57 protein-coding genes (2 of these 57 running past the window's edge) are annotated in these 55,669 nt (G+C 70.2%); 31 read left to right on the top strand and 26 right to left on the bottom strand.

What is annotated here, in order from left to right; all coding sequences use genetic code 11:
* A protein-coding gene (locus OHO83_RS03730; RefSeq protein ID WP_266678914.1) for a TetR/AcrR family transcriptional regulator crosses the window boundary here: on the top strand, positions 1-400 show its 3' portion. Its footprint begins 230 nt before the window's first position; the window shows 400 of its 630 coding nt (coding positions 231-630); its start codon lies off the left edge, out of view; it ends in the stop codon at positions 398-400.
* Positions 401-419: 19 nt separating this feature from the next.
* Here OHO83_RS03730 and OHO83_RS03725 read toward each other — a convergent pair whose 3' ends face one another.
* On the bottom strand, positions 420-1,058 hold the full coding sequence (locus OHO83_RS03725) for a TetR/AcrR family transcriptional regulator (RefSeq protein ID WP_406314609.1): 639 nt from the start codon (positions 1,056-1,058) through the stop codon (positions 420-422).
* 84 nt (positions 1,059-1,142) lie between these two features.
* Between OHO83_RS03725 and OHO83_RS03720 the strand changes: the two genes are divergently transcribed.
* Positions 1,143-2,087 (top strand): aldo/keto reductase, encoded by a 945-nt coding sequence (locus tag OHO83_RS03720; protein WP_266678916.1) that lies wholly within the window; start codon positions 1,143-1,145, stop codon positions 2,085-2,087.
* Positions 2,088-2,185: 98 nt separating this feature from the next.
* Positions 2,186-3,151 (top strand): ankyrin repeat domain-containing protein, encoded by a 966-nt coding sequence (locus tag OHO83_RS03715; protein ID WP_330278652.1) that lies wholly within the window; start codon positions 2,186-2,188, stop codon positions 3,149-3,151.
* Positions 3,152-3,259: 108 nt separating this feature from the next.
* Here OHO83_RS03715 and OHO83_RS03710 read toward each other — a convergent pair whose 3' ends face one another.
* Positions 3,260-4,072, bottom strand: a complete 813-nt coding sequence (locus OHO83_RS03710) for a class II aldolase/adducin family protein (RefSeq protein WP_382474005.1) — start codon at positions 4,070-4,072, stop codon at positions 3,260-3,262.
* A 176-nt stretch (positions 4,073-4,248) separates the two neighbouring features.
* Between OHO83_RS03710 and OHO83_RS03705 the strand changes: the two genes are divergently transcribed.
* A complete protein-coding gene (locus OHO83_RS03705) occupies positions 4,249-4,899 on the top strand; it encodes a TetR/AcrR family transcriptional regulator (RefSeq protein WP_266678920.1) in 651 nt (216 codons plus the stop codon).
* 86 nt (positions 4,900-4,985) lie between these two features.
* Here OHO83_RS03705 and OHO83_RS03700 read toward each other — a convergent pair whose 3' ends face one another.
* Together OHO83_RS03700 and OHO83_RS03695 are read right to left on the bottom strand one after the other, a co-directional pair.
* Positions 4,986-6,086, bottom strand: coding sequence for a haloacid dehalogenase-like hydrolase (locus OHO83_RS03700; protein ID WP_330278651.1), 1,101 nt, complete (start codon positions 6,084-6,086; stop codon positions 4,986-4,988).
* 203 nt (positions 6,087-6,289) lie between these two features.
* Entirely contained in the window at positions 6,290-6,778 is a 489-nt protein-coding gene (locus OHO83_RS03695) for a GrpB family protein (protein WP_330280713.1), read from the bottom strand.
* A gap of 180 nt (positions 6,779-6,958) precedes the next feature.
* Between OHO83_RS03695 and OHO83_RS03690 the strand changes: the two genes are divergently transcribed.
* Positions 6,959-7,831, top strand: coding sequence for a class I SAM-dependent methyltransferase (locus OHO83_RS03690; protein ID WP_330278650.1), 873 nt, complete (start codon positions 6,959-6,961; stop codon positions 7,829-7,831).
* A gap of 127 nt (positions 7,832-7,958) precedes the next feature.
* On the opposite strand, the gene OHO83_RS03685 is transcribed toward OHO83_RS03690, so the two are convergent.
* Positions 7,959-8,633: an SDR family oxidoreductase gene (locus OHO83_RS03685; RefSeq protein WP_266678924.1), complete on the bottom strand. Its 675-nt coding sequence runs from the start codon at positions 8,631-8,633 to the stop codon at positions 7,959-7,961.
* A gap of 123 nt (positions 8,634-8,756) precedes the next feature.
* On the opposite strand from OHO83_RS03685, the gene OHO83_RS03680 reads away from it, so the two are divergent.
* A complete protein-coding gene (locus OHO83_RS03680) occupies positions 8,757-9,317 on the top strand; it encodes a TetR/AcrR family transcriptional regulator (RefSeq protein WP_266678926.1) in 561 nt (186 codons plus the stop codon).
* 20 nt (positions 9,318-9,337) lie between these two features.
* A complete protein-coding gene (locus tag OHO83_RS03675; RefSeq protein WP_330278649.1) occupies positions 9,338-9,682 on the top strand; it encodes a hypothetical protein in 345 nt (114 codons plus the stop codon).
* Positions 9,683-9,713: 31 nt separating this feature from the next.
* Here the strand turns inward: OHO83_RS03675 and OHO83_RS03670 are convergent, their stop codons facing one another.
* Positions 9,714-11,666 (bottom strand): amino acid transporter, encoded by a 1,953-nt coding sequence (locus OHO83_RS03670; RefSeq protein ID WP_266678930.1) that lies wholly within the window; start codon positions 11,664-11,666, stop codon positions 9,714-9,716.
* A 343-nt stretch (positions 11,667-12,009) separates the two neighbouring features.
* Between OHO83_RS03670 and OHO83_RS03665 the strand changes: the two genes are divergently transcribed.
* The 4 genes from OHO83_RS03665 to OHO83_RS03650 all read left to right on the top strand — a co-directional run bounded on the left by OHO83_RS03665 (position 12,010) and on the right by OHO83_RS03650 (position 15,826).
* A complete protein-coding gene (locus tag OHO83_RS03665; protein ID WP_266678932.1) occupies positions 12,010-12,774 on the top strand; it encodes a DUF4118 domain-containing protein in 765 nt (254 codons plus the stop codon).
* A 217-nt stretch (positions 12,775-12,991) separates the two neighbouring features.
* The gene (locus OHO83_RS03660) at positions 12,992-14,878 is read left to right on the top strand and encodes an APC family permease (RefSeq protein ID WP_330278648.1); all 1,887 of its coding nucleotides are present in this window, start codon (positions 12,992-12,994) and stop codon (positions 14,876-14,878) included.
* 74 nt (positions 14,879-14,952) lie between these two features.
* On the top strand, positions 14,953-15,357 hold the full coding sequence (locus OHO83_RS03655) for a GntR family transcriptional regulator (protein ID WP_330278647.1): 405 nt from the start codon (positions 14,953-14,955) through the stop codon (positions 15,355-15,357).
* Between the two features lie 58 nt (positions 15,358-15,415).
* Positions 15,416-15,826, top strand: coding sequence for a hypothetical protein (locus tag OHO83_RS03650; RefSeq protein ID WP_266678938.1), 411 nt, complete (start codon positions 15,416-15,418; stop codon positions 15,824-15,826).
* A gap of 70 nt (positions 15,827-15,896) precedes the next feature.
* Here the strand turns inward: OHO83_RS03650 and OHO83_RS03645 are convergent, their stop codons facing one another.
* The 3 genes from OHO83_RS03645 to OHO83_RS03635 all read right to left on the bottom strand — a co-directional run bounded on the left by OHO83_RS03645 (position 15,897) and on the right by OHO83_RS03635 (position 19,771).
* Positions 15,897-16,925, bottom strand: coding sequence for a S66 family peptidase (locus OHO83_RS03645; RefSeq protein WP_329432057.1), 1,029 nt, complete (start codon positions 16,923-16,925; stop codon positions 15,897-15,899).
* Between the two features lie 153 nt (positions 16,926-17,078).
* Positions 17,079-18,365: a cytochrome P450 gene (locus tag OHO83_RS03640; RefSeq protein ID WP_266678944.1), complete on the bottom strand. Its 1,287-nt coding sequence runs from the start codon at positions 18,363-18,365 to the stop codon at positions 17,079-17,081.
* A 29-nt stretch (positions 18,366-18,394) separates the two neighbouring features.
* Positions 18,395-19,771 carry a glutamine synthetase family protein gene (locus OHO83_RS03635; protein WP_329432056.1) on the bottom strand — a complete coding sequence of 459 codons (1,377 nt, stop codon included), beginning with the start codon at positions 19,769-19,771 and terminating at the stop codon, positions 18,395-18,397.
* A gap of 345 nt (positions 19,772-20,116) precedes the next feature.
* Between OHO83_RS03635 and OHO83_RS03630 the strand changes: the two genes are divergently transcribed.
* The 10 genes from OHO83_RS03630 (at position 20,117) to OHO83_RS03585 (ending at position 30,352) form a co-directional block, all read left to right on the top strand.
* Positions 20,117-20,305: a ferredoxin gene (locus tag OHO83_RS03630; protein ID WP_100593447.1), complete on the top strand. Its 189-nt coding sequence runs from the start codon at positions 20,117-20,119 to the stop codon at positions 20,303-20,305.
* Between the two features lies 1 nt (position 20,306).
* The gene (locus OHO83_RS03625; RefSeq protein ID WP_266678949.1) at positions 20,307-21,554 is read left to right on the top strand and encodes an NAD(P)/FAD-dependent oxidoreductase; all 1,248 of its coding nucleotides are present in this window, start codon (positions 20,307-20,309) and stop codon (positions 21,552-21,554) included.
* 13 nt (positions 21,555-21,567) lie between these two features.
* Positions 21,568-22,374: an acetoacetate decarboxylase family protein gene (locus tag OHO83_RS03620; protein WP_266678951.1), complete on the top strand. Its 807-nt coding sequence runs from the start codon at positions 21,568-21,570 to the stop codon at positions 22,372-22,374.
* A 34-nt stretch (positions 22,375-22,408) separates the two neighbouring features.
* The gene (locus tag OHO83_RS03615) at positions 22,409-23,872 is read left to right on the top strand and encodes an aldehyde dehydrogenase (protein ID WP_330278646.1); all 1,464 of its coding nucleotides are present in this window, start codon (positions 22,409-22,411) and stop codon (positions 23,870-23,872) included.
* Complete coding sequence (locus OHO83_RS03610) at positions 23,865-24,809, top strand: 3,4-dihydroxyphenylacetate 2,3-dioxygenase (RefSeq protein WP_330278645.1); 945 nt, start codon at positions 23,865-23,867, stop codon at positions 24,807-24,809. Before OHO83_RS03615 ends, OHO83_RS03610 begins: the two co-directional genes overlap by 8 nt.
* A gap of 10 nt (positions 24,810-24,819) precedes the next feature.
* Entirely contained in the window at positions 24,820-25,668 is an 849-nt protein-coding gene (locus OHO83_RS03605; RefSeq protein ID WP_266678957.1) for a fumarylacetoacetate hydrolase family protein, read from the top strand.
* Positions 25,669-25,781: 113 nt separating this feature from the next.
* Positions 25,782-26,417 (top strand): TetR/AcrR family transcriptional regulator, encoded by a 636-nt coding sequence (locus OHO83_RS03600; RefSeq protein ID WP_266678959.1) that lies wholly within the window; start codon positions 25,782-25,784, stop codon positions 26,415-26,417.
* Between the two features lie 152 nt (positions 26,418-26,569).
* Positions 26,570-28,027, top strand: a complete 1,458-nt coding sequence (locus tag OHO83_RS03595; RefSeq protein ID WP_266678961.1) for an APC family permease — start codon at positions 26,570-26,572, stop codon at positions 28,025-28,027.
* 112 nt (positions 28,028-28,139) lie between these two features.
* The gene (locus OHO83_RS03590; protein ID WP_330278644.1) at positions 28,140-29,630 is read left to right on the top strand and encodes an aldehyde dehydrogenase; all 1,491 of its coding nucleotides are present in this window, start codon (positions 28,140-28,142) and stop codon (positions 29,628-29,630) included.
* Complete coding sequence (locus tag OHO83_RS03585; protein ID WP_330278643.1) at positions 29,627-30,352, top strand: gamma-glutamyl-gamma-aminobutyrate hydrolase family protein; 726 nt, start codon at positions 29,627-29,629, stop codon at positions 30,350-30,352. Before OHO83_RS03590 ends, OHO83_RS03585 begins: the two co-directional genes overlap by 4 nt.
* 18 nt (positions 30,353-30,370) lie before the next feature.
* On the opposite strand, the gene OHO83_RS03580 is transcribed toward OHO83_RS03585, so the two are convergent.
* The 8 genes from OHO83_RS03580 to OHO83_RS03545 form a co-directional block, all read right to left on the bottom strand.
* Positions 30,371-30,943 (bottom strand): MarR family winged helix-turn-helix transcriptional regulator, encoded by a 573-nt coding sequence (locus OHO83_RS03580; RefSeq protein WP_266678967.1) that lies wholly within the window; start codon positions 30,941-30,943, stop codon positions 30,371-30,373.
* A gap of 111 nt (positions 30,944-31,054) precedes the next feature.
* A complete protein-coding gene (locus tag OHO83_RS03575; protein ID WP_330278642.1) occupies positions 31,055-31,618 on the bottom strand; it encodes a hypothetical protein in 564 nt (187 codons plus the stop codon).
* Positions 31,615-31,923: an Ada metal-binding domain-containing protein gene (locus OHO83_RS03570; protein WP_266678971.1), complete on the bottom strand. Its 309-nt coding sequence runs from the start codon at positions 31,921-31,923 to the stop codon at positions 31,615-31,617. The genes OHO83_RS03575 and OHO83_RS03570 overlap by 4 nt, the downstream gene beginning before the upstream one ends.
* On the bottom strand, positions 31,920-32,651 hold the full coding sequence (locus OHO83_RS03565; RefSeq protein ID WP_330280712.1) for a 2OG-Fe(II) oxygenase: 732 nt from the start codon (positions 32,649-32,651) through the stop codon (positions 31,920-31,922). Before OHO83_RS03565 ends, OHO83_RS03570 begins: the two co-directional genes overlap by 4 nt.
* Before the next feature lie 99 nt (positions 32,652-32,750).
* Positions 32,751-33,257, bottom strand: coding sequence for a methylated-DNA--[protein]-cysteine S-methyltransferase (locus OHO83_RS03560; protein WP_330278641.1), 507 nt, complete (start codon positions 33,255-33,257; stop codon positions 32,751-32,753).
* 150 nt (positions 33,258-33,407) lie between these two features.
* A complete protein-coding gene (locus tag OHO83_RS03555; protein WP_330278640.1) occupies positions 33,408-34,193 on the bottom strand; it encodes a 2OG-Fe(II) oxygenase in 786 nt (261 codons plus the stop codon).
* 237 nt (positions 34,194-34,430) lie between these two features.
* Entirely contained in the window at positions 34,431-35,084 is a 654-nt protein-coding gene (locus OHO83_RS03550; protein WP_266678979.1) for a maleylpyruvate isomerase N-terminal domain-containing protein, read from the bottom strand.
* Positions 35,085-35,252: 168 nt separating this feature from the next.
* Positions 35,253-35,774: a hypothetical protein gene (locus OHO83_RS03545; RefSeq protein WP_330278639.1), complete on the bottom strand. Its 522-nt coding sequence runs from the start codon at positions 35,772-35,774 to the stop codon at positions 35,253-35,255.
* A gap of 430 nt (positions 35,775-36,204) precedes the next feature.
* Here OHO83_RS03545 and OHO83_RS03540 point away from each other — a divergent pair, with 430 nt between their 5' ends.
* Positions 36,205-37,095 (top strand): serine hydrolase, encoded by an 891-nt coding sequence (locus tag OHO83_RS03540; protein WP_330280711.1) that lies wholly within the window; start codon positions 36,205-36,207, stop codon positions 37,093-37,095.
* A gap of 40 nt (positions 37,096-37,135) precedes the next feature.
* Here OHO83_RS03540 and OHO83_RS03535 read toward each other — a convergent pair whose 3' ends face one another.
* Positions 37,136-37,486: a hypothetical protein gene (locus OHO83_RS03535; protein WP_329432037.1), complete on the bottom strand. Its 351-nt coding sequence runs from the start codon at positions 37,484-37,486 to the stop codon at positions 37,136-37,138.
* A 339-nt stretch (positions 37,487-37,825) separates the two neighbouring features.
* Here OHO83_RS03535 and OHO83_RS03530 point away from each other — a divergent pair, with 339 nt between their 5' ends.
* The gene (locus OHO83_RS03530; RefSeq protein ID WP_266678985.1) at positions 37,826-38,302 is read left to right on the top strand and encodes a carboxymuconolactone decarboxylase family protein; all 477 of its coding nucleotides are present in this window, start codon (positions 37,826-37,828) and stop codon (positions 38,300-38,302) included.
* 126 nt (positions 38,303-38,428) lie between these two features.
* Positions 38,429-39,232, top strand: coding sequence for a VOC family protein (locus OHO83_RS03525; RefSeq protein WP_330278638.1), 804 nt, complete (start codon positions 38,429-38,431; stop codon positions 39,230-39,232).
* A gap of 17 nt (positions 39,233-39,249) precedes the next feature.
* On the opposite strand, the gene OHO83_RS03520 is transcribed toward OHO83_RS03525, so the two are convergent.
* On the bottom strand, positions 39,250-40,182 hold the full coding sequence (locus tag OHO83_RS03520; protein WP_330280710.1) for an NADP-dependent oxidoreductase: 933 nt from the start codon (positions 40,180-40,182) through the stop codon (positions 39,250-39,252).
* A 126-nt stretch (positions 40,183-40,308) separates the two neighbouring features.
* Between OHO83_RS03520 and OHO83_RS03515 the strand changes: the two genes are divergently transcribed.
* Positions 40,309-41,313, top strand: coding sequence for a GlxA family transcriptional regulator (locus OHO83_RS03515; RefSeq protein ID WP_266678989.1), 1,005 nt, complete (start codon positions 40,309-40,311; stop codon positions 41,311-41,313).
* A gap of 389 nt (positions 41,314-41,702) precedes the next feature.
* Here OHO83_RS03515 and OHO83_RS03510 read toward each other — a convergent pair whose 3' ends face one another.
* The 3 genes from OHO83_RS03510 to OHO83_RS03500 form a co-directional block, all read right to left on the bottom strand.
* On the bottom strand, positions 41,703-42,458 hold the full coding sequence (locus OHO83_RS03510) for a dienelactone hydrolase family protein (protein WP_266678991.1): 756 nt from the start codon (positions 42,456-42,458) through the stop codon (positions 41,703-41,705).
* Between the two features lie 13 nt (positions 42,459-42,471).
* Positions 42,472-43,245, bottom strand: a complete 774-nt coding sequence (locus OHO83_RS03505) for a hypothetical protein (RefSeq protein ID WP_330278637.1) — start codon at positions 43,243-43,245, stop codon at positions 42,472-42,474.
* A gap of 308 nt (positions 43,246-43,553) precedes the next feature.
* Entirely contained in the window at positions 43,554-45,008 is a 1,455-nt protein-coding gene (locus OHO83_RS03500; RefSeq protein WP_330278636.1) for a chlorohydrolase family protein, read from the bottom strand.
* A gap of 361 nt (positions 45,009-45,369) precedes the next feature.
* Here OHO83_RS03500 and OHO83_RS03495 point away from each other — a divergent pair, with 361 nt between their 5' ends.
* The 6 genes from OHO83_RS03495 (at position 45,370) to OHO83_RS03470 (ending at position 52,576) form a co-directional block, all read left to right on the top strand.
* Positions 45,370-46,377, top strand: coding sequence for an ABC transporter permease (locus OHO83_RS03495; protein ID WP_382509414.1), 1,008 nt, complete (start codon positions 45,370-45,372; stop codon positions 46,375-46,377).
* A 117-nt stretch (positions 46,378-46,494) separates the two neighbouring features.
* Positions 46,495-48,213 (top strand): ABC transporter substrate-binding protein, encoded by a 1,719-nt coding sequence (locus OHO83_RS03490; RefSeq protein WP_330278635.1) that lies wholly within the window; start codon positions 46,495-46,497, stop codon positions 48,211-48,213.
* 62 nt (positions 48,214-48,275) lie between these two features.
* Complete coding sequence (locus OHO83_RS03485) at positions 48,276-49,277, top strand: ABC transporter permease (protein ID WP_329432023.1); 1,002 nt, start codon at positions 48,276-48,278, stop codon at positions 49,275-49,277.
* Positions 49,277-50,290, top strand: a complete 1,014-nt coding sequence (locus OHO83_RS03480) for an ABC transporter ATP-binding protein (protein ID WP_266679003.1) — start codon at positions 49,277-49,279, stop codon at positions 50,288-50,290. Before OHO83_RS03485 ends, OHO83_RS03480 begins: the two co-directional genes overlap by 1 nt.
* Positions 50,287-51,291: an ABC transporter ATP-binding protein gene (locus tag OHO83_RS03475; protein WP_266679005.1), complete on the top strand. Its 1,005-nt coding sequence runs from the start codon at positions 50,287-50,289 to the stop codon at positions 51,289-51,291. Before OHO83_RS03480 ends, OHO83_RS03475 begins: the two co-directional genes overlap by 4 nt.
* Positions 51,292-51,364: 73 nt before the next feature.
* Positions 51,365-52,576: an amidohydrolase gene (locus OHO83_RS03470; protein WP_330280709.1), complete on the top strand. Its 1,212-nt coding sequence runs from the start codon at positions 51,365-51,367 to the stop codon at positions 52,574-52,576.
* A gap of 375 nt (positions 52,577-52,951) precedes the next feature.
* Here OHO83_RS03470 and OHO83_RS03465 read toward each other — a convergent pair whose 3' ends face one another.
* The 4 genes from OHO83_RS03465 to OHO83_RS03450 all read right to left on the bottom strand — a co-directional run.
* Positions 52,952-53,590: a GntR family transcriptional regulator gene (locus tag OHO83_RS03465; protein WP_330278634.1), complete on the bottom strand. Its 639-nt coding sequence runs from the start codon at positions 53,588-53,590 to the stop codon at positions 52,952-52,954.
* Between the two features lie 63 nt (positions 53,591-53,653).
* The gene (locus OHO83_RS03460) at positions 53,654-54,352 is read right to left on the bottom strand and encodes an alpha/beta hydrolase (RefSeq protein ID WP_330278633.1); all 699 of its coding nucleotides are present in this window, start codon (positions 54,350-54,352) and stop codon (positions 53,654-53,656) included.
* 119 nt (positions 54,353-54,471) lie between these two features.
* The gene (locus OHO83_RS03455; RefSeq protein WP_329432017.1) at positions 54,472-54,972 is read right to left on the bottom strand and encodes a hypothetical protein; all 501 of its coding nucleotides are present in this window, start codon (positions 54,970-54,972) and stop codon (positions 54,472-54,474) included.
* A gap of 175 nt (positions 54,973-55,147) precedes the next feature.
* Positions 55,148-55,669, bottom strand: partial view of a hypothetical protein gene (locus OHO83_RS03450; RefSeq protein WP_330278632.1) — the end only. The gene runs 717 nt beyond the window's last position; only the last 522 of its 1,239 coding nucleotides appear in the window; the start codon falls outside the window, past its right edge — the gene reads right to left on this strand; its stop codon occupies positions 55,148-55,150.

Below are 55,669 nucleotides of genomic sequence, written 5' to 3'. Positions count from 1 at the left end.
CCTGGAGGACCAGCAGCCCCACCTGGACGACCTCGGCCGCCTTGACACCTGGCAGGCGTGGCGCGACTGGCGTGACACTGTCGTCCGGCGCTACGAACGCCAGGGCGTCAACTGCCCCTTGGGCGTGCTCATGACTGAGCTCGGCCGCAGAACGCCCGCCTCGCAGCAGCTGACCGGGCAACTGCTCGCCCAGTGGCAGTCCGCGCTGAGGGACGGGGTGCGGTGCATGCAGCGCAGCGGGCGGATGGATCCCGCGCTGGACGCCGACCGTACGGCGGCCGCCCTGATCGCCGCGGTGCAGGGCGGGGTCACCGTCCTCATGGCCACCGGCGGCATCGCCCATCTGGAGGCGGCGCTGGACACGACGTTGGAGCTGCTGGGCCGGTTCGACGCGCAGTGACCCAGCGGCCCCATCGCCCTTAAGGGTGTGCCTTCGGGCGCACGGCGTCGACGACGAGATCGAGCAGCCGGCCGGTCTGCTCCGGCGAGTTGCTGTTGGCGGCTGTCGACAGGAACGCACCGAAGACGATCGCGGTGACGTCGTCCGGGTCGACGTCACCGCGGAGCGACCCCGCTTCGGCTCCCGCTGTCAGGATCGTGCCGATGGCCGCTGTGATGCGTTCGCGCGTGGTCGGGGTCGTGATCCGTCCCGAGGCCCAGCCGGCGCGCAGCGTGTCGATCATCCCGCGCTTCGTCGCCGTGAACTTCGCGTAGTTGTCCAGCCAGGCGCGGAGCGCGACATCGGGCGGGAACTCCTCGAGCAGCGCGGGAGCGCTCGTGGTGACGGCGTCGAGCTCGGCGGCGTAGACGGCCTCGACGAGCGCCTCGCGGGTGGGGAAGTGGCGATAGAGCGTGCCGATCCCGACGCCTGCCTCGCGGGCGATGCCCTCCAGCGCGACGGTGTCGTCCGCGGCGGCGAAGGCGGCCCGCGCGACAGTGACGAGGTTCTCGCGGTTGCGCTGTGCGTCCGCCCGCAGAGGGCGTTCGGCGCGCCCGGCCCCGTCGGCGGGCGGAGGTGTGCCAGGGGGTGCGCCGGTGGGCGTCGGTTCCGGAGTCAAAGCGGAGGTCCCTCCGGTAATGGTACGGTCGATAGAGCGGAGGTTCCTCCGCTTACGCCAATCGTCCCACAGGAGCGACTTCCTATGACGACCACCGGCACATCTTCCCCCGACACCACGGCCACGGGCGCGGCACGCCCCGGAGGCCCCGGACAGCTCGCGGGCCGCACCGTCTCGCGCGTCGGCTTCGGTGCGATGCAGCTGGAGCGCCTGCGCGAGGACCGCCGCGGAGCCCTTGCCCTCCTGCGCCGCGCGGTCGAGCTCGGTGTCGACCACGTCGACACCGCCCATTTCTACGGCAACGGCTTCGTCAACGGGCTCCTGCGCGAGGCGCTCCGGCCCGAGGACGGCGTACTCGTCGTGAGCAAGGTCGGCGCCGACCCGGATCCGGGCGGTCGCATCCCCCTGCGCCCCGCGCAGCGGCCCGAGGAACTTCGCGCGAGCGTCGAGGACAACCTCAAATCCCTGGGTGTCGACCAGGTCCCTGTCGTGAACCTGCGGCGGCTCGACTCCGGGCCCGGGCTGCGGGCCGAGGGTGACCAGGCGGTCGACATCGACGACCAGCTCGCGGCCATGACCGCGATGCGCGACGAGGGCATGATCGGCGCGATCGGTCTGAGCAGTGTGACGGCCGAGGGACTGCGCCGGGCGATCCCGGCGGGCATCGTGTGCGTGCAGAACGCGTACAGCCTCGTGGCCCGAGACGACGAGGCCATGGTGGAGACGTGTGCCGCCGAGGGAATCGCCTGGGTGCCGTACTTCCCGCTCGGTGGTGCGTTCCCCGGCATTCCGAAGGTGACCGAGGAGCCCGCGGTCCTGGCTGCCGCGCAGTCCCTCGGCAGTACGCCGTCACAGGTCGGCCTGGCCTGGCTGCTCCGGCACTCCCCGAACACGCTGCTCATCCCCGGGACCGCGGACCCCGGCCATCTCGAGGCCAACATCGCCGCGGGCGCGATCACGCTCGACGAAGCGACGGTCGCCGCGCTCGACGCCGTTCCGTCGCGCTCGGCGGACGTACGCATCGGCTGATCGCCCCCGCCGGGCCTGCGTTGTCAGACCCCTCTGCGATGGTGTTCGTACGGGGGCGGCGCAACGAACTGCTCGTGCGGGCACGGGAGGGGCGGAGGATGGCACAGGTCAACGGCGGCTGGTCGGACGTGAAGTGGGAGGACTGGCAGGACGCGGACAACATCCGGCGTCGTCTCGATCAGGGGGCCGATCCCGAGGCGTGGGGCGGGGGGCGGCCGTTGCACCGGGCGGCGGCCTTCGGCTCACCGGAGGTCGTGGCGGAACTGGCGCGACGTGTACGGGATGTGGACGCGCTGGACGACGGGACGACCGCGTTGTGGGAGGCGGTCATGGGCGACCGGCCGGACAACGCACGGGCGTTGGCCGCCGCCGGGGCCGATCCATGGCGACCCCAGCTCGGCGGTTGGTCGCCCGGCCGGCTGAGCCTGGCCGGACCGGCACCGGACCTGTTCCCGGTGCCCGAGGGCGGACGCGGCCTGACCGAGGCCGAGCGCACGATGGCGCGGGAGGGCAGACGCCTCGTCGAGGCGCTGGGCACCTTCCACTACGAGGGCACGGGCCTCGCCTGCGTGGCCGGGATCGACGCCCAGGAGGCGATGCGCCGTCTGGAGGCGAAGCCCGCGGACGGCGAGGACCTGGAAGAACTGCTGGACGACCCCTACGCGTACGACAAGGACGAGAGCCTCCAGACCATCGGAGTGACGACCGTGCCCGGCGGGTGCGTCGTCACCCAGCCCTGGGGCTACGCACCCCAGATGCCAGGTGTGATGACCATGCTGTCCGCCGGCACCTACTGCTACGGCCTGTACGCCAACCCCAAAAGCGGGAACCAGGGCATCATCGCGCGCGACGGGGTCATCGAAGGCTCGGACCTCCACCCGGGCGGTGGACCGGACCACGGCGACACGTCGGAGGAGGTCCTGTTCTCCTACCTCTTCCAGCACAACGCGGTGGCCTACTCCTGCGCCCGTGCGGGCCTGCGCCTGACCGACGCGCGCGCCGTCATCGGGCCACCGGACGTGTGGGTCGAACTGCCCCGGCGTGACTACTGGAAATACTCGTGACCACGGACGTGCCCCTCACGCGTCACCGCGAGCAGGCACGGCTCGGTGCGCGGCGACGGCCGCGTACCGTTCGGCGCCGAACCGCCGGTGGGCCCGGGGCGGGGGCGTTCAGTCGAAGAGGTCCGGCTGCTCCTCGATGATCTGGTCCCACAGCGGCCGGAGCTGGAACCACCCCGACAACGGGCTGCCGATCTGCTCCCGTACCTGGAGCGCCGTGTCCCGGTCGATGGGGTACGGCGTGCCGGCCGCCATGGCCAGGAGCTGCGCCTGGCAGGACCGCTCCATCGTGATGAACCACCAGGCGGCCTCGGCCACGCTCTGACCGACCGTCAGCAAGCCGTGGTTGGCGAGAATGACGGCCTTGTGCGGGCCGAGCGCCTCACCGATCCGCCGGCCCTCCTCGGTGTCGTTCACGACTCCGCGGAAATCCTCGTAGAGCCCGTGGTCCTCGAAGAAGGCGCAGGCGTCCTGAGTCAGAGGGTCGAGCCTCCGGCGGAGCGTGGAGAACGCCTTGCCGTGCACGGAGTGGGCGTGGGCCGCGGCGACGGCGTCCTCGCGGGCCTTGTGCACTTCGGAGTGGATGCAGAAGGCGGCGCGGTTGACGGGGTGACTGCCCTCGACGACGTTTCCGTCGTGGTCGACGAGGACGAGGTCGGAGACCTTGATCTGGGTGAAACTCATGCCGAAGGGGTTGACCCAGAACCACCGCGGGTTCTCCGGGTCCCGCGCCGTGATGTGTCCCGCCACGCCCTCCGAGAATCCGAACTTACCGAACAGCCGGAAGGCCGCGGCCAGTTCCTGCTTGCGGTGCAGCCTCTCCTGCTCCACCGAATCGAAGGTGGGCGGGAGCATCGCCTTGAACCCCGGCGGTACCGGCCCGACGCCGGTGTGGGGTGCTGTTGTCGCAGCGAACGTGTCCATCGATTGCCTCCTCGTGAGCGCCGAACGGCACAGGTGCGCGTGCGGCGCCAAGCCGGACAAGGGGTGAGGGCACCCGTATGTGATACAGCACCGCATGAGATACAGACCTGTATCCGATACAGTGCTGTATCGTGGTGCGGGTCACATCGGGGTGTCAATGGCCAGGGAGGGACGCGTTGCCGAAGGGGCCCACCAAGCGTCGCCCGCAGACGACTGCGCGGCTGCTGGAAGCGGCGCAGGAGGCGTTCGCCGAGCGCGGCTTCTACGGAACCTCGATCGAGATGATCAGCGAGCGGGCCGGGCTCACGCGCGGGGCGTTCTACTCCAACTTCCGCAACAAGGAAGAGCTTTTCTTCGCCCTGTTCGACCTGCACGCCCAGAGCGTCGTCGACCGTCTGACGCAGGCCGTCGCGGAACTCGAGCACTCGGACGACCCCGTGCGTGCGGTACTCGCGAGAACGGGCACCGTCGACGCGGCCGAGCGCCGCTGGTACCTGCTGTCCACCGAGTTCACCCTGCACGCCATCAGGCATCCCGAGACGGCACGTCTCCTCGCGGAGCGGGACCGCGGACTGCGCGAGGAGATCGCCGGCATACTCGCGCGCCTCTTCACCAGTATCGGCCGCAGCCCCACAGTCGACCTGGACTCCCTGGCCCGCCTGACGACTGCCGTTCACGAAGGCTCCCTGGCCCAGAGCCTCGTGGAACCCGACCAGTTGGCACCCGAGGAACTGGCCGTCACCTTCCTGCCCGTGCTGATCGACGCGGTCTCGGAGCCTTTGTCGCCGGGGGCGGGCGCACCACACAAGCAGCCGCACCCGAAATAGCCGCGTCCGAAACAGTCAGGCCGAGGCGGCCACGACCGACATGGCCGCGCTCCTCACGGAACGCGGCTACACGGATCTCGCCGGCGTCAGCGGATCTGTTCCGGTGTCACGGTCAGCCACTGCTTGTCCGCAGTCACCTTCTGGCCCAGCTCCTTCTGGCGTTTCGCGCCCGCGGCCTTCATGCCGTCGATCTCCTTCATGTAGCTGTCCTTGCGGTTGACCCACACGCGCACGCCGCCGTGCTCCACGTCCGTCGATCGCAGCAGCATCGGACCATCGCTCTTGGGAGTGTCGCCCGCCGCCAGGACGGGCTTCTGCCAGGCGTCGATGTACGTGCTGATCGCGGCGGGCTTGCCCTCGTACCAGGTGGACGGTGCCCAGAGAGTGGACGTCAGTTCGTGGTCGGCGAGCTTCGCCTGGTCGTAGTGGCCGGCGGCGATCTCCTTGCGGGAGCTGGTGACTTCACCCGTCCTGCGGTCCTTGAGGAGGGCGGAGACTCCGAGTACGTTCTCGGGCCGGACGCCGTAGCCGTACTCGGGGTCGGCGAGCACCATCCGTACGAGGTCCTCGCTCGCGGCGCTCACCACATACACCTTGATGCCGTGGGCGCTCAGCGTGCGGTAGAGCTCCTGCATGCCCGTCGAGAACTGCGGCGGCTTCACCCCGCCGGGCAGCGGCTTGTCGTAGGCGAGCAACTCGTCGATGTATCCCTTGAGTTGCTTCAGCGTGAACCCGGAGAAGATCTGCGCGGCCCACGGGTACGACACCTGGTCGTCGATGTCGCACAGGCGGGCGTAGTACTCGGTCAGCGTCTCCTTGTGCGTGGCCGTGTCCTTGAACGGAATGATCTTCAAGGACGGGTCCATGGTGTCGCGCGTGAGGACGCCCTTCATCTCCAGGAAGGGGAGCAGGGCCTCTTCCAGGTCGTTGCGGTACGTGGTGTTGTCCGCGTCGAAGACCGCGTACGCGCCCTGGTGGTCGTGCGCGGCGATGACCTTCGCCAGCTTCTTCGCCACCGGCGCCGGCCAGTGCTTGAGCTCCGCCGCCACGGCACGCTGCTGTGCGCCGTCCGCCGCCGCCGTGGCCTCGGTGTCCGGCCAGAGATCGCCCGCGGCGACCACCGTGCCGGTGAGGGCGCCCGCCACGCCGAGGAGGACGAGCTTCTTGCGCATCGGGTGTCTGTTCACGGCGCGCAATGCTAGGGCGAGCGGCACGGATTACCCATGATCGAAATCATGGAGTGGGGACGCGGGGTGCGGGTAGGCGCGATATCGGCGCCTGCGACCGGGAGTTGGTGCAACGGCCGCCCTCCGTAGTCACGCGGACCCCGGTGGACTCCGGCGTGTGACGGTCCAGGCGGTCTCCGCGGCCCACCGTTCGGCCCCAGCCGTCAGGACTTCGGTGGCGGGCGCCTTGATCTGGCCGTACTCGCACAGGTCGGACACGCTCGCCGCCAGCCGCTGTTTGAACGCTCCCCACGCCCGCGGGCCGGCTCGTCGGCGCGCGGGTAGTCGCGGAACAGGAGCGCGTGGCGGGCGTTGAGGCCTGAGCCCTCCCGCAGACGGATGTTGCAGGGCCTGGCGCCGACCGGAGGCGCGAAGACGAGCTTGCGACACGGGACCCCGCCGGAGACTTCCGCACGGTTCCAGGGTTCGCGCCGACACCGGAAGCCGATCGCCGAGAGCGGGGCGACGTCCCGCCCCTCGTCGATCGACCGCACCCGGATCTGGACGTCGATGCAGTCCTTGGCCGCCAGACCCGGCACCGCGGTGGACCCCACGTGATCGATGTCCCACGCCACCCCACCCATGGCCGCCCGCGACTGCCCGGCCAACTGCTCGAACTCCAGCGGCCACTGCGGCCGGTGGTCGACGACCATCACGGGGCCGATCCCATCGGGAAACGGAATGTGACCGCACGCTACCGTCCGGTCGAAGCGCCCGTGCTCGTCAGGGCCACACGGACCTCAGCCCGTGTCCCGGCACCCCACCGGTTCCAGCCGTGGAATCATCGGGCCGCCGGACACGTGCGGGAACTCTTTGACGGGCGGTGGGTGGGGATGGGAGCGGGCTGGGAGTGGGACGACAGCCTGTTCGCGGGGACCGCTCGCCACTACCGGCGCGGGCGGCTGCCGTACGCCCCAGGGCTGGCGGGCACGCTCGCCGAGGTTCTGCGGCTCGACGGGCGAGGGCGGCTCATCGATGTCGGATGTGGACCAGGTGTGATCGCGCTGAGCCTGGCGCACCTGTTCAGCGAGATCGTCGGCGTGGACCCGGACCGCGGAATGGTCGCCGAAGCGGCGCGTGAAGCCGCCGAACAGGGCGTGGCCGGGAAGGCGCGGTGGGTCCAGGCCCGGGCCGAGGATCTGCCGGCCGGCCTCGGCACGTTCGACGCCTTCGCCCAGTCCTTCCACTGGATGGACCGCGATCTGGTTGCCGTGACCATCAAGGGCATGCTCAAGACGGGCGGGGTGCTCGCGCACATCTCGGATCTGAAGACGCAGACAGGACAGGGGACAGAGACAGGTACGGGTACGCAGACGGGAACCGTCGGGGGGCTGCCTCATCCGGCGGCCCCCCGCTCGGCCATCGACGAGCTGGTGCGGCAGTATCTCGGGCCCGTCCGCCGGGCCGGCCGGGGCGTTCTCCCGCACGGGACGCCGGGCGGTGAGGCCGCGGTGCTCACCTGGGCGGGATTTTCCGGCCCACAGCGCCATGTCGTGCCCGGCGGACAGCCGCTGGAACGCAGCGCTGACGATCTGGTCGCCGGGGTGTTCTCGATGTCGTTCTCGGCGCCGCACCTCTTCGGCACGCGCCGCTACGCATTCGAGACGGACCTGCGCCAACTCCTGCGTGAGGCCTCCCCGTCGGGCCGGTTCTGCGAGCGTCAGCCGAGCACGGAGATCTTCGTCTGGCGCAACGGCCCCCGCTGAGCACGCGCCCCCTCCCTCCGTGGCTGCCTGCGTGATCGGAATCGGCGGGATGGTGCTGTCAACGCAGCCCGTGAGGAGGGTGGTCGGCTGTCGGCCACGTCGTGAGGCGGTCGGCCTCGCGCCGCATTCAAGCGGCGGCGAGGCCCTGCTTGACCTGCCGTGTGACGTCGTCGGCGAGGATTTCCGGGAGGCCGTCCGCCACGGCATCGAGGGCCTGGGCTGCCACATCCGCGGGGTCGACCTTCTGGTCGGCCGCGACGCGGGTGGCCATGTCGGTGTCCATGTAGGCCACGTGCAGAGCGGTGACCGTGATGCCGCGGGGGGCCAGCTCCTCGCGCACGGCGTTCGTCTGCGCCCACGTCGCGGCCTTCGTGGCCGCGTAGGATCCGAGACCGGCCGGGTGCAGCCAGGACAGCGCGGAGAGCACGTTCAGCACCGCGCCTCCGCCGTTGCCCTCGATGACCGGGGCGAACGCCCGCGTCAGGGCGAGCGGCCCGAAGAAGTTCGTCTCCAACTCAAGGCGTACCGCGTCCAGTTCGCCGCTGATGAGAGTCGCTCCGGTGGAGATCCCGGCGTTGTTCACGAGCAGTGTCGCGTCGGATGCGACGCGGGCCGCGGCCCGGACCGACTCTTCGTCGGTCACGTCCAGGCGGAGCGGGGTGACGCCTGCCAGATCCACGGTCTCCGGGCGCCGCGCCGCCGCGTACACCTTCGCTCCGCGCTGTACGAGCTGGTCGGCCAGATGGCGGCCCAGCCCTCGGTTGGCCCCGGTGACGACAGCGACCGCGCCCTTGAGTTCCATGTCCACTCCCGGTGATTCGGGGGCCCGGTGACCGGGTCCGCCAAGTAGATGACGTACATAATCTAAACAGGGTCTAGGATAGATGGCAACCGACATCCAATGGGGAGAGCGGGGAGGTGGCCGATGGGCCGCGTATCGCAGGCGCAGGCGCTGGAGAACCGCAGGCGCGTCGTGGAGAACGCTTCCCGGCTGTTCCGGGAGCAGGGGACGCATGTCAGCGTCGCCGACCTCATGAAGGCGTCCGGCTTGACCCATGGCGGTTTCTACAAGCAGTTCGCCTCCAAGGAGGCGCTCGTCGACGAAGCCACCGCCCACGCGTTCGACGAGCTCACCCGGCGTCGCGCGGCCGGCCTCGAGCAGAGCGACGGGCAGCGCGATGCCGCGCAGCAGGCGCTGATCGACGTCTATCTCTCCGTCGCGCACCGCGACAACTCGGCGGACGGCTGTCCCGCCGCCGCTCTCGCCTCCGACATGGCCCGCGGGTCGGGCGACCGCGAGGCGCGCCGCGTGTACAGCGAGGGGGTCGGTGACTTCGCCGACTGGCTCGCCACCGACGATCAGGACGGCATGGCCCGGCTGTGCACGATGGTCGGGGCGCTCGTCCTGGCCCGCGCCACCAGGGAGTTCCCGCTCTCCGAGGAGATCCTCACCGCCGCACGGGACGCTCTGACGTCAGCCGATTGACGGCACTGCCGGGGCGTCGCGTGTCTACCGATTCGCTGCCCGACGTCGTCCTCCGACGCCCAGTGGGCCGGCATCTCTTCGCTGATGCCGACGACGGCGGGCGCGAGGGTCGTGGCCGGCTCGCGGCCCGGGTCGGTGATGGTGACGAGCTTGCGCCGCTGGGGATCCCGATGGTCCTGTACCTCGCCGAGCAAGAGGTGCGCACGAGGAGAGGTGGCAAGTCCGTCATGAGCTGTCTGCTGCCCGGGCGGTTCGAGGGCCGGGCCGCGGGAGTCACAGCCCCGTTCGCGAACTCGTTCCCGGATGACGTGCGGCAGCGGGTGGTCGCGGACTGGGCCAACTACGCCTACCCGGACGTGAGTTGAGTGACGACCGGCTCGACGCCCGCGGAGGCGTTCAGCCCACGTGGACGTGGGGGCGGCGGGCCGGGTCGGGCTCGGCCTCCCGCAGGACCTCGCGGGTGACGGGGGCCACCTCGCCCTGGCCGAAGAGAAAGAAGCGCAGGAAGTTGGCGAGGGGGTTGCCCTCGGTCCACTCGAAGTAGATGTGGGGAACCCGGCCGGTGGTGTTGCGGATGTGCAGAAGCAGGGCGGCCAGGGCGTTGGGGATGGAGGAGCCCTCCAGGGTGAGGACCCGGTAGCGGTTGTGCAACACCTCGCCGCGTACGTTCAGATCCCCCTCGAATTCCGACGGGTCGAGCACCGTGACCTCGACGAAGACGAAGTCCTCCTGGGCCGGGACGTCGTTGTCGTGGCGGATCTGGTCGATCTTCTGGCGGTACTCGGCGATGTCGCGGTTGTCGGGCTCGTTCGCGATGAACCTGATCCTGCGGCTGGCGATGTCGCGTACGAAACGCTCGGCCATGGCGTCGAACGTGACGTGGGTGACGCGCAGTTCGAAGGCGCGGGCCAGCCGGGAGAGAAGCGAGACGAGGATGATGCCGGCGATGAAGCAGGCACCGATCTTGACGCCGTCCGGGCGCTCGATGACGTTGACGACCGTCGTGTAGAGGAACACCGCCGAGATGACGCCGAAGCCGATGGCCCAGTTGCGCTGCCGTGCCTTGCGCGCGGCGATGGTCACGGCGATCGCGGCGGAGCAGATCAGGACGAGGACACCGGTCGCGTAGGCACCGCCCTGGGCGTCGACGTCGGCGTCGAAGATCCAGGTCACCAGGAACGCGATCAGGGTGAAGACGATCACCATCGGACGTACGGCGCGGGCCCAGTGCGGCGCCATGCCGTACCGCGGCAGGTAGCGGGGCATCAGGTTGAGGAGCCCGGCCATCGCGGAGGCGCCCGCGAACCACAGGATCGCGATGGTGGAGATGTCGTAGACCGTGCCGAAGGCGCTGCCCAGGTACTCGTGCGCCAGATACGCCAGCGCCCGGCCGTTGGCCTGGCCGCCGGACTCGAACTCCTTCTCCGGGATGAGCAGCGTGGTGATGAAGCTGGTGCAGACGAGGAACACACTCATGATCACGGCGGCCGTGGTGAGCAGCTTCTTGGCGCCCCGGATACGGCCTGTCGGCCGCTCCTCGGTGTCGGTGGGGTCGCCCTTCACGTGGGGCATGACCGCCACGCCGGTCTCGAAGCCGGAGAGGCCGAGGGCGAGCTTGGGGAAGACCAGCAGAGCGACGCCGATCATGGCGAACGCGTTGCCGTGTTCCGCGGTGAGCGCCGTGGACCAGTCGGTGATCACATGCTCCTTCGTGATCACGTGCCAGAGGCCGGTCACCACCACCACGACGTTGAGCGAGAGGTAGATGCCGACGAGGACGACGGCGACGCCGATCGCCTCCAGGAACCCCTTGAGGAACACCGCGCCGAGCAGGGCCACCAGAAAGAGGGTGATGACCATCTGCTTGTTGTGCAGGGTCTCCGTCAGATGAGGGTTCTCCACGAGGTGGGTGGAGGCGTCCGCCGCCGACAGAGTGATGGTGATGAGGAAGTCGGTCGCGGCGAAGCCCAGCAGGGTGAGAACGAACAGCTTGCCCTTCCAGAAGGACAGCAGCCGCTCCAGCATCGCGATCGAGCCCTCTCCGTGCGGGCTCTCCTCGGCGACCCGGCGGTACACCGGCAGTGCACCCACGAGGGTGACGATCACCAGCACGATGGTCGCCACTGGCGACAGCAGCCCGGCCGCGAGGGCCGCGATGCCGGGCTGGTAGCCGAGGGTGGAGAAGTAGTCGACGCCGGTCAGACACATCACGCGCCACCAGGGCTGCCCCTTGTGGGACGGCTCCGGCTCGGCGGCCGCCCCCTGGGGGGTGGTCTTGGCCATGTCGGACAGGCCCTCGAGCATCCACGCGCGCAGGCGACTCTTACGGTGCCCGTGGGTGGTGGCCATCGGTGTACTCCTGACGTGCTGCCCAGCCCGGGGTCCCGGCCATCACACGGACACCGGGGCCGACGTCCACAGCTCGCGAGACCCGGGCCCACGCCCGGCTCCGTGCTGAGAGGAACGGTGCCGCTCGTCCGTGCCGCCATTGTCACCACCGGCCGGAGGATCGGCACGGCGACGGAGCGCAACCGGCGGGGGTGCCGACCGGGCGATGGACGGTGTTCACGCCACGCAGCACACTGGAAAGCAAGGCAGGTCACGCGGCCGCCCCCGCGCTTCGCGGGGCGGGCGGAGTACCCCCGTGATACCTAGTTCTGGGGGCGGTGCCCGAGAGCTGGAGGCGACGCGTATGACCGGCAACCCGCTGACCGGCCACCCCGTGCGGGACCGGATCGCACTCGCCGTGGGCCTCGTCGGCCCGTTCCTCGTCGCGCTGGTGCTGGTGCCCTTCCGCACGGACCTCTCGGCCACCAACGCCGCCCTGATCCTGGTCGTGGTGGTCGTCGCCGTGGCGGCCGTCGGCAGTCGTGCGGCGGGCGCTGTCGCGGCGCTGTCGGCGGCGGCCTGGTTCGACTTCTTCCTCACCCGTCCGTACCAGCGGTTCAGCATCACCGACTCCGATGACGTCGAGACGGCGGTGCTGCTCCTGGTCGTCGGGGTGATCGTGTCGCAGCTCGCGGCCCGCGCACGCCGGCTGAAGGTGGTCACGGTGACGGACGCGGAGTACCTGGCGCGCATCCACGGGACCGCCGACCTCGCCCAGTCCACCACGTCCGCGGACGCGGTCGTCGGCCATGTGCGTGAGCAGCTGACCGAACTGCTCGGACTGCGGGCCTGCCGATTCGAGTACGGCACCCTCCTGGGGCGGCCGCCGCGCCTGGAGCAGGACGGCAACGTGGTGGTCGGCCGCAGGCGCTGGGACGTCGACAGCGGGGGCTGGCCCGACGGCGAGGTCGAACTGCGCGCGTACGGCAACGGCCAGTACCTCGGCCGCTACATGCTCACGCCCGGACCCGGCCCCGCCCCGTCGCTCCAGGCCCGCCTCGTTGCCGTGACACTCGCCGATCAGACGGGTGCGGCGCTGGACATCACACGCCCGGCGAAGGGCGCCTGAGGGCCGGGGCAGACGCTCGCGCGGTGCCGTGGGGCCGGCAGCGGCCGGCACGTCGCGACCGTCGTGGAGACGGCCGGTGAGCACGGCTCCCTGCCGCGACGTATGGAGCGCGTGAAGAGTGCTCCGGCGTCCGTATGGATCACGGCAAGAGGGCTGGGCCCTTCGCCGCACGGCACTCACGCTGGTCCTCGAATTGCTCAACCGGAGGACCGGCAACATGGCCATGCAGACAGGCGGCGCGAACACGGCGGAGGACGGCGGGGGAGTCCACGAACCGCCTGATACCGGCGGAACGGCGGCTGCCCGCGCCGGTGACCGGCACAAGCTCACCGCGCTCCAGGGGCTCGCCGCGCTGTCGCTGGACGCGATGGCGTCGGTGGCGTACGGACCGGAGTCGATCGTTCTGGTGCTGGCCGTGGCCGGTGCCTACGGAATGGGGTTCACGCTTCCCGTCACGCTGGCGATCGCCGGGCTGCTCGCGGTGCTGGTGGCCTCGTACCGCCAGGTCATCGCCGCGTTCCCGGACGGCGGCGGCTCGTACGCCGTGGCCAAGCGGCACCTGGGCCGTCGCACCGGCCTGGTCGCCGCCGCCTCCCTGATCCTCGACTACGTGCTGAACGTCGCGGTCTCCGTCACCGCCGGAGTCGCCGCACTCACCTCGGCCTTCCCACAGCTCTACGGCGAACGGACCTGGATCTGCCTCGGCGTCCTCGTCCTGGTCACGGCCATCAACCTGCGGGGCGTGGTCGACTCGGCCAGGGCGTTCCTGCTGCCGACCGCCCTGTTCGTCGGCTCGATCCTCGCGATGATCGTGGTCGGGCTCTTCCGGGACGGCCCGGTCAGCACCGCTTCGGCCGACGGCCACCCGTCCGGTCTCGGCCACAGCGCCACCACCGTGGGGGCCTTGCTCCTGCTCAAGGCGTTCGCGGCAGGCTGCTCCGCCCTCACCGGAGTGGAGGCCGTGGCCAACGCGGTGCCGTCCTTCCGCGCCCCGGCCGCCCGGCGCGCCCAGCGCACCGAGGTGGCGCTCGGCGCTCTCCTCGGCGTGATGCTGATCGGCCTTTCCGTCCTCATCGGCCGCTTCCATCTCCAGCCGGTCGAAGGCGTGACGGTCCTCGCGCAGCTCGCGGACGCCTCGTTCGGCCACGACGTGGCCTTCTACGTGGTGCAGTTCGCGACGATGGTCCTCCTCGCACTCGCCGCCAACACGTCCTTCGGCGGACTGCCCGTACTGATGAGCCTGCTGGCCCGCGACAACCACCTCCCGCATGTGTTCGCCCTCAAGGCCGACCGGCAGGTGCACCGGCACGGGGTGCTCGCGCTGGCCCTGGTCTCCGCGCTGCTGCTGGTGTTCTCCGGCGGCGACACGAACACCCTCGTCCCGCTCTTCGCGATCGGGGTGTTCATCGGCTTCACCATCTGCCAAATCGGCATGGTCCGGCACTGGTACGGCGACCGGGTCAACGGCTGGCGGGCGAAGGCCGTGCTGAACGGCTTCGGCGCCCTGCTGACCGGCGTCGCGGGAGTGGTCGTCACCGCCACCAAGTTCACCGAGGGCGCATGGCTCGTCGTCCTCGCCCTGCCGCTGCTGGTCCTCGGCTTCGAGCGGGTGCACCGCGCCTACGGCCTCATCGGCGAGCGCCTCGAACTCGGCCGTATCCCCGAACCGCCCAAGCGCACCCACTCGCTGGTCGTCGTACCCGTCTCGGGCCTGTCCAGGCTGACGTGCAAGGCGCTCACCGCGGCCCGTTCGCTGGGCGACGAGGTGCTGGCGATCACCGTCACCCATCCTGCCCCGGAGGACCGTCGCGAGGCCGAAGCGCTGTACCGCGACTGGGAGTTGTGGAACCCGGGCATCGATCTCGTCGAGCTCAGCTCACCCACGCGCGCCCTCGGCCGCCCCGTCTCCGCCTACGTACGCGAACTGTCCGCCACCCGTCCGGACTCCCAGATCACCGTACTGATCCCCGAAACCGAGTCCGCGCGCCTCTGGCAGCGCCTTCTCCAGAACCAGCGCGGCTCCGTCGTCGCGCACGCGGTGCACCGCGACACCGACGCGGTGATCTGCCGACTCCGCTTCCGTATCGACGCCGACGGGCGCTGAACGGCCATCGCTTCCCCTTCTTCAGCCCCGCTGTCAGCAAGTTGTCTTACTGTCGTAAGACAACGGGAGAAGCAGTGATCGAGTTCGTACTTGACGGCCGTTCACGGGCGGCCACCTACATGCAACTCGTGCTCCAGGTGCGCCAGGCTCTGCGGGTCGGTCTCGCCGAGCCCGGGGACCAGCTGCCCAAGGTGCGACAGGTGGCTCAGTCGCTGGCGATCAATCCGAACACCGTGCTGAAGGCGTACCGCGAGCTCGAACTCGAAGGACTGGCGGAGGGGCGCCCAGGCGTGGGCACCTTCCTCGTCGGCACCCTCGCCGGCCCGGCCCTGGCCCACCAGGCCGGGCTGCGCGAGGACCTGCTGGCTTGGCTGCACAAGGCCCGGGCCGCGGGTCTGGGCCGCGAGCACATCACCGCACTGATCGACACCACTCTGCGCACCACGCTCGACGCACCGCCGGTCGAGGACGTCTCGTGACCAGTTGGGGGATCGGACATGACGAACATGGCGCTTCGCACGCCGGGTCCTGCCGGCCATGGCGGTCACCCTCGCCGGATTCGCCGTCGTACGTATCGCCGTCGAAACGCTCGGCCGGGCCCACTACATGCCCGCCAAAACCCTGAACTACGGCCTGGCGAGCTCCCAGGGGCCGAACCCCGCGTCGAGCGACTGGATTCTCAGCCAGGGGCTGCGCGACGGCGCCGGGAAGCTCGTGAGGGAGAACGCCCAGGTGGGGTGCCCGCCCACCAACGAGGGCAAGGGCGGGGCGAGTTCGTGCCTGGACCAGATGGCTCATCAGGGACTGGGACCCGGCTCCCACAACTGGCAGCTCTACCAGCCCGGCGACAGGTTCTGGGCCTTCCAGAGCATCGAGACGGGCGTCTTCCTCGCTCTGGCGGCGCTCCTGGTCTTCCTGGCCGTGCGCCGGATCCGTCACATCGCCTGACGGGGGAGTGGGCGCTTCTTCGGGCGGGAGGGCTCTGGGCCGATGGGCCCGGTCCCTCCCGCCGGCGTCGTCAGGCCAATGTCTGCGTGAGTTCGCTTCGGGTCGACGTGTGAACGATGCGGCCGAGCGCGCCGTTGACGATGGGCATGTAAGGCGGGATGTGGCCGCATTCCAGGTCGGCGACGATCGGCACGTTCAGGGAGCCGAGTGCGTCGAGCACGGCCTCGTGCTGGGTGAGGGTGCGGCGGTCCGGTGCGTTGGTCCGGCCGACGAGGATCGCGTTCGCGTGGTCGAAGAGACCGGCGAGCTTCATGCCGTGCAGGTTCCGGCAGATGGTGAAGGCGTTGTCCTCGCACGCCTCGACGTAGACGAGGAGTCCGTCGGGGGCCTCGTCCCGGGCGAAGGCCGAGGCGTCGAGGTAGGGGGTTCCCGCGAGATCGCACAGCGTCTCGATGCAGCCCCCGATGAGCCGTCCCTCGGCCTCCACGTCACCGCTGCCGTCGAGCCGGGTCCAGGTGCCCTGGGCGTTCAGCGTGTAGTCGCGGATGTCCGGGTAGACGGCGAAGTCGTCGAAGCCGCCGGAACGGTGGCGGCCGGGCGGAGTCTGCGTGAAGCGGTGGCCCGGGGGAGCGGCGACGATGTCGAGCCACGTCAGCAGTCCCTCGGGTACGCGATAGGGCGTGTCCATGAGGTTGTTGCCGTGGACGGTCACGGTGCCGGTGAGCAGGGTCAGCGGCGTGATGAGGGTCGAGATGTCGGAGAACCCGACGAACCAGGTCGGCTCGGCGTCGCGCAGCCGGTCCCAGTCGAGCAACGGGACCAGATCGATCGCCGTCTCCCCGCCCCACGGCGGGACGACCGCCCTGATGCTGGGATCGGTCAGCATCGACATCAATTCGTCCGCACGATCGGCGGCCGAGGCACTGACGTGCCGGGACCCGTCCATGCACCGCCCGACCACCACCTCGTACCCACGGTCCTGCACCTCACGGACAGCGACCTGGAGGCGCGCACTCATCTCCTTCGGGACACCACTCGACGGAGAGGTGACACCGATACGGTCACCGGGACGCAGGGGGCGCGGATATCGAACCGACATGCGCGGATTCTGGCACGAAGCGCTGCGCGGCCGACAGGGGTTTATGAGGCGCCGAAGTCGCCCGCCACGGACGGGAAGACGGGTGTTGCGGCTGCGCGAGCTGATCGATCTCGCGCAGCGTCTCTGCGGCGGGTGACAGTCGGGGAGGGCTTGTCAGGCCAGTGTGACCTCCACGGGGAGCTTCTTGATTCCGTTGACGAAGTTGGAGCGGACGCGCGGCACCTCGCCCGTGAGGCGGATGCCGGCCAGGCGCGGGATCAGCTCCTCGAACATGATGCGGATCTCGGTGCGGGCAAGGAGGTTGCCCAGGCACAGGTGCGGGCTTCCCTTGCCGAAGGTGACGTGGTCGTTGTCCGCGCGGGCGACGTCGAAGTCGTACGGGTTGCCGAAGACCTTCTCGTCACGGTTGCCGGAGGCGTACCACATGACGACCTTGTCGCCCTCCTTGACCTGCTTCCCGCCCAGTTCGACGTCACGGGTCGCGGTGCGGCGGAAGTGGTAGACGGGGGACGCCCAGCGCAGGAACTCCTCGACCGCCGTCGGGATCAGAGAGGGGTCCTCCTGGAGGCGGGCCAGCTGCTCGGGGTGCTGGAGCAGTGCCAGCATGGAGTGCGTGATGGTGTGGCGGGTGGTCTCGTTGCCGGCGACCACGAGGAGCAGGAAGTAGTTGTCGAAGTCCTGTCCGGACAGCGGCAGTCCGTCGCGGGGGGTCTCGTTGACGAGCTTGGAGACCAGGTCGGTGCCGTTTCCGCCGCGTCGCTGACGGGCCAACTCGCGTCCGTACTCGAAGACTTCGAGGGAGGCGGGGGAACGGAACGGCAGGTGGCGGTACTTCTCGCTCTCCTCGCTGCCGAGGAGCACGTCCGCGTAGTCCGGGTCGGTGTTGCCGATGATCCGGTTGCCCCAGTCGATGAGCTGCTGGTTGTCCTCCGGCGGCACGTCCAGGAGGCGGGCCAGTACGTTGATGGGGAAGTCGGCGGAGACCTCCTTGACGAAGTCGAAGCTGCCCTTGGCGAGCGCCGTGTCCAGGGTCTTGGCGGTCAGCCCGCGCAGGAAGTCGGTGTAGCTGTTGATGACGCTCGCGCCGAACTGGCGCTGGAGCAGGCTGCGCATCGCGCGGTGACGCACTCCGTCGAGTTCCAGGATCGAGGCGCGGGTCTTGATCTGGTCGTCGTCCACCTCTTCGAGGTTGACGAATTTGGTGGAGGTGAACGTCTCGGCGTCGCGGTCGACGCGTGCGATGTCCTCGTGCCGGGTGACGGCCCAGAAGCCCGAGTTGGGGGCCTCTTCCGGCTGCCAGTGGACCGGGTCCTCGTGGCGCAGGGTGTGGAACATGCGCCAGGGGGTGACGCCGTCGGTGAAGTTGTCGAGGTCGGCGAGGTCGACGTCGGCGAGCGGCATGGGTTCGGTCGGGTCGAGGGCGTCGGTCGGGTTCGTCATGAGGGTGCTCCTGAAGGTGGTGCGGCAGGTCAGAGGTGGTAGGAGTACTCGGTGAACTCCCAGTCCGTGACGTGGTGGTTGAAGCGGTCGACCTCGTCGCGCTTGTAGGTGAGGAAGGACTCGGTGAAGTCCTTGCCGAGGACCTCGGTCAGCGCGTCGTCCGCTTCCAGGGCGTCGAGTGCGGCGGGCAGGGTCGTCGGCAGCATCTGGGACTTCTCGGGGTCGTAGCCGTAGCCCTCCAGGGGCGCCGGCGGCTCCTTGCCGTCCTGGATGCCGAGGAGCGCGGCGGCGCACAGCGCCGCGGTCGCGAGATAGGGGTTGGCGCTGGCGTCGCCGAGCCGGAGCTCCAGGCGGGCGCCGGAACCGCGCTCGGGCGGGATGCGGACCATGGCGCTGCGGTTGTCGAGGCCCCAGTCGATCAGCCACGGCGCGAGCGTGTCGGGTCCGAAGCGCTTGTACGAGTTCACGGTCGGGTTGAGCAGGGCCGCGAGCGCGGGTGCGTGGGCGAGGATGCCGGCGATGGCGTGGCGGGCGGTGTCCGACAGACCGTAGGCGCCCGAGGGGTCGTCGAAGACGTTGCCGCCCTCCTCGGCGACGGAGTCACCGGCGGCTTCGCCGGAGAAGTGGAGGTGGAAGCCGGAGCCTCCCGCGTCGTTGAAGGGCTTGGCCATGAAGGTGGCCAACTTCCCGTCCTTGCGGGCGAGTTCCTTGACGGCCGCCTTGAAGAGGAAGGCGCGGTCGGCGGCGTCCATCGCTTCTGAGTGGGTCAGGTTGATCTCGAACTGGCCCGCGTCGAACTCGTGGTTCGCGCTGATGACGCCGATGTCGAGATCGCGCAGCTTGCGCAGGGTGGGCAGCAGGTGGTTCTCGGCGTCGGCGCGCAGTCCGGCCGTGTAGACGACCCCGGCGACGCCCTGTCCGTAGCGGCGCCAGCCGGTCGGCGCGGCCGTGTCCTGTTCGAGCAGGAAGTACTCGAGCTCGGGGCCGACGACAGGTCGCAGCCCCGCCTGTGTGCAGCGGGCGAGCACCGAGCGCAGCAGATCGCGCGGGGACTCCGGGCTGGGGGAGCCGGTCGCGGGGTCGGTCGTCTCGCCCAGGCACCAGGCGACGCCCGGCTCCCAGGGCAGCCCGCGGGCGGTGGAGAGGTCGGGTCGTACGGTCACGTCGGGAAGGCCCGCGTCGAGGCCGCCCCGGACCGGGACCACGCCGCCCTGCGGGGTGGTGTGGTAGACCGCGCGGCAGAAGGCGAGGCCGTGGTCGCAGGCCGAGGGCAGATGGTCGAGCAGGACGTCACGGGCGCGGTCGGTGCCGATCAGGTCGGGGTACGTCACCCGGACCACGTCGATGCCGTCGGCGGCGAGCCGGTCCATGGCGGTGCGGACTTCTGGGGTGTCTTGAGCGCTCACCGATGTCTCCTCGGCGGATGTGAACGGGGGCGTGGTGGCCGGCAGCCGGGCGGGGTGGCCCGCCCGGCGAGGGCCCGGCGTCGGGCTGCGGACGCCAGACCGGCGTCCACCCGTTGTTTGGTGCCAAACGGTATGGACGGCCGCACCGCTCCGCAAGGGGTGCAGGGAAAGAATTTATCCATCTGGATAGCTCTTGACCAGGGTCCGTTCGCTTCTTATGTTGTTTGAAGCCAAACGAGTTGGGGAGTGCGGCCATCCGTACCCCTTTGGCAGGGGCCCGGCCACGGAGCCGGGCCCCACTTCCCTCAGTGCGCCCCGACGCCCTCACCTCCAGGAGGACCGGCCATGAAGGTCGTCGTCGACATGAACAAGTGCCAGGACCACGGACAGTGCGTCTTCTCGGCCCCCGACGTCTTCCAGCTGGACGACACCGGGCGCCTCGCCTACGTCAGCGACCCCGACGACGCGCTGCGCGACGAGGTCGAGGAAGCCGCCGACGTGTGTCCGCTGCAGGCCATCCGGATCGAGGCCTGAGATGGCCGAGACGGGACACGGCGTCCCCCGGAGTCCGGGGCGCGTCGTCGTGGCCGGTGCCTCGATGGGCGGCCTGCGCGCCGCCGAACAGCTGCGCGCAGCCGGCTGGACGGGCACGATCACGGTCATCGGCGACGAGCCCCATATGCCGTACAACCGGCCGCCGTTGAGCAAGGACGTGCTGGCCGGTACCGCATCCTTCGAGTCGCTCGCGTTCACGCCCCGCGCGAGCGCGGCGGACGTCGAGTGGCGGCTGGGCACGACCGTTGCCTCCGCCCGCCTCGACGAGCGCGTCGTCGGGCTCGACGACGGTACGGAACTCGCCTTCGACGGTCTGGTCGTCGCCACCGGAATGCGGCCGCGCAGACTGCGCTGCGACGGTCCCTCGGGTCCCGGCAGCGGCCGGCACACCGTGCGAACCCTCGCCGACGCCCGGGGCCTGCGTGACGAACTGACCCGGCCCGGCGTTCGCGTCGTCGTCATCGGTGCGGGCTTCATCGGCTGCGAGGTCGCCGCCACCGCCAAGGGCCTCGGCGTCGGCGAGGTGACGGTGGTCGACCCCGAGCCGTTGCCGATGCTCCGCCCGCTCGGCGAACTCCTGGCCCGCTCGCTGCACCGGCGCCACGAGGAACGCGGCGTGCGCTTCGCCCTCGGCGTGGGTGTCGCGGGCCTGGAGGGCGAGGACCGGGTGACCGGTGTCGTCCTGACCGACGGGACGGTGCTTCCGGCCGATGTGGTCGTGGAGTCCGTCGGCTCGGTCGCCAACACCGAATGGCTGGACGGCAACGGCCTGGATCTGTCCGACGGGGTCCTGACCGACGAGCAGCTGCGCGTCGGCGGCCACCCGAACGTCGTCGCCGTCGGCGACGTCGCCCGCTTCCCCAACGCCCGCTACGACGGCGTACCCCGCCGCGTCGAGCACTGGTCGATCCCCACCGACACCGCCAAGCACGCCGCGAAGAGCCTCGTGGCCCATCTCGTCGGCAGCGTGGCGCAGCCCGCGCCGTTCGCCCCGTTGCCCACCTTCTGGAGCGACCAGCACGAGTTCCGGCTGCAGTCCTTCGGCGCACCCGCCCTCGGCATCGCCGACGTGCGCGTCCTGGACGGCGACCCGGAAGGTGACGTCCTCGTCGGCTACCACTGCGACGACCGGCTCGTCGGGGTGGTCGCGCTCGGCGGCCCCGCCGCCACCACCGGTGCCGCCCGCTACCGCGCCCAGCTCCTCGCGCAGCCCGCCCTCATCTCGTAAGGAACCCCCAGTCATGGCCAGCGTCCGTGGATACTTCCACCCCAAGACGGCGACCGGCGACGCCTCGCTGATTCCCTCCCCGCCGTGGCACTACTCCGGCGACCTGCTCACCGTCGAGTACCGCACCGACCCCGCCCGGGTGCGTGAACTCCTGCCTGAACCCCTGGAGCCGGCCGACGACGACCCCGGCGCCGTCGCGCTGATCTGGGCCGACTGGCAGTCCTGCGCCGCGGACGGGAGCCAGCTGCTCGACCCCGTGCTCGCCCAGTACAAGGAAGCCTTCGCGGTGGTGCGCTGCCAGTACAAGGGCCGCACCTACTCACGCTGCGTGTACATCTGGGTCGACAAGGACTTCGCCGTCGCGCGCGGCCTGCACCAGGGCTACCCGAAGAAGCTCGGCTCCATCCACCAGACCCGCCCCCACCCCTACGGGCCCGCCCCGCGGATCGAAGCCGGCGCCCGCTTCGGCGCGACCCTCGCCGCGGCCGACCGCCGCCTGGCGCAGGCCGTGGTCACCCTGCGCGAACCGTCCGAGACCAACGGCTTCGTCAACAGCCACCCGATGGCCCACCACCGCTGGCTGCCCTCCGTCGAGAAGGGCAAGGGACTGGCTCTCGACGAGCTGATCGAGACCGGTGCCGCGTCCTTCGAGGCCGGTCAGGCGTGGATCGGTGACGCGGAGCTGGAGCTGTTCGAAGCGCCCACCGAGGAGCTGGCCCGACTGGAGATCAGGGAGCCGATCGCCGCCTACTACCGGCAGGTCGGCGTCGTGTGGGACGGCGGCACGCTGCTCGAGTCCGGCACCTCCGGAGCCGAGTGACTCCCGCCCACCACATGCCACTTGGAGACTGGACATGAGCGAACACACCCTCACCGTGGCCGGTGTCACCGTCGACACCCGGCACTGGATCGGCGGCGAACGCGTCGCCTCCGCCGACACCTTCGTGGACGTCTCGCCGATCGACGGGAGCGTCCTCGGCGAGATCGCCCGCGGCACGGCGGCAGAAGCGTCGGCCGCCGTCGCCGCGGCCCGCGCGGCCTTCCCCGGCTGGGCGGCCACCCCGCGCGCCGAGCGGGCCCGGATCCTGCACGCCGTCGCCGACGCCGTCGAGAAGCGCATCGAGGACCTCTCGATCGTCGAGACCCACGACAACGGCGCCCTGCTGCGCTCGCACCGGCGCGGAGTGATGCCACGCGTGGCGCACAACTTCCGCTTCTTCGCCGACTGGCTCGTGGGCCTCGGCCACGACGACTTCGACACCCGCGGCCACACCAACCACGTCAGCTGGGACCCGGCGGGCCCCTGCGTGCTGATCACCCCGTGGAACGCACCTCTGATGCTGGCCACCTGGAAGATCGCCCCGGCGCTCGCCGCCGGCAACACCGTGATCCTCAAGCCCGCCGAGTGGTCGCCCCTCACCGCCTCCGTGTTCGCCGACATCGCCGCCGAGGCGGGACTCCCCGCCGGAGTCCTCAACGTCGTGCAGGGCTACGGCGCCGAGGCCGGCAGCGCCCTCGTCACCCACCCCGACGTGCGCCGCATCAGCTTCACAGGATCGGTGCCCACCGCGAAGACCATCGCCGCCGCGGCAGCCGCCAACCTGGTGCCCGCCAGCTTCGAACTCGGCGGGAAGTCACCACTGCTGGTGTTCGCGGACGCCGACCTCGACCTCGCCGTCGACCTGGCCGTCGAGCAGTACGACAACGCCGGACAGGTGTGCCTGGCCGCGACCCGCATCCTCGTCGAGGAGACGATCGCGGAGGGGTTCACCCGACGCTTCACCGAGAAGGCCTCGGCCCTGCGGCAGGGAGACCCGCGCGACGAGACCACGGACATCGGCCCCACCATTCACACCCGCCAGCTGGAGAAGATCGACGGCTTCGTGCAGCGGGCCCTCGCCGCCGGCGCCCGCGCCGTCATCGGCGGCCGACGGGGCGAAGGCCAGTACTACGCGCCGACCCTGCTCACCGATGTCGCCCAGGACTCCGAGATCGTGCAGGAGGAGGTCTTCGGCCCCGTCCTGACCCTGCAGACGTTCACCGACGAGGACGAGGCGGTCCGCCTGGCCAACGACACCCGATTCGGGCTCGCCGCGACCGTCGCCACCGGCGACCGCGGGCGCGCCGAGCGCGTCACGGACCGGCTCGTCGCCGGCACGGTCTGGGTCAACTGCTTCTTCGTACGCGACCTCCAAGCACCCTTCGGCGGCTCCCGGCACTCCGGAGTGGGCCGCGAGGGAGGCACCTGGAGCTTCGACTTCTACTGCGACCTCAAGAACACAGTGACGGCGCCGAAGGGCTGGCGGGACCATGGGTGAGATCGTCGGGGCAGGGCTGCTCGCCCACGTGCCCACCGTCGTGCTCCCGCAGGAGACACGCCTGGAACTGAACGAGGGCAAGGAGATCACCCTCGTCACCGGCCTGCACGAACTGCGGCGCGAGGTCTTCGAGCGGGATGCCCCCCAGGAGTACGACACCGTCGTCGTCCTGGACTCGCACTGGGCCACCACCGTCGAATTCGTCGTCACCGCCCAGCAGCGCCGGGCCGGCCTCTTCACCTCCGAAGAACTGCCGCGCGGCATGTGCCGGATGCCCTACGACTTCCCGGGCGACCCGGAACTCGCCGAGAACATAGCCGGGTTCGCGGACAAGCACGGGACCTGGATCACCGCGATCGACGACCCGTACCTGCCGATCTACTACGCCACGACCAACCTGTGGAAGTTCCTCGGCGAGGGCCTGCCCGACAAGAAGTGGGTCACCATCGGCGTCTGCCAGACCGGTGACATGGAGGACCACCTGCGCCTCGGACGAGCGCTCGCCGACGGTATCGCCGCCACCCCGGGCCGCCGCGTCCTGCTCATCGCCTCGGGCGCCCTGTCGCACACCTTCTGGCCGCTGCGGCAACTGCGTGACCACGAATCGAGCGACCCCGCGCACATCTTCACCCCCGAGGCCCGCGAGGCCGACCACGAACGCATCGCCTGGTTCAAGGAAGGCCGCCACGACAAGGTCATCGACACGATGGCCGAGTTCTGGAAGTTCAAGCCCGAGGCCAAGTTCTTCCACTACCTGATGATGGCGGGCGCCCTCGGCGAGCGCGCCTGCGTCGCCAGGGCACGCCAGTACGGCGAGTACGAGAACTCGATCGGCACCGGCCAGGTCCACCTGTGGTTCGACCGCCCCGCCGGCGGCTGGACCGGCAGCGGCCTGCCCGCACGACCCGCCCCGCACAACCCCCACCGCCGCGCCTAGGAGCCCCCTCATGCCCGAGTACCGCCGCATCCTCCTGGACGGCGCGGCCGTCCAGGTCCTCCGCGAGGACGACGAACTGGTCGCCGGTGACGGCCGCCGCGTCAAGGTGGAGGACGCCCAGCACCTTCCCCCGGTCGTCCCCTCGAAGGTCGTCGCCGTCCATCTCAACCACCGCAGCCGCGTCGACGAGTTCCAGATCGAGCTGACGCCCACCCCGACGTACTTCCACAAGCCCACCTCGGCCCTCAACGCCCACAAGGGCGCGATCGTGCGCCCCGAGGGCTGCAAGTGGCTCAACTACGAGGGCGAGGTCGCCATCGTGATCGGCAGGACGGCGCGCAACATCTCGCCGGCCGACGCGGGGGAGTACATCGCGGGCTACACGGTCGCCAACGACTACGGCCTGCACGACTTCCGCGACACCGACGCGGGGTCCATGCTGCGGGTGAAGGGCTCCGACACGCTGTGCCCGCTCGGCCCGGGCCTGGTCACCGACTGGGACTTCCACGACAAGTACCTGCGCACCTACGTCAACGGAGAGGTGGTGCAGGACGGCTCGACCGCGGAGATGGAGTGGGACATGCACTACCTCGTGGCCGACATCGCCCGCACCATCACGCTGTACCCCGGCGACGTGCTGCTGTCCGGCACACCGGCGAACTCACGTCCCGTACAGCCCGGTGACATCGTCGAGGTGGAGGTGGAGGGCCTGGGGCGGCTGACCAACCACATCGTCACCGGCCCCACCGCGATCCGCTCCGACGTGGGCGCCCAGCCCACCGAGTCCGAGGAGGTCCTGTCCACCGCTCTGGGCGGCGACTGGGAGTTCCGCGGCATCCGCCCGCCCCACCGGGGCTGACGGATCACGAACCGTGCCGTGCCGGGCCGGCTCCGAAGCCGCCCGGCGCGGCGCCCGAGCGCGGTGCTGCGCGAACGACGAGCAGCCACCGCGGGCTAGGTAGGGTCCCTGACGTGACCGAATCCGCCGAAGCGCCAGACGAGAAGACGAGCCGAAGCCCTCGTGGCAGAGCGCGCAAACGGCTGGACTACGGAGCGGGCCGTGACGCGCTCCTGAACGCCGCCGTGCGGGTGGTGGCCCGCGGTGGCCTGCGCAGACTGACCTACCGCGCCGTCGCGGAGGAGGCCGGTGTCACCCACGGTCTGGTCGTGCACCACTTCGGCTCCCGCGACGCCCTCGTCGAGGCGGCGCTGGCTCACACGGTGCACACCAGCCTCCACACCAGCGCCATGGAGTCCGGCACCGGCAGGACCGCGGACTTCTCGGCAGGGCTGTCGGAGATGGTCGCCGGCAACCCGGACCTGCAGGCGTTCCAGTACGAGCTGATGCTGGAGTCCCGTCGCAGGCCGGAGCTGCTGCCGCCGCTGCGCACCCTGTACGACGAGTACTTCGACGCGGCCCAGCGCGAGTTGAACCGCATGCTTCCGAAGGATGCGAGCCCCGCGCTCATGCGGCTCGTCTTCGCCGCGCTGGACGGCCTCGTCCTGCACCAGCTGGTGCTGGGCGAACCGGAGATGACCGAGGCCGCTCTGGAGGAGCTGAGGTCCCTGCTGCGCGGGCTCGGGGCCGACTCCGAAGAAGACGCCTGACCCTTCGCCCCCGCGGGGTCGAGGGACAGGTGGAGCCCAACCGGAACACCATCCCGCAGGGCCTTGCCAAACGCCGGGTCCCATCCGACTATGGGGCAACTCGTTTGGCCTGAAACGAATCGCCCCTCCCTCATCCCCGGCAGGTGATCCGCGTGGACAGTCAGACGGTCACAAGGCAACAGACCGTGCAGGACCCGCCCACAGCAGGCAAGCTCAAGTCCAACGCCCTCGGCGTCGTGGGCATCCTCTTCTTCGTCCTCTCCGCGCAGGCGCCGCTGACCGGCATCGCAGGCGCCCTCCCCATCTCCGTCGGTCTCGGCAACGGCGCGGGCGCCCCCGCCGGATATGCCGTCGCCGGGGCGGTGATCTTCCTCTTCTCGGTCGGCTTCGTCGCCATGGGGCGCCATGTCGTGGACGCGGGCGCCTTCTATACGTACATAGGCAGGGGCCTGGGCCGGACCACAGGCACCGGCAGCGCCGGTGTCGCACTCTTCGCCTACTGCACGATCCAGGCCGCCATGTACGGGCTCTACGGGTCCATCGTGAGCGGGCTCGTGGCGCAGTACACGGGCCTCGACGCGCCCTGGTGGGTCTGGGCCGTGGTCACGATGGTGATCGTCCAGGTGCTCGGCGCCGCGGGCATCGAGATGGGCGCCAAGGTGCTCGCTGTCTTCGTCCTCGCCGAGTTCAGCATCCTGCTCGTCTTCGCCCTGGTCACCCTGGTCAAGGGCGGCGGCCCGGAAGGACTCGGCTTCGCCGAGAGCTTCTCGCCGAAGGCCGCGCTGCAGGGGGCACCGGGGGTGGCGCTGATGTTCGCGGTGGCGTCGATGTTCGGATTCGAGGCCACCGCCATCTACGGAGAGGAGGCACGTGAGCCCAAGAAGACCGTTCCGCGCGCCACCTACCTGTCCGTCGCCGTCGTCACCGGCTTCTTCGCCTTCACCTCCTGGATGCTCGTCTCCGCCTACGGGGCCTCGCACGCCACCGCGGCCGCCGGCAAGGCGCTGGCGGGCGGCGACGGCGTGGTGTTCGTCCTCTCGCCCGTCGCGGACCTGTTCGGCGGCTGGGCGGGCGACGTCCTGCCGGTCCTGCTCGCCACCTCGCTCTTCGCCGGCATCCTCGCCTTCCACAACTCCGCCAACCGCTACCTGTTCTCGCTCGGCCGCGAGGGGGTGCTCCCGCGCAGGCTCTGCACGCTCAACCGGCGCCACTCGCCCTGGGCCGCCGGCACCGTGCAGACCGCGCTCGCGCTGCTGCTCGTCGTGCCGTTCGCGCTTCTCGGCAAGGACCCCGTGCTGAGCCTCTTCTCCTGGTTCAGCGGCGTGGCCGTCCTCGCGATGATGCTGCTGTACTTCCTGACGTCGGTCTCCGTGATCGTCTTCTTCCGCCGCGAACGCCTCGACATCCGCCCCTGGAACACGCTGATCGCCCCGGCCCTCGGCGCGCTCGGGATCGGGGGCGCGATCTGGGTGATCCTGGCCAACTTCACGACACTCATCGGCGGTTCGGCCGAGACGGCGACCTGGCTCGTGCTGAGCGTCCCGGCCGTCCTCGTGCTGAGCGCCGTCGCGGCCCGGGCTGTCCGTGCGCGGCGGGGCGCGACGGCCTGACGTCGTCCGTTCCCGTCGGGGTGCGCCCGGCGTGCAGGCCGCCGGCGCACCCCGACGTGCGGACACGATTTCATTTGACCTCAAACATGTTCAGTGAGCCGGAGGCCACACCATGCTGGAACTCACCCACGACGAGTGGCTGAGCCGCGCCAAGGAGCTGGACCTGTCCGGCTTCCACCACATCGACGGCGCCGACGAACCGGGCGGCGGCGCGACCTACGCGGCCGTGTCTCCCCGTGACGGACAGGTCCTCGCACAGGTCGCGGACGGTGGTGTGGCCGAGGTCGACGCCGCGGTGGCCGCCGCGCGCCGCGCCTTCGACGCCGGCCCGTGGCCCCGCCTCGCCCCCGTTGACCGCGGCCGCGCACTGCTCCGCCTGGCCGACCTCCTGGAGGAACGGCGCGACAGCCTCGCTCTCACGGTGAGCCTGGAGATGGGCAAACCCATCACGGACGCGTACGACATCGAGCTGCGTGCCGCCGTCAACACCTTCCGCTTCTACGGGCAGTTGGCCGACAAACTCACCGACGAGTCCCCGCGCACCGCGCCCGACGCGCTCGCGCTCGTCACCCGTGAACCGGCCGGAGTCGTCGGTGCGGTCGTCCCGTGGAACTTCCCCCTGACCATTGCCTCCTGGAAGGTCGCCCCGGCGCTCGCGGCCGGCTGCACCGTCGTCCTCAAGCCCTCCGAGAACTCACCCCTGTCGGCGCTGCGACTGGGGCGGCTGGCCACCGAGGCGGGCCTGCCCCCCGGCGTCCTGAACGTCGTCACCGGCGACGGCCCCACCGCCGGGCGCGCCATCGGACTGCACCCGGACGTCGACGTCCTCGCCTTCACGGGGTCGACGGCCGTCGGACGGCACTTCCTGCACTACGCCGCGGACTCCAACCTCAAGCGCGTCTGGCTCGAACTGGGCGGCAAGTCACCCAACATCATCCTGCCCGACGCCCCCGACCTGGAGAAGGCGGCCGCGACCGCCGCCTGGGGGATCTTCTTCAACCAGGGCGAGATGTGCACCGCACCCTCCCGCCTCCTCGTCCACACCTCCGTCGCCGAACGTGTCACCGAGGCGATCGTGCGACGGGCCGGTGAACTGCGTGTCGGCGACCCCCTCGACCCCGCCACCGAGATGGGCGCCCTGGTCGGCGAGGCCCACCTCGGCCGCGTACTCGACCACATCGGCGCGGGCACGAGCGAGGGTGCGCGACTGCGCACCGGCGGCACCCGCACCCTGTCCGACACCGGCGGCAGCTTCCTGCGGCCGACCGTCTTCGACGAGGTGGACCCAGGGATGCGGCTCGCCCGAGAAGAGATCTTCGGCCCCGTCCTGTCCGTCCTCACCTTCGACGACCTCGACGAGGCCGTCGCGCTGGCCAACGCCACCGAGTACGGACTCGCCGCCGGACTGTGGACCTCCGACCTGTCCACCGCTCACCAGGTCTCCCGCGCCCTCAAGGCCGGAACGGTGTGGGTCAACTGCTACGAGGAGGGCGACCTCACCGTGCCCTTCGGCGGCATGAAGCAGTCCGGCAACGGCCGGGACAAGTCCGCCCACGCGCTGGAGAAGTACACCGAACTGAAGACCACCTGGATCCAGCTGTGACGACCCGCCCCCTCATCGCCGTACCGGCCCGCTTCGCCGACTCCACCTCAGCACTTCGATACGCCGCGGAGGTCAACGCACGCGCCCTGATCGAGGCGGTGTGGAACGCGGGCGGGGAACCGGTCACCCTCCACCCGCACGCGCCCGGCGGAACCGCCGACCCCGGCGAGGTGGCCGCCCGGCTGGCCCGCTTCGACGGCCTGCTGCTGCCCGGCGGCGGCGACATCGCACCGCACCGCTACGGAGTCGCCGCGGCACACGCCAGCGTCTACGACGTCGACGACACCCAGGACGCCTTCGACCTCGAACTCGCCCGTCAGGCCCTGGGCGCCGCGATGCCGCTGCTGGCGATCTGCCGGGGACTCCAGGTGGTCAACACCGCGCTCGGCGGCACACTGCACCAGGACATGGGCGGCCCCGAACGCGAGCACCGGCACATCGTGCACCCGGTGGCGATCGAGCGCCTGTCGCTTCTCGAACAGGCCACCGGGACCGAGAAGGTGGACGCGTCCTGCTACCACCACCAGCGGGTGGACCGGCTCGGCACCGGACTACGGGTCACCGCCCGTGCCGCCGACGGAACGGTGGAAGCGCTCGAACTCCCGGAGGTGCGCGGCTGGTTCACCGCAGTGCAGTGGCATCCGGAGGACACGGCACAGAAGGACGGCGCGCAGCAAGGCATCTTCGACGCCCTGGTCCGGGCGGCGCGCGCGCACGGCTGACGCTGCCCTCGGCGCCGGTCAGGCCTTGGGGCGGCGCCCGCTGCGGCGGGGGGCGGGCTCGGCGCCGTCCAGGAGGTCGAGCCTGCGCTCCTCGCCGTGCTCCTCGACCTGGAGCACCACCCGGCGCAGCCCGTCCGCGACGCTGCGGCACTCCTCCTCGCTGAGCTGCCCGGCGACGAAGGCCTCTTCCTCGTTGAACTTCGGGAACACCCGCCGCATCAGCTCCTCACCTTCGTCCGTGAGGCTGAGCAGCACGAGCCTGCCGTCGCTCGGGTGCCCGGCACGCCGCACCAGGTGCCGTGCCTCCAGCGTGCGGGACACCCCGGTGAGCGTGCCCTTGGAGATGCCGGCCTCCTCGGCCACGTGACGAGTCTCGGACTCACCCCAGACCCAGATCACCCAGAGCACGACGAACGAGGTCCAGGTGAGGTCGGCCTCGCGCAGGACCGAGTTCTCCAGATGCTGACGGACGGCCGAGGCGGCCCGGTAGATGTTGGCGACCACCGCCATCTGTTCATGGCGGACCGGCATTCCACCGAGCTTCGCCTCCGCCAGCTTCTCGGCTTCGGTGATGGATCGTTGGCCTGGCACGAGCACACTCCTTCGGCGCCACCGCGGCGCGTTCCCGGCAGGGTATCGTTCGGGGCCAAATTGTACGAAGTGCCGAGGTTTCCGTCTCGCGGAGAGGTGCTGTCGGTGCGGTCATGAGGTCGAGCCGGCGGTGTCGTACGTGGTGACCCAGCCGCGGCGCACCTCCCAGGTGCCGCCGTCGGCGGTGGCTCCGCGCAGGCCGTGCAAGGTGTCCGGGCCGGTGAGTGCCGGGAGGCGTGAGTCGCCGAGGGAGGCGAACGCGTAGGTGCGGGACGGGTCCCAGTCGGTGGAGTGGTGCAGGCGGCGGGCCAGTTGGGCGAATCCGAGCGGGGCCGCGGCCACCACCCATGCGTCGGGGAGTCCGGCCGTGAGCCGGGTGGCCGGTCGCAGCCAGGAGGCCGCGCTCTCGGGCCAGTCGACGATCGTGAGCACCTTGCCGCCCCGCGCCGTCCACGCGATGGCGAACGCGTCGGCGGCCGCACGGGACGCCGCGTCACGGCTGCGCCCGACGGCGACGGTCTCGATCCGCGACTTCGGGGGTGTCAACAGACGCATGAGTGCGGCGAGTTCTGCATCGGTGTGAGTCGAGGGCCGGGGCAGGTCGCCGTACGCGGCCAGCTCCGCGGGGCTGATCAGGGGCGAGCGGGACGCGTCCCGGTCGGAGAGCTCGTTCATGGCGTGACGGGTCCTCTCTCGTCGGCTCGCCGGCGGGCGTGTTCCTCGGGCAGGCAGACCGCACACGGCCGGAATCCGGCCGCGACGGCGGTGGCCTCGTCCGGGAAGAACACCCGGTGCCTGACGTAATGGCCCCGGGAGATGGCGCGCAATGCGGACGGGCAGTCCAGGCGCCCGTAGAGGCGTCCGCGGCGGTGTCCGCCGAGCGTCCCGGGAGTCGCGCTCCGATAGGGCGTGCCGTTCCGGCCGAGCAGTGTGTAGGTGCGCCCGGACTCGGACGGGGCGGGTGCGCCGTCGGGGTTCATGCCGCGTCGTGGAAGACGAGCCCGAGGGTGTGCCGCCGCCCGCTGCGCACGGTACTCACGCCGTGCCGCATGGGCGCGTTGGACCAGCCGCGCTTCGAGGCGACGGGCCGGTCGCGGGTGGTGAAGATCAGCCCGTGGCCCTGGAGCAGGGTGGTGGACGATCCCCTCGACTGTGCGCGGGCGCGCTGTTCGGTCATCAGGAACTCGCCACCGGTGAAGTCGGTTCCCGGTGCGTCGAGACCGATGACGACCTGGAGCGGGAAGAGCATGTCACCGAACACGTCGCGGTGCAGCGCGTTCCAGTCACCGGGCCCGTACCGCAGCAGAATCTGGGCCGAGCGGTCCTGCCCGGCCTCGTGGCACATCCCGATCCACTCGTCGAGCGAGTCGGGCCAAGGTGCGGGCTTGCCGAGTTTGCCGGCCCAGTCCCGGGCGATGGGGAGCAGCCTCGGGTAGAACGCCTCCCGCAACTCGCCGACGATGCCGGGCAGTTCATGGGTGAAGTAGCGGTACTGCCCGGAGCCGAAGCGGTGGCGGGCCATGTCCACGGTGGTGCGGAAGCGTTCGGTGTCGTCGTAGAGGTCCGCGATCCGCCGGCACTCCTCGGGTGTGAGGAGGGGGCCGGTAGGGGCGTTTCCGTAGGTGTTGAGCTCGTCCGCCAGGGCGCCCCATTTCTCATGGGCGACGCGGTCCGTGACCGGACCCGTCAGGCGCGTGGTGTCCAGCATGGTGTGGATCCTCGGGTCGATGATGGTGTCACCCCGGCCCGGGACGGTGCGGATGCGCATCGGGACCGGGGGAGACGGGTCGTTCAGGAGGTCTCTGGTTCAGGCGGTCCGGCGAGGGCTCTCCAGGTCCAGGAGCTGCCGCTTGCGCTCAAGGCCGCCCGCGTAACCGGTGAGGGCCCCGTCGGCGCCGATCACGCGGTGGCAGGGGCGTACGACGAGCAGCGGGTTCGCGCCGATCGCCGTACCCACGGCGCGGACGGCGGCCTTCGGGGCGCCGATGTGCGCGGCGACGTCGCCGTAGGTCTGGGTGCTGCCGTAGGGAATGGCCTCCAGGGCCTTCCACACCCGCTGCTGGAACTCCGAGCCGCCGCCGGTGTACTCGATGTCGAAGTGCGTGAGCCTGCCGTCGAAGTACGAGCGCAGCTGCGCGCTGATCTCGGCGAACGCGTCCGTGTCCTCGGTCCAGTCGTCCTGGACGACGGCGCCGTTCTTCCGGCCCGGTACGGTCAGCGCGGCAAGTGCGGTGCCGCCCTTCGCGATGGCCGACTCCTCGCCCACGAGCAGCAGTTCGCCCAGCGGGCTGTCGAGCGTCGTGTAGACGGTCATGGGTCTGTTCCTTCCGGGTCTCCTCGTGCGGTGATGTCCTGCAACCAACTCTGCGCCTTATGTACTGCTATGTCTGGCGGGATTCGGACATCACGTTGACGGGGGTCGGTGCCCTGTTGAGAGGGGTCGCGGCGGGCCGGGCGGGGGTGGTCAGCGGGCGTTGTGGAAGATGAGACCGAGAGTGTTGCGGTGGCCGGACTCGACGGCGTTCGTGCCGTGCCGCACGGCGTGACGGCGGAACCCGTTCTCGCCGCGGATCGGACGGTGGCGGACCGGGAAGATCATTGCCTGGCCGAGCCGCGGCTTGACCACCATGGCGCGGGACTGGAAGCGGGGGCGCTGCTCGACGAACACGTTCTCGCCGCCCGTGAAGTCCTCGCCGGGCCGGTTGAGCATGACGGCGAGCTGCAGCGGGAAGACGACGTCGCCGTAGATGTCCTGGTGGAGGCAGGCGTAGTCGCCCTTGCCGTACTGCAGGATCAGCGGCGTGGGGCGCTTCTGACCGTTGTCCGTGCATTCGTCGATCAGTTCGTCCAGCGTGCCGGGGAAGGTGCGCTCACCGAGTTGAGGCGCCCACTGGTTGGCCATCCACGCCATCGGCGGATAGAGCCGCTCGCGAAGGGTCTGGACGAGCGGTACGGCGGCGGGGTCGGCGTAGTACTTGTACGTGCCGCGGCCGAACTGGTAACGCTGCATGACCACGGTGGACCGGAACAGCCCGGGTTCCTCGAACGTGTCGATGATCTCCTGGCACTGTTCGCGGGAGAGCAGCGGCGGGGTGACGGCGACGCCTTCGTCGTTCAACTGCCCGTACAGGTCGGCCCAGTCGAGTTCGCCGAGTGCCGGGATCGTTGGGCTGTGGGGAATGCGGGGCGGTGCGCCGGCCGGCGTGTGGTCGCTGAAGAGTGTGTCCGGGCCGGGGGTGTGCTGGTTCAAGGCAGGGGTCTCTCGCGCGGCGGTACGGGGCGGGTCCGAGGTGCTGCCGCGCCGGGTGCGGCCGAGGCGTCACCGGACGACGTGTGACCGCAGGCAGGCACCTCCGGCGTGATCGATACTCGCCGCCCGTGCGAGCGAACGCCGGCGGCATTCGGACGTCGCGTTGGCGCGAGGCCATGTCTGCCTGGAGTGGTGCGCGCCACCGAACCCGGTCGCGTCCGTCGCGCAACCTCTCACTCAGCCGATGACGAGCGGGAGCCTCGCCGCGAAGTCGCCCAGCGCGGCCTTCTCCGCGTCGGTCGGTGCGCGGCGTCCGGTGCCCACCAACAGCGCGTCCGTGTCGGCGAACGAGGCGGGGAACGGAGTCCCGGCGATCTTCTCCAGCGTCGCGCGAACCGCAGCGAGGGTTTCGGCGGGCGGCTCGGCGGCCGACGGCAGGTGTGCGATCAGGTCGAGGTGGTGCAAGGTCCATTCGAGGACGTACGCGGACAGGAAGTCGCCGACGGTCAGGACCTCGTCGCGCGTGCTGACGCGGGCGGCGGGATCGGCGAGTTGGGCGGCGCGGCCCGCCGCGGAACCGACGTCGTCGAAGTGGAACTTGAGCCACCGAGGCTCGCCGTAGGCGGCTGCCAGCCGGGGGATCAGCGCGTCGAGCGGGTCCTCGCCGGTCGGAGGTTCGACGATGCCCCAGTACGTGACCGCGTCCACGGTCGGTTCGGAGTCCGCCGGGGTGACCAAGGTGATCAGGACGTCCTGGGCGCCGATGACCAGGTGGCACACGAGATCCCGCACGAGCCAGCCCGCACAGCCGGAGGCCCGCTCGAAGTCTTCGTCCGGTACTTCGGCGACGGCGGTGCGCAACGCCGTCCAGGAGCGTGAGAAGAGATCCACCGCTGCACGGTAATGCGGGCGGGGAAGGGCGGACAAGCCTATTCGTACCGGGGGTGCGTGTCGTCCTCGTACGGGTGCTGCGCGGGTGCCTGTTCAACCACCCACGCGCGTCGGCCAGTTCAGCCGACCGTGCGAGTACGGACCGGTCGACCACCCGCGCGCCACGCTCTAGTCGTCCGCCGCCACGAGCAGGCTGAGGGTGGCCGCGGGCCGGTCGACGAGGACCAGTTCGTGGAAGTCGATGTGGATGGGGCCGTAGTCGTGAAGGGCGTCCTCGGGAAGCTCGCCCAGTACGTATCGGCTGGTCGCCGAGCGGATCGGGGCGTAGACGTGTTCCTCCAGCCGCGCTTCGAGCTCCTGCGGCACGTCGCCGTGCCGGCCGGCCCAGGCGCGGATTCGGCCGGTTGCCGTGGAGGCGTCGATGGTCTGGTAGGTGCCGGGGGTGATGCGCTCGAGCCACCACTGCCCGTGCCGCGGCCAGTCCTGGACCCCCGCGCCGTCGTACGTGTCCCGGAACTGAGGGTGTGCGATCAGGGCGGCGAGGAGGGCGCGGTCGTCCGGTGCGTCCGGCGGCAGGCCGAAGCGCTTGGTGCTGATCCAGCGGTACCCGTGGGAGGCCCCGCCGAAGTCGAAGTCCCGGAAGTTGACGAAGGGAGTGTCGAGGTGGTGGAGAGCCGGAGCGGGATGCATCTCGATCATCGTAAGTGGCTCGGCGTTCGTGCCCCTGACCGGCCACGTCACCCTTCCGTGCCCCCGTCCACCGAGCCGATCACCGTTGTGGTGACACATCCGGCAATGAACAACATCACACGCCACCAAAACGCGCATAGCGGACATGCCAGCTCTCTCTGTGCCCGGCGGACTCCTCCGTCCCTGTAGCGTCGCCGTCATTCGGGATCCGGGTCGCTCGTCCGACAGTCGACCGCCCGGCGCGCGCGAGGAAGCGCCGCACACCGAGTGCAACGGACGGACCTCCCCGCCGACGGCGCGCAGCCGCCCCGGTTCGGGGCATCGGCGAAGCCCCGACCGTGTCGCAGGACGTCGGCCTCGCCGCCGACGGCGAGCGCCAACTGCCGATGCGATCGCAGACACAGAGCAGGACGGAACCTCCATGCCGGGAATGCACATGCCGCTGACGCGACGCGCAAAGCAGGGACTGGCCGCGGCCCTCGCCGCCGGCTCGGCGCTCACCGCCTTCGCGGCCGGCGTCCCTGCCCAGGCGGGCGCGCCGGCCGGTACGAGCAGTGTCGAAGGCTCCCCGGTCACGTGCACCTCGCACCGGCCCGGACTGGCGGACCGCCTGGAGCGCGACATAGCCACCGCGCTCCACGGGCACGGCAAGACCTCGGCGCTCGCGCTCTACGACCGGACCACGGGCACCTCGTGCACGTTCCGGGCGAGCACGGCCTTCGACTCGGCGAGCGTGGTCAAGGTCGCGATCCTTGGCGCGCTGCTGCGCCAGGCCGCGGAGGAACACCGTCTGCTGACCTCGCGCGAGGTCGACCTGACCACCGACATGATCACCAAGTCGGACAACGCCGCCACGAACGCCCTCTGGCACCAGATCGGCCACACCGGCATCCAGCACTTCCTCGACCTGGCCGGGATGCGGGACACGGTGCCCGGCCGGAAAGGCACGTGGGGGCTCACCCAGATCACGGCCGGCGACCAGGTGAAGCTCCTCCGGCTGCTGACCTCGGACAACCACGTGCTCGGCGAGCGCGCCCGTGCCTATGCCCTGCGGCTGATGAACCGAGTCGTCCCCGACCAGCGCTGGGGAACGCCGGCCGGCGCGCCGGGAACGGCGACCGTTCACGTCAAGAACGGCTGGCTGCAGCGCTCGGCCAACGGGTGGCGTGTGAACAGTGTCGGCGTGTTCACCGGCGGCGGTCACGACTACGGGATGGCTGTGCTCTCCCATGGCAGCCGCACGATGGAGGACGGCGTCACGACCGTCGAGCGCGCGGCCCGCGCCGTCAACCGCGACCTGAACCTGTCGCAGGCTTCCTAGCGGCTTCCCGCCCCGACTGCTGCGTCCGCGCCGGCCGGACTCACATCCGGCGAAGTGCCGCCTCGACGCTGTCGCCGCCGTTCGTGTTGAACGCGATCGCGGCCTGGGGCGCGTGGAGGCGGATCAGGTTCATGATCTCTTCAAAGAGCGGAAGCAGCTGCTCCGCCTTTCGGATCCCACCGCCGACGACCACCACGTCCCACGGGCGCTCCGTCAGCGCCGCCACGAGGACGGCCTCGGCGGAATCCTCGAACACGACCAGCGCCATGGCCGCATCGATGCCGTGCTCGCCGAACCGGTCCAACTCCTCGTCGAGACCCTTGCGAAGGGCTCCCGCGTCGACACCGGGAATCGCCTCCGGGTCGTAACCAACAACAAGTGCAGAGGGCATAGGGCCAAGCTACCGGGATCCGGGCGAGCGGGGCCTGCCGGACGAGGCTCGGCATCCGCCGGCGAACGGCGGGGGCCGGGCACCGCTCTCTCCTCCCTCGCTCTCACCCCCTCCCTCTTTCCTCCCCGCGATCAGGCCTTGCCCGTGATCGGCGCTCACGTCATGCGATACCTGGGCCGGACGTGCAGACTGCCTAACGGGACGCCGAGGGCAGGGCTCTCACTGCCGGCGCCCGGGCCTGGACGGCCTGTGTGGCGCGCGTCACATCTGGACTCGTCACATCGTGCCGAGCCGCTCCGTCAGAGGGATGTAACCACCGGCACGAACTAGGAGCTCGCCATGCAAGAAGCCCGCCTGAACCTCTTCGCCAACCACGTCGGGGCCAAGGTCCTGAAGCACATCAACTCGGGCGGCAAGGTGGTGACGGACTCGACGCTTCCGGCTGCCACACAGGAGCTGGTGAAGATCCGCGCCAGCCAGATCAACGGCTGCAGTTTCTGCACCGACATGCACACCAAGGACGCCACGGCGGCCGGGGAGGACCAGACGCGCCTCAACATGGTCGCGGCGTGGCGCGAGGCGAAGGTGTTCAACGATGCCGAGCGCGCAGCCCTGGAGCTCACCGAGCAGGGCACCCGTATCGCCGACGCGAGTGGCGGTGTCTCGGACGAGGCATGGGCGAACGCGGCCAAGTACTACGACGAGGACCAGCTCACCGCGCTGGTGTCCCTCATCGCCCTCATCAACGCCTACAACCGAGTGAACGTCCTCGTTCAGCAGCCCGCAGGCGACTACCAGCCCGGCCAATTCGGGTAGCCGGCGCCGGCACAGGTCGCAGGCACCGCCTGCGACCTGTGCCGACCGTGTCGCGGGCGGCGATTGTCAGTGGTGGCTGCCAGGCTGGCTCGCATCGGGATTCGTCAGTACACGAAAGGCGTGATCATGCTTTCGACGACGTACGTACCGGGCGCGCCGAACTGGCTCGACCTCGGTGTGCCGGACGTGGACGCGGCCGCCGCGTTCTACGGCGGAGTGTTCGGCTGGACCTTCCGGTCCGCCGGACCCGAGGGGGGCGGCTACGGGTTCTTCCAGCTCGACGGCAAGGACGTGGCCGCCGCCGGTCGGCTGACCGAGGAGGGTGCCTCCCCTTCCTGGACCATCTACTTCCACACCCCCGACGCGGACGGTGTCGCCAAGGCGGTGGAGGCGGCCGGAGGCACGGTCCGCGTTCCCCCGGGTGATGTCTTCACTTCGGGGCGGATGGGCGCGTTCACGGATCCGGCCGGTGCGCAGTTCGCGGTCTGGCAGCCCGGTGACGTCCAGGGTCTCGGAACGGTCATGCGGCCCAACGCCCTGTGCTGGACCGAGCTCTACACGACCGACACCGGCGCGGCCAAGGACTTCTACCGCCAGGTGTTCTCCTGGCTGTACCAGGACATGCCAATGGGCGAGGGCGCTCCCGAGTACACCGTCGTCGCCCCGGCCGGCTCCGCGGACGTGGGCGAGGCGGGGCACGGCGGCATCATGCAGCTCCAGCAGGAGAACCTCGACGCCGGTTCCGGAGCCGAGTGGCACCCGTACTTCGGCGTCGAGGACTGCGACGCGACCTACGCGGCCGCCACCGAGCGCGGTGCCACGACGCTCTTCCCGCCCATGGACGTGCCCGGTGTCGGCCGCATGGCCATGGTCAAGGACCCCGTCGGCGCCACCTTCGCCCTCATCAAGGGTGACCCGACCATGGGCTGACGGACGAGCGGACGTGATCAGCGCACGACGAGGACCAGCTTGCCGGTCGTGCGGCCGGTCTCGCCCAGCTCGTGTGCCTTGGCGGCCTCGGCGAGCGGGAAGGTGCCGGCGATCGTCGCGCGGAGCCTGCCCGTGGAGATCAGGTCGGCGATCGCGTTCATGCCGGCGTGATCGGCCTCCACGAGCATCTCCACGCCCCGCACGCCGAACCGCTCGGCCTCCTCGGCCAGCTCCGTGGTGCCGGTCGGCAGGATGGAGACCAGCAGGCCGCCCGCGCGCAGCGTGGGCAGGGACCGGGTGCGGTAGTCGCCGCCGATGGTGTCCAGGACGACGTCCACGTCGCGGACCGCCTCGCTGAAGTCGGTCGTCCGGTAGTCGATCAGCTCGTCGGCGCCCAGACCGCGCACGAAGTCGTGCTTGGCCGCGCTGGCCGTGGCGATCACGTACGCGCCGCGTGCCTTGGCGATCTGCACGGCGAGATGGCCGACGCCGCCGGCCGCGGCGTGGATCAGGACGCGCTGCCCCGGCTGCACCTGGGCGGTGTCGACCAGGGCCTGCCAGGCGGTCAGAGCGGCGAGCGGAATGGCGCCCGCCTGCACGTGGTCGACCTCGGACGGCTTGTGCGCGAAGGCGCGGGCGGGCGCGGTGACGTACTCGGCGTGCGAGCCCACGCCGTGCGGGTAGGGCAGCATGCCGAACACCTCGTCGCCCGGCTTGAACAGGGTCACGCCGAGACCCGTCTCCTCGACGACGCCGGACACGTCCCAGCCCAGGACGAACGGCGGTTCGCCGAGGAAGATGCCGAGCGCCCGGTGCTTCCAGTCGGTCGGATTGACGCCTGCGGCATGGACCCTGACGAGGATCTCGCTCAGTCCCGGTGCCGGGCGTTCGCGCTCGACCTCCTTCAGTACCTCGGGGCCGCCGAGGGTGTCCTGGCTGATGGCCCGCATGGTGGGGGCGGCGGGGGTGGTGGTTGCGGTGGGGGCGGTGTTCTCTGAAGTGCTCACGGCTCCAGCCTGCCGTGGCCGGGCGCCCGAGAAAATGGCATGACTGCCACCATTCGATAGGATCGTGCCATGAGTGGTGGCAGCGATGGCAGTAGTGGCAGCGACGTCGGTGATGCCCGCGGTCCTCGCGGTGTGCACAGGGTCGTGGTGCTCGCGCTCGACGGGGTGCACCCGTTCGAGCTGGGCATTCCGCGGCGGATCTTCGGTGCCGCGGACGGCCGGTACGAGATCCGCACCTGCAGTGTCGACGGGGGCCCGGTGCGTACGGACGCCGACTTCCTGATCACCGTCGAGCACGGCCCCGAAGCGCTGGCCGAGGCCGACACCGTGGTGATCCCGCCCGTCGACGAGTACCCGCCCAACGGGGCCGTGCTCCCGGGCCCGGTGGCCGCCGCGCTCGCGCACATCCCGCCCGGCACTCGCATCATGTCCATCTGTACCGGTGCCTTCGTCCTCGCGGCGGCCGGTCTGCTGGACGGCCGTCGAGCCACCACGCACTGGGTCCTGGCCGACCGCTTCCGGCGTCTTTTCCCGCAGGTGAAGCTCGACCCCGATGTGCTCTTCGTCGAGGACGGCGACATTCTCACCTCGGCCGGCGCGGGCGCCGGCGTGGACGTCTGCCTCCACGTCGTACGACAGGACTTCGGCGCCGAGGTGGCCAACCAGGTGGCGCGGAGGTGTGTGGTGCCGCCCTGGCGCGAAGGGGGTCAGGCGCAGTACATCGAGCAGCCCGTTCCCGAGGCGTCCGTCGCCGGCACGGCGGCCACCAGGGAGTGGGCACTCGACCACCTCGACCTGCCGCTGACGCTGGCCGAGCTCGCGGACCATGCGCAGATGAGTCTGCGGACGTTCGCCCGCCGGTTCCGGGACGAGGCCGGGATGAGCCCCGGTCGGTGGCTCACCCAGCAGCGGGTTGCGAGGGCGCGTCATCTGCTGGAGTCCAGCGATCTGCCGGTGGACCGGATCGCCGGTGAAGTGGGCTTCGCCACGGCCGCGTCACTGCGACAGCATCTGCACGCCGCGATCGGCGTCTCGCCCCTGGCGTACCGGCGCACGTTCCAGGCGACGCGCTAGGTGTACTGCCCGGGTGCGTTGATCTGACCGGCCGGGCGAGGTCTCGCGCGGCCGACGCTTTCTCGCCCAACAGGCCGACATCGTCCGCAGGTTGTTCGGCGACCGCACAGCGCTGAATGTCGTCACAGGCGGAGACCTGGCCGAGCAGCTCGCGCACGGCCACCGGCTCCCCAACGATGAGGGGTGTTTCCGTACCGGCGAACTCATGTATGCAGTAAGGGAGTTGCTTACAGGCAAGCCTGTGAGTGACGGTGCCGCTCCCGCACGCGAGGGCCACGGCCGTGACCGCCCTGCGCCGAAACCCTCGCTTCGCGGCGCTGGGCGCCGAATCCGCCGAGGTTCACGCGCAGACGGTCACGGCCTGAAGGTCCAAGCCGCTCGACGCGGAATCAGAGGTTGCGGCCCAGCAGGTCGAGGAGCGCACCCCAGTGCCGCTCCGCGGCCTCGGCGTCGAAGCGGTCCGTGTCCGCCATGGTGAAGCCGTGATGGGCGCCCGTGTAGACCTCCGAGTGGTGGCGTACGCCGGCCGCGGAGAGCGCCTTGTCAAGGCGTTCGATCTGCTCGGGCGGCATGGACGGGTCCTGGTCGGCGTGACCGAAGCAGAGCTCAGCGGTGATCCGGCCGGCGAGGAGGTGAGGGCTCGTGGGATCGTCGGTGGCCAGACCGGCGCCGTGGAAGCCGGCCGCCGCCGCGACCCTCTCGGGATGGCTGCCCGCGGTGAGCAGGGCCAGGCGGGCGCCCAGGCAGTAACCGGTGACGCCGACGGGGCCGGCGGCCACCGAGGGGCAGTCGGCCAGCCAGGACAGGCAGGCGGCGGAGTCGCGTGCCACCGCGTCCGCGGTCAGGTCGCCCATGAGCGGGACGATCTGCTCGAACAGCGCCGGCCGCTCGGCGTCGGTGATGAAGTCGGGCAGGGCCACGACCGGCGCCGGGCCATGACGGTAGAACACGTTGGGGGCGAGCACGGTGTACCCGGCCGCCGCGAGCCGGTCGGCCATCGCCCGCAGATGAGGGCGCAGCCCGAAGGCATCCATGTAGAGCAGGACGGCCGGGTGGGCGGCGTCGTCGTCGGGGTGGGCGAGGTAGGCGTCGGCGGTGCCGTCCCCGGTGGGGATCTCGACAGTTGCACTGCGTGTGGCGGTCATGATGTGCAGTCTCTCAGGCAGTCGTGTGGGGGATGTCCTCCAGGCCGAGTCGGTACCAGTCGTCGCCCGAAAGGACGTGCAAGTCCGGGCCGCGGCCGATCACTTGGGTGCGCTTCGGCAGGGGCCGGCCGTCCGGCACCACGATCCGGTACTCGTCCGTGACGCGGAGGTCTTCGCTGTCGAGGGTGCCCACGGACAGCCGGTCGTGGTGTGGTCCGTAGCCGCCGAGCAGCGCGACGCGTGCGTCCTTGACGGCGAGAGCCGTGGCTCCGGCCACGCTGTTGCGCCAGGACGTCACCACGCCGTCGCGGACGCTGACGATCGGGAAGTCCGTGTAGTAACAGGCCCAGGCGGTGTCGCCGTCGATGTTGAGTGCGTAGCAGTCGCTGATCGCTCCCCAGGGCTCGGACGTGTGCGACGGGAAGCGCCACTGCGTCTCGAGGTCGGAGGAGAAGCGGATCAGACCGTACTCTCCGATGGGCGCCGGTGTGCCCGGGTTGCCCCACCCGAGGTTGCCGTAGACACCTTCGTCGAAGTAGCCCACCCAGATGTCGCCGGTGTGTGTGGCGAAGACGTGCGAGATGCCGTCGCCGAGGGTGGCTTCCGCGACCACGTGGCCGTCGGCGTCGTAGACGATCGCGTTGCGGTCGGCGCCCTCCGGACGCCACCTGGCCCGGGCGCCCACCACAAGCACCCGGTCCCCGGGCAGCGGCTGAACGGTGACGTGGGCGAGCTTGAGGCCGGAGAGTTCGACGGAGGCCGTGCGGTGCGGCGCGTGTATCGACACGTGGGTGTCGACCGCCTTCGTCGCGCGCGGTTCAGGGAACGTAGCCCCTCCGGCGTCGGTGGTGGTGGCCGAGAGCCCGGGGAGATCACGGGGCTTCGACCACAACGCGATGACCTGCCCGTCCGGACCGACGGACGCCGCGACCTGCTTCTCCCCGGGCGCGCCCGCGATGAGGCGTGATGCCGGAGTGCCAGCGTGGGCAGCCGCAACATGGCGGCCCGGCTCTCCTTGTCTTCGTTCATCCCCACACCCCACCAGGGGGCCGCGTGCCGCGCCGGCGATTATCGAGGGGGCAGAGGCCAGGTGCCCTACCTCCGCGGAAACACCGGAGGGAAGAGTTCGTCCACCGGGCGGCGGCGGTGGTCACGCTCCGGATACGCCGCGCGCATCACGTCGAACAGCTCCTGCCCGGCGCGCCTCAGGGCGGGGAGGTCGACGCCGGGGATCGAACCGTCGCGCATGACGACCTTGCCCGCGACCATCGTCAGGACCGCGTCGCGCGCGGTGCCGTTGAGTACGAGGGTGCGCAGTGGATCCTCGGTGACGCCCATGCGGAAGTCGTCGAGGGCGAACGCCGCGAGGTCGGCGGTGGCCCCCGCGGCGAGGCGGCCGAGGTCCGGCCGGTGCAGTGCGGTCGCGCCACCGGTCCAGAGCGCTTCGAAGTAGCCCGCGAGGTGACCCTGGCCCAGGTCACCGGCCTGGATCCTGGCGACCTGGGTGCCCACGTCGATTCCCCGGACGAGGTCCGGCGGGAAGGAGTCGGTGCCGAGACACAGGTTCACTCCCTGCGCCCGGTAGCCGCCGAACGTGTGCAGGTTGTGGGCGTACCGGGCGTTGGTCAGTGGGCAGTGCACGATCGACACACCTGCGTCGGCGAGCACCGCGACATCTCCCGTGTCGGCTCCCAGCACTTCGGGGTGTACGTCCAGAACCACACCGTGCGGAACGATCAGCCGGTCCGACAACAGCCCTGACTCGGCGATGAGTTGAAGCGGAGTGCGCCCGTAGGTGTGCTGGATGAAGTCGCGCTCGGACATGCCCTGCAGGGCGTGCAGGCGTACCAGCGCGCCGCGTTCGTGTGCGGCCCGGGCGACGTCGCGCAGGAGCTCCGGGGTGAGCGTCTCGATCCGGCAGGGGAGCAGGACCCCGGTCACCAGCGGGTCGGCCAGCTGTGAGGTGTGGTCCAGGAAGCGCAGCGCGTCGGCGAGGCCGCGCCGGCCGGCCTCCTCGTCGAACTGCACCGTGCGCTTGCCGTCCGCGCCGATCACGTTGACGCCGGACCGGAACGACGGCCCGAGGAAGGCACGCAGACCCAGCTTCGTGGACACCTCGGTCATGGCGACGAAGTCCTCGTACGTCTCGGCCCAGTCGCTGTGCACCTCGGAGGCGATCGGCATGTAGCTGGTGACGCCGTGCAGGGCGAGCTGGGTCAGCGCGTACTCCCGCACCGAGCGCCGCTGCGCTGCGTCGAACACCGCGCGCGGCGCGGCGAAGTAGTCCGTCGACCAGGTGAAGCCCGAGGACACGTCGGGGGACGCCCAGGAGTCCAGGATCAGGTGATCGATGTCGGTGAGGGCGTCGAGGTCGATGAGGCCGGGAGTGATCACCGCGTCACCGAGGTCGATGTGCTCGTCGGCCTGGTGGCGGGTGAGTTCGGTGCGCGCGCCCACGTCGACGATCGTGTCGCCGTCGATCAGCACGGCTCCGTCGGCGATCTCCACGTGCGAGCTTCCGTCGTGGGCGATCACCCAGGAAGCGGTCACCAAGGTTCTCATCGACATCCCTCTCAGATTTGGTACACCAAGTAGGCGAATCAGCCGCCGGAGTCCCGGGGTGCGGGGGGCTGCGCCGCACCGTCGCGCGGGTTGCCGACGCCGGGCTCGCGCCACGCTCCGCATGACCATAACCCGCCGATGACTAGGGAAGTAAGACTGATTTGCGGCCTGCGCAACGGTGCTGCACCGGATGTCACATCACCCTGGTGGAAACCCTGATTCTTGGTATACCGTTCCGGCCACCCACACCCCCGAGCACCGAAGGATCGACGTGCCGGATCCGCATGAGTCGACGAGTCGGACGCGCCGCGCCAGCGCGCCGGAGCCCTCCGAAGGGCAGGTGGCCACCTTGCCCTCACCGGAGCCCGAGGCCGCACCAACCGAGCGCGAGCCGACCGCCGAGATCGCCACCGCGCGATCGCTGCTCGGCACGGCATGGCTTCGCATTCGGCGCAGCCGGATCGCCGTCGCCGCGCTGATCGTGGTGGCCCTGATGGTGCTGTTCGCCGTCCTGGCCCCGGTGTTGGTGTCCATCGAGGGCTCCGACCCGTTCAGCGCCCGGACCGGGCCCGAATTCCTGGACGACTTCGACACGCCGGGACTGCCGCTGTCGTACTACCGCTTCCCGTCCGGCGAGCACTGGCTCGGTCTCGAACCAGGGCTCGGGCGCGACATCTTCGCCCGCATGGCCTACGGCGCGAGGATCTCGCTCACCATCGCGCTGCTGTCGACGGTGGTGTCGGTCGTCCTCGGCACCGTGCTCGGCGCGGCCGCCGGATACTTCGGCGGCAAGGTCGACATGGTGATCAGCCGCGTGATGGACCTGTTCCTGGCCTTCCCGCACCTGCTGCTCGTCCTGTCGCTGACCCCGATCCTCCAGTCCCGGCTGCGGGGCACCTCCCTCGACTCGGGCAGCCTGGTGCCGATCGCCTCACTGGTGATCATCCTCGGCTTCTTCGGCTGGGCGTACCTGGCGAGAGTCGTGCGTGGCCAGGTGCTCTCGATCCGGCAGCAGGAGTTCGTCGAGGCCGCGCAGGCCTACGGCGCCTCCCACCGGAGCATCATCTTCCGGCAGATCATCCCGAACGTCATGGGGGTCGTGCTGGTCTACGCGACCATGATGATCCCCACCAACATCACCGCGGAGGCGGCCCTCTCGTTCCTCGGCGTCGGGGTCAAGGACCCCACGCCCTCCTGGGGCCAGATGCTCAACGCGGCCCAGTCGGGGAACTGGTACCTCTCCGACCCGTGGTTCCTGGCCGTCCCGGCCGGCGCACTGGTGATCACCGTGCTCGCCTTCAACCTGCTCGGCGACGCGGTCCGGGACGCCCTCGACCCCAAGTCCTCCCGAAGCTGATCCACCACCGCTGAGCCCTGCCCCACCTCTCATCCTTCTCCCCACCTCTCTTTCTTTGCTCCACCTCGGATCGGCCCATGACGTGCGCCGTCCCTTTCCCGTCCGCAAGGAGATGCAGTGAACAGAAGCACCAAGGCGGCGCTCGCCCTGACGGTGAGCGCCGGACTGGCCCTCACCGCCTGCGGTGGCCCCAAGCCCACACCCGGTGACAAGTCCGGCGCCAAGGCGGACGCCTACGCGCCGGTGACCGTCGGGAAGGGCTACGCCACCAAGGGCGGGAACATCAACGTCCTGATGTCCTCGGACTTCCAGACCCTGGACCCCGGCAACAGCAACTACGTCCAGACCGCCAACGTCGGGCAGCTGTACTACCGCACCCTGACCATGGCCAAGGAGACCGCCGGCCGGCCGCCGACCATCGTGCCGGATCTGGCCACCGACCTCGGCAAGGCCTCCGCCGACGGCCTCACCTGGACCTACACCCTCAAGAAGGGGCTGAAGTTCGAGGACGGCACACCGATCACCAGCAAGGCCATCAAGTACGGCGTCGAGCGCACCTACGCCCGCGACGTCTACACCCAGGCACCGCAGGAGCTGAACTCGGCCCTGGCCGACGACGGCTACAAGGGCCCCTACGCAGGCGGCGACTTCAAGGGGATCGACACCCCGGACGACCACACCGTCGTCTTCCACCTCAAGCAGCCGTTCGCCGAGTTCCCCGCGCTGGTGTCGCGGTCGAACACGGCGCCGGTGCCGAAGGACAAGGACACCAAGCTCGACTACACCAACCACCCCGTCTCCTCGGGCCCGTACAAGATCAAGTCGTACGACCGCGGACGCTCGATGAAGCTGGTGCGCAACGACCGGTGGGACCCGGCGACCGACCCCAACAGGCCGGCCCTGCCCGACACGTTCACCTTCACACTGTCCACCGCCCAGGCCACCATCAGCCAGCAGCTGCTCGCCGACTCGGACCCCACGGCGATCACGCTGGACAGCAACGGCGGACTGCAGGCGTCCGACGCGGCCAAGCTCAACGACCCCAAGGTCAAGAAGCGCACCGCGGCCGGTCTGCTCGGCTGCACGGACGTGCTCAACTTCAACACCGAGACCATCAAGGACCCCGACGTCCGCAAGGCGATGGCGCTCTCCATCGACCGCGGCTCCATCCAGGTCCAGTACGGCGGCGCACGCTTCGGCAAGGTGGCCCAGTCGTACATCAACCCCGCCCAGCGCGGTTACGTCGCCCAGCACACCGACCTGGACCCCGCGGGCAAGCCGAAGCTGGACGAGGCCAGGAAGCTCCTGAAGGGCAAGAAGGTCCCCAAGAAGCTGGTCTACGGCTACGCCGACACCAACGCCCGCTACAAGAACGTCGGCACCGTGCTCCAGCAGAACTTCAAGAAGCTCGGTATCGACCTGCAACTGCGCCCGATCCCGGCCGCCAACTACTACACCGTGCTGGCCGGTGACCAGATGCCGGACATCGCCCGCAGCGGCTGGTGCGGCGGCGCGGACAGCGGCTCGGTGCGCACCACCGTCGACCCGAACGTGGGGCCGAGCCTGGACGGCAAGACCTACGGCTTCTCCAACATCCCGCGCTTCCACGACCCGAAGATCGCCCACGACATGTACAAGCTCCGCGGCACCAACGGGACCAGTGAGGAACTGGGCAAGAAGTGGGCCACCCTCTTCGACCGGACCATGCAGGCCTACCCGCTCGTCCCGCTGGTGCGCAGCTACACCAGCAGCGTGGTCGGCTCCAAGGTCCGAGGCGCCCAGATGGGCTACTTCTTCGGGGCCATAGACCTGTCGATCGTCGGCGCCGAGCACTGACGCACGCTGCACAAGAGAGGTAGTCGAACGGTGAGTTCATCCCGAGCCGGCAGGTCGCACCCATGACCAGTTTCCTGATGCGGCGCTTCGTCGCGATGATCGTGCTCTTGTTTGTCATCAGCTTCGTGACGTTCAGTCTGTTCCAGCTCGGCCCGGCGGACCCGGCCGCGGCGGCCTGCGGTCAGGAGTGCACACCGCAGCGCATCGCCGAGGCCCGGATCGCGCTCGGGATGGACAAGCCGTTCCTCACCCAGTACTTCACCTACATGTCGGGGCTGGTGAGCAGCCACACCGTCGGCGCGCCCGGCGCCGAGACCCTGTGCAACTGGCCGTGCCTGGGCAAGTCGTTCCAGACCAACGAGGACGTCACCACGATCATCGGCCGTGCCCTGCCGTACACACTGTCGGTGGCCAGCGGTGCGATCGTGCTGTGGACCGTCGCCGGTGTCGGCCTCGGCCTGCTCGCGGCGCTCCGCAAGGGCCGGTTCGCCGACAAACTGATCGTCGGCGGCGCCTCCGTCGGCGTATCGCTGCCCATTCCGGTGACCGGCCTGTTGCTGCTGCTCCTGTTCGTCAGCACGCTGGACCTGCTGCCGTTCACCACCAACGAGATAGCCACGCCCTTCGACGCGACGGGTCCCGGCGGCTGGCTCCTCAACTACCTTCTGCCGTGGGTCGCGCTGGCCGTGCTGTTCAGCGCGCAGTACATCCGGGTCACCCGCAGCAACATGCTGGAGACCTTCGGCGAGGACTTCATGCGCACCGCCCGCGCGAAGGGACTGTCCCGCCGGAACATCGTGTTCAAGCACGGCGCGCGGGCCGGCATCACTCCGGTCGTCACCATGCTCGGCCTCGACATCGGCGGCCTGCTGGGCGGAGCCGTGCTCACCGAGCAGATCTTCTCGGTGCCGGGCGTCGGATTCACCGCGGTGCACGCCGCTCAGTCCGGTGACCTGCCGGTCACCATGGCCATCACCATGATGGCCGCGTTCTTCATCATTGTCGCCAACGTCCTGGTCGACATCGCCTACGCGGTGATCGACCCGCGAGTGAGGGTCGCCTGATGACCACGCCCGAAGCCGCGCCCATGCTGGCCATCCGCGATCTACGGGTGAGCTTCCCGACCGACGACGGAGTGGTGCACGCCGTCAACGGGATGGACCTGACCCTGGCGCGCGGGGAAACCGTCGGAATCGTCGGCGAGTCCGGCTCCGGAAAGACCGTCACGAGCCAGGCGCTGATGGGCCTGCTCAAGGACACCACAGCCGAGGTCACCGGACAGATCCTCCTCGACGGACAGGATCTCAACACGCTCACCGAGACGCAGATGCGCGCCTACCGCGGCAAGAAGATCGCGATGATCTTCCAGGACCCGCTGTCGGCCATGCACCCCTTCTACCCCGTCGGCGCCCAGATCGCCGAGGCCTACCGGGTGCACAACCACGTGTCCAAGAAGGCCGCGGCGCAGGTCGCCGTCGACATGCTCGGCCGCGTCGGGATCCCCGACCCCAAGCGCCGCTACGCCGCCTACCCGCACGAGTTCTCCGGCGGCATGCGCCAGCGCGCGATGATCGCCATGGCGCTCGTCTGCGAACCCGAGCTGCTGATCGCCGACGAACCCACCACCGCCCTCGACGTCACCGTGCAGGCCCAGATCCTCGACCTGCTCAACGAGCTGCAGGACGAGACCGGGACCTCCGTGATCCTGGTGACCCACGACCTCGGCGTGGTCGCCGAGGTGTGTCACCAGGTCGTGGTGATGTACGGCGGGGAGTGCGTGGAGCAGGCGACCGTCGCGAACCTCTTCAAGGACCCGCGGCACCCCTACACCCAGGGACTGCTGGCCTCGATGCCGTCGCTGGCGCAGCGGTCCGAACGGCTCAACCCCATCCCGGGCTTCCCGCCGTCGCTGCTGGCGCTGCCCGACGGCTGCCTCTTCGCCGACCGCTGCCCGAAGGCACACCTGGTGCCCGACGACGCCTGCGGTACGCGCCGCCCGACACTGACCGGCCTCGACGGGCACCCGTCGCGGTGCCACCTCGAGACGCTGCAACCGACCGGAGAGGTGGCCCGATGACGCCGCTGCTGGAGGTCACCGACCTGACCAAGCACTTCCCGACCCGCTCCCGCGGCTTCAGGCCCGGCGGCGGTGCGATCAAGGCCGTGGACGGCGTCAGCTTCTCCGTCGACGCCGGACAGACCCTCGGCCTGGTGGGGGAGTCCGGCTGTGGCAAGTCGACCACCGGCCGTCTGCTCATGCGCCTCCTCGACCCGACTTCCGGGAGCGTCCGGCTCGATGGCCGGGAGATCGCCGAGCTGCGTTCGTCGGAACTGCAGGAGTACCGGCGCCGGGTGCAGATGGTGTTCCAGAACCCGTCGTCGTCGCTGAACCCCCGCCAGTCCGTGGGCAGCGCGATCGCCGCACCGCTCCTCGCCCAGCGGATCACACCGGCCGGCGGCGTCAAGGCCAGGGTGCGGGACCTGATGGACCGGGTGGGGCTGCGCCCCGACCACTACAACCGCTTCCCGCACGAGTTCTCCGGCGGCCAGAAACAGCGCGTGGGCATCGCCAGGGCGCTCGCCCTGGATCCGCAACTCATCATCTGCGACGAACCGGTGTCCGCACTGGACGTGTCCGTCCAGGCGCAGGTCATCAACCTCCTCGAGGACATCCAGCGGGACACCGGGGTGGCCTACCTCTTCATCGCCCACGACCTGTCCGTGGTCCAGCACTTCGCCGACCGCATCGCGGTGATGTACCTCGGCAAGATCATGGAATACGGCGACACCGCCCGGGTCTTCGGCGCTCCGGAACATCCCTACACGCGGGCGCTGCTGTCCGCCGTGCCGCAGCCCGACCCGGCCGCTGACCGTAGTGGGCGGATCCGGCTGAAGGGCGATCTGCCCAGCCCGGCCGACCCGCCGCGCGGCTGCGTGTTCCAGTCCCGCTGCCCTGTGCACACGCAACTGGACCCGCAGCGGCGCCAGTCGTGCGCGGAGAGTGTGCCGAGCGGCGACATCGCCTGCCACCACGCCGACGTCGCGGCCGAGATGCTGGCCCTGACGACGTCCCGGTAGTCCGATCCCTGTCCACATGAACAGCAGAACCGCGCAACAGAGCACCACAAGGCACAGCAGAGAGGTGACAGCAGTGTTGATCCGTGACGTCCGTCCGTGGGGTGGCGAGCGCAGCGACGTCGTCCTGTCCGGCGACCGCATCGCGGCGGTCCGCCCGCACGACCCGGCCGCGCAGCCGTCCGGCGAAGTGGTGGAGGGCCGTGGCCGGCTGCTGCTCCCGTCGTTCAGCGACGTGCACGTGCACCTGGACTCGACCCGGATCGGCCTGCCGTTCCGGCCGCACACCGGCGGGCCGGGAGTGTGGACGATGACGATGAACGACCGGGAGAACTGGCGCTCCGCGGAGGTGCCTCTCGTGGAGCGGGTGGCCGGCACCCTGGAGCGGATGATCGCGCGCGGCACCACCCGTGTACGGTCGTACGCCCAGGTCGACGTGGACTGCAAGCTCGAGAAGTTCGAGGCGGTGGTGGCCGCGAAGGAGAAGTTCGCTGGTCAGGCCGAGGTCCAGATCACGACGTTCCCGCAGGCGGGCATCCTTCGTGAGAAGGGCACCGCCGCATACCTGGAGGCCTCGCTGAAGGCGGGCGCCGACGTGATGGGCGGCATCGATCCCTGCACCCTGGACCGGGATCCCAAGGGACACCTGGACGTCGTGTTCGGGCTCGCGGAGAAGTACCAGGTCGAGGTGGACATCCACCTGCACGAGCCCGGCGAGCTGGGCGTGTTCTCCACCGATCTGATCGTTGAGCGCACGCGGGCACTGGGCATGCAGGGCAAGGTCACGATGTCCCACGCCTATGAACTGGGCTCGGTCTCCGAGTCGGTGAGCCGCCGCATCATCGACGAATTCGCCGAGCTCGACATCGCGATGGCCACCGTGGCGCCCTCGGCCCGCGGACAGCTGTCGCTGGTGGACCTGACGGAGGCGGGCGTCCGCGTGGGCCTTGGCGAGGACGGCCAGCGCGACTACTGGAGCCCGTACGGCAACTGCGACATGCTCGACCGCACCTGGCAGCTGGCCTTCACCAACAACTTCCGCCGTGACGAGCTGATCGAGATGTCCCTGGCGGTCGCCACGATGGGCGGGGCGTCGATCATGAGCCACGACGTCGCCCGCCTTGCCGGGGTCGGTGACCGGCCCGGCCTTGCGGCCGGTGACCGTGCCGATCTGCTCCTCGTCGACGGCGAGACACCGTCGAGCGCGGTGATGGACCGTGGCACGGATCGCACCGTCCTGCACGACGGAGTGGTCGTCGCCGACCAACTGGAGCTGGTACGGGGCTGATCCGAGCCCTCGGGCCCACGGTCGAACCCGGTGCATCAGCCCTCCCCACGTCCTGACGTCGATCAGGGTCGCCGGGGGAGGGCTGATGTACGTCTCGACCTCGCGTGATCACCGACGATCCGGCATGCCCGCATCCGGGTCGAGGATCACGGAGTCCCGCACACCGCGGGCATCTGACCGCGACCGGGAGCAGGTCATGGAGATCCTCCAGGCGGCCGCGAGTGAGGAGCGGATTCCACGGAGAAGCCGGCCCCTGCGCGTCCGGCTCGCAGGACAGTCCCGCGGCGGCGACATCACCGTGCGAGCCCCGCGCCGGACGTTCTCGCCGACCTGCACCTGGGGCCGGCTGAACCGGGACGGGCCCTGCGGCTGCCGTCAGCGGCGCTTGTCGGCGATGGCGCGCCGGCTGTTCTCCAGGTGCGTGACGACGAGTTCCTCGACGCGTGCCACATCGCGGTCCGCGACAGCGGCGTAGAGGCCCTCGTGCTCCAGCGCCATGGCGAGGAGGTCGTCGTGCCTGCCCAGCAACCACCGCATCCGGCTGCGCAACGTGCCTTCGAGTTCGCTCAGCAACTCGTTGGCCGCCATGGACGTCACCGTCTCGTGGAAGTCGGCTGCCGCGCGCCGGGCGCGCACCGCGTCGCCCGCCCTGGCGGCCGCGAGTTCCTCGTCGACGTTCGAGCGGAGCCGCCCGAGGCCGGCGCGGTCACCCCGCTGCGCGGCGAGACGGAAGGTCATCACCTCAAGGGCCTCGCGGACCTCGTTCAGATCGGCGATGTCCGTAGCCGTGAACTCCCTGACGACCGCCCACGTCCGCGGTCGCGGAGTGACCAGGCCCTCGGCGACGAGCACGCGCAGGGCATCGCGGACGGGTACGCGGCTCACCCCTATCTGCGCCGCCAGCTCGCGCTCGACGAGCTTGCTGCCGGGCTTGCGCACACCGTCGAGAATGTCGTCCCGGAGCTGCCGCGTGACCCGCTCCGACTCCGGCTCGAACTCCCCTGTACCTGCCATGGCCCGAGTCTCGCACGGGAACGGAACCGTTCGGTGTGCGGCCGGGATGAGGCGGCCGGCGCATCAAGGTGTGCGGGCGAGCTCGATGAGGTGCTGTGCCGTGGCTTCGGGGTCGATGATCTGGTGGAGGTGTTCGCCCGGCAGGTGTGCCACGCGCAGGCCGCGCTCGCGCGCTTCGGCGGCGACATCCTCGTACTGCGGGGCGAAGAGCAGGTAGGAACACGGGTGGTCGTCCCACCCGTCCGGGACCGGGATGCGCTGCTCGTAGTAGGACAGCGGCAGAGCGGGCTGTTCCTCGACGACGGTCCGACGCACCGCCGGATCGGAGAACATAGGTGCCACGTCGGCCTCGTCCCACCAGTCGGTCCATCGCGGCAGGGTGCCGTTCACGGCCATCGACGTGAGGAACTCCAGCAACTCGGGTGGTGCGACGGGAGTTGGTCCGACACGGGCCGGCAGCGCGGCATCGACGAAGATCGAGCCGGTCACCGGATGGTCGAGCGCCGCGCGGATCACGGGGAGGAACAAGCCCGCGTTGCTGTGCGCCACGAGCGTGACGGGGCTGCCGTCCGGAACGTGCCGGAGGTCGTCACGGACGGCGCCGACGACGCGGGGCCAGAAGGGCGGGGCACCGGCGCCGACCTGCAGGAGTGATGGCACCCGCACCTGGTGACCCCTCGCCTTGAGGTGCTCGGCCACAGGGTGCCAGGTCGAGGGCCCCACGGAGGGACTGTGTACGAGAACGAAGACCGGCTGCTGCATGCGACGATTCTGCCGCCCGTGCGACACGGGACGTGAGGTCTTGGCCGAGAGCAGAAGATGGCATTCCCACGCGAGCGGACACGGTACGGGGCTCCGTCCTGGGGCGAAGTGATGTGCCGTCAGGCGTACGTCCAGCGCCAGGCGTTGGAGCTGTACGCGCACTTGATGCGTGTGCCGCCCTCGTTGGTGGTGGCGGCGCCGTGATCGCTGTTGCGGCAGAACTGGCCGGCCGAGTAGCAGTTGCCCGCGTTGGAGACGATCGAGCAGGTACCGGTCGTGTCCTGGCTGCCGCTGCCGGTGTCGCTGCCCGTCTCGCTTCCGGTGTCGGCGGCAGGCCGGGCGGTCTTGGTGACGGTGACCGTGGGGCGCGGCTTCGCCTTGGCCTTGATGGTCTCTGTGACGGTCGGCGCGGGCTCCGGCGTGGCGGTCACGGTGGCGGTGACGGTCGGCGCCGGCTTGGCCTCGGCGGCGACGGGCTGCTGATCGCCGTTCCCGGCGCCCACGATGAGCGCACCGGTGAGAAGCAGACCTGATCCACCCAGCCACACCCGCTTGCGCTTACGCAGAGGTCGGGTGTCAACCGGGCGCGGCGCGGGCGGCGTTGTGTACGCGTTGGTCATGTTGTCCCCCCGGGGTGTTACAGGTGGGATGACGCTATTACGTCGACGCGACTTGTGAAGGAAATATGAACAGCAGGTGATTGATTCGTGACTTCATTGTTGTGCGGCCCCCGGAGTCCCACTCTCTTACGCGTGCTGGTGGCTGCGCGGCCGCTCGTGGCAGTCACCGGCAGGCTCACTGCCATTGCCGCGCATGGGCGGCAATGGCGCCCAGTACCTCCGGCATGTCCTGTTCCGGTGCGCCTATCAGTACCTGCGAGCCACGGCCCGGGCCGTCGAGGACTTCGCAGACGGCGACGAGGGGGTAGGTCGGTTCGGCCTGCTGCGCGCGGGGTGTGTACCAGCGCTGCCGCTCCGCTCTCCGCGCGCGTGCCTCTTCGTCCAGGTAGGGATGGATCGAGTAGCGGCGTACTGCGCGCGGGTCGCTGCGGTACGGCGGCCGTACGGTGATCACGCGCAGCGGGCCCGGCAGCGGCTTCAGCGCCACCTTCGCGGCCGGGTCGGGGGTCGTGCCGATGACGTCCGGCCCTACGTACAGCGGGCCCTTGATGCCGAGTTTCCATGGGCCGGTGCCGGAGACGCCGCCGTCCACCGGGTGCACTTCGGCCGGCTGAGCCGGCTCCATGTCGCACTTGCGCGGCAGCCGGGTCCGCGTCCATCGGCGCAGCCAGAGCAGAGCGGGTACCAGGAGGGCCGC

Source organism: Streptomyces sp. NBC_00569 (genome assembly GCF_036345255.1).
GTDB lineage: Bacteria > Actinomycetota > Actinomycetes > Streptomycetales > Streptomycetaceae > Streptomyces.
The sequence above is the reverse complement of the archived record's forward strand: the minus strand, read 5'-3'. Positions and strand labels throughout refer to the sequence as shown.

Bases quoted from the DNA above. Each gene is read 5' to 3' on its own strand.
- OHO83_RS03615 (WP_330278646.1), top strand. From the start codon at position 22,409: ATGAGCGAACACACCCTCACCGTGGCCGGTGTCACCGTCGACACCCGG.
- OHO83_RS03695 (WP_330280713.1), bottom strand. From the start codon at position 6,778: ATGGTCGTCGACCACCGGCCGCAGTGGCCGCTGGAGTTCGAGCAGTTG.
- OHO83_RS03605 (WP_266678957.1), top strand. From the start codon at position 24,820: ATGCCCGAGTACCGCCGCATCCTCCTGGACGGCGCGGCCGTCCAGGTC.
- OHO83_RS03480 (WP_266679003.1), top strand. From the start codon at position 49,277: ATGACCACGCCCGAAGCCGCGCCCATGCTGGCCATCCGCGATCTACGG.
- OHO83_RS03630 (WP_100593447.1), top strand. From the start codon at position 20,117: ATGAAGGTCGTCGTCGACATGAACAAGTGCCAGGACCACGGACAGTGC.
- OHO83_RS03670 (WP_266678930.1), bottom strand. From the start codon at position 11,666: ATGGCCACCACCCACGGGCACCGTAAGAGTCGCCTGCGCGCGTGGATG.
- OHO83_RS03570 (WP_266678971.1), bottom strand. From the start codon at position 31,923: ATGAACCCCGACGGCGCACCCGCCCCGTCCGAGTCCGGGCGCACCTAC.
- OHO83_RS03665 (WP_266678932.1), top strand. From the start codon at position 12,010: ATGACCGGCAACCCGCTGACCGGCCACCCCGTGCGGGACCGGATCGCA.
- OHO83_RS03680 (WP_266678926.1), top strand. From the start codon at position 8,757: ATGGGCCGCGTATCGCAGGCGCAGGCGCTGGAGAACCGCAGGCGCGTC.
- OHO83_RS03540 (WP_330280711.1), top strand. From the start codon at position 36,205: ATGCACATGCCGCTGACGCGACGCGCAAAGCAGGGACTGGCCGCGGCC.
- OHO83_RS03720 (WP_266678916.1), top strand. From the start codon at position 1,143: ATGACGACCACCGGCACATCTTCCCCCGACACCACGGCCACGGGCGCG.
- OHO83_RS03525 (WP_330278638.1), top strand. From the start codon at position 38,429: ATGCTTTCGACGACGTACGTACCGGGCGCGCCGAACTGGCTCGACCTC.
- OHO83_RS03485 (WP_329432023.1), top strand. From the start codon at position 48,276: ATGACCAGTTTCCTGATGCGGCGCTTCGTCGCGATGATCGTGCTCTTG.
- OHO83_RS03710 (WP_382474005.1), bottom strand. From the start codon at position 4,072: ATGGACACGTTCGCTGCGACAACAGCACCCCACACCGGCGTCGGGCCG.
- OHO83_RS03510 (WP_266678991.1), bottom strand. From the start codon at position 42,458: ATGACCGCCACACGCAGTGCAACTGTCGAGATCCCCACCGGGGACGGC.
- OHO83_RS03660 (WP_330278648.1), top strand. From the start codon at position 12,992: ATGGCCATGCAGACAGGCGGCGCGAACACGGCGGAGGACGGCGGGGGA.
- OHO83_RS03565 (WP_330280712.1), bottom strand. From the start codon at position 32,651: ATGCTGGACACCACGCGCCTGACGGGTCCGGTCACGGACCGCGTCGCC.
- OHO83_RS03690 (WP_330278650.1), top strand. From the start codon at position 6,959: ATGGGAGCGGGCTGGGAGTGGGACGACAGCCTGTTCGCGGGGACCGCT.
- OHO83_RS03620 (WP_266678951.1), top strand. From the start codon at position 21,568: ATGGCCAGCGTCCGTGGATACTTCCACCCCAAGACGGCGACCGGCGAC.
- OHO83_RS03535 (WP_329432037.1), bottom strand. From the start codon at position 37,486: ATGCCCTCTGCACTTGTTGTTGGTTACGACCCGGAGGCGATTCCCGGT.
- OHO83_RS03685 (WP_266678924.1), bottom strand. From the start codon at position 8,633: ATGGAACTCAAGGGCGCGGTCGCTGTCGTCACCGGGGCCAACCGAGGG.
- OHO83_RS03560 (WP_330278641.1), bottom strand. From the start codon at position 33,257: ATGACCGTCTACACGACGCTCGACAGCCCGCTGGGCGAACTGCTGCTC.
- OHO83_RS03520 (WP_330280710.1), bottom strand. From the start codon at position 40,182: ATGCGGGCCATCAGCCAGGACACCCTCGGCGGCCCCGAGGTACTGAAG.
- OHO83_RS03460 (WP_330278633.1), bottom strand. From the start codon at position 54,352: ATGCAGCAGCCGGTCTTCGTTCTCGTACACAGTCCCTCCGTGGGGCCC.
- OHO83_RS03515 (WP_266678989.1), top strand. From the start codon at position 40,309: ATGAGTGGTGGCAGCGATGGCAGTAGTGGCAGCGACGTCGGTGATGCC.
- OHO83_RS03625 (WP_266678949.1), top strand. From the start codon at position 20,307: ATGGCCGAGACGGGACACGGCGTCCCCCGGAGTCCGGGGCGCGTCGTC.
- OHO83_RS03640 (WP_266678944.1), bottom strand. From the start codon at position 18,365: ATGACGAACCCGACCGACGCCCTCGACCCGACCGAACCCATGCCGCTC.
- OHO83_RS03590 (WP_330278644.1), top strand. From the start codon at position 28,140: ATGCTGGAACTCACCCACGACGAGTGGCTGAGCCGCGCCAAGGAGCTG.
- OHO83_RS03610 (WP_330278645.1), top strand. From the start codon at position 23,865: ATGGGTGAGATCGTCGGGGCAGGGCTGCTCGCCCACGTGCCCACCGTC.
- OHO83_RS03650 (WP_266678938.1), top strand. From the start codon at position 15,416: ATGGCGGTCACCCTCGCCGGATTCGCCGTCGTACGTATCGCCGTCGAA.
- OHO83_RS03545 (WP_330278639.1), bottom strand. From the start codon at position 35,774: ATGCATCCCGCTCCGGCTCTCCACCACCTCGACACTCCCTTCGTCAAC.
- OHO83_RS03645 (WP_329432057.1), bottom strand. From the start codon at position 16,925: ATGTCGGTTCGATATCCGCGCCCCCTGCGTCCCGGTGACCGTATCGGT.
- OHO83_RS03530 (WP_266678985.1), top strand. From the start codon at position 37,826: ATGCAAGAAGCCCGCCTGAACCTCTTCGCCAACCACGTCGGGGCCAAG.
- OHO83_RS03475 (WP_266679005.1), top strand. From the start codon at position 50,287: ATGACGCCGCTGCTGGAGGTCACCGACCTGACCAAGCACTTCCCGACC.
- OHO83_RS03455 (WP_329432017.1), bottom strand. From the start codon at position 54,972: ATGACCAACGCGTACACAACGCCGCCCGCGCCGCGCCCGGTTGACACC.
- OHO83_RS03465 (WP_330278634.1), bottom strand. From the start codon at position 53,590: ATGGCAGGTACAGGGGAGTTCGAGCCGGAGTCGGAGCGGGTCACGCGG.
- OHO83_RS03575 (WP_330278642.1), bottom strand. From the start codon at position 31,618: ATGAACGAGCTCTCCGACCGGGACGCGTCCCGCTCGCCCCTGATCAGC.
- OHO83_RS03715 (WP_330278652.1), top strand. From the start codon at position 2,186: ATGGCACAGGTCAACGGCGGCTGGTCGGACGTGAAGTGGGAGGACTGG.